The following is a 57,671-nucleotide window of genomic DNA, read 5'->3' as shown; positions in this document are numbered from 1 at the left end:
CAAATTCAACTTTTCCATTTAGTTCATATATTCTTTCGCTAATACTGTTAATTCCATTTCCTTTTTTTATATTTTCACATCCTATACCATTATCACTAATCGTAACTATAAGATTTGAAGGATTAAATGTTATAAAAATTTTGATTTTACTTGCTTTTCCATGTCTTGATGCATTGGAAAGCGATTCTTGAATAAGTCTATATAAAGCTATAGACTGAGCTCTAGATAGGTTCCAAGTGTTTTTTGATATAGTTAGTCTTACATTAATATTTGTAAGCTTAATAAAGCTTTTAATTAGTTCTTTAATTTTAAATAAATTTTGATAATTTTCATATTCAATAGGTTTTAACTCAGATATAGCCCTTCTAACATCTTGAAAACTTTCATTTACGAATTCTCTGAGTTCATGTACTAAATCAGATACTTCTGGCTTATCAGTTAAGAGCTTTTCTATAGCACTTAGCTGTATTATTGTTGTAGAAAGAGAATGTCCAACACTATCATGTATTTCTCTAGATATTCGGTTTCTCTCTTTTAAAATGGCTAGTTCTTCTATAGAACTTGCATAAATTTCTAAATCAGAATTAGATTTTTTTAATTTATCTTTAGAAATTCTAAGTTTATCATAAAGGTTTTGATTGTATAATTTAGATATATTTTCACTTTCTATATATATAGAAAGTATAGATATAATCAATAATATTGAACTTGATTCCAACGCTAGATACAAGTTTTTGTCTAAACTAATAATAAAAGAAGATACTATAATGAAAAATAATAATATGTATTTGTATTTTTCATTTATAAAAAATGATATGTCCAAAATTAAAGGAACAAAGTAAACTGAATTAAAAGTCTTTGTACAATTATATAATATGAAAATTAAAGCAAATTCTAAAAAATAAGAAATAAGTACAAGTCTACTATTATTTGATAAAGAAAAAAATCTGACTTGATTATTTATTATAATTAGAAATAATATTATTATGGTTATAACTGGATACAATATATTTTCAGTAGTGTTTAAAGAACTTACAAGTACTATAAATAGGGACAAATATCGTATAAAAGTAACTAATTTTTTTCTATTCATTAAAAGGACTCCTCCATAAAAATAAACTTTCCTTATGAAAACTAGGATAATATCATAAAAGAATAAAGTCAATAGAAGTATCTATTAATATTAATAGAAATAAAATCAATCTAAAAAATTTGAATAGTTAAATCGTATACTGACCATAATCAAAAAGTAAAAATTTAATGTATTGGAGTAAAAAATGAATAACAAAGAAAAAGGTGATTTTGGAGAAGAAGTAGCAATTAATTATTTATTGTCAAAAGGCGCAAAACTATTAGAAAAAAACTACAGATTAAAGATTGGAGAGGTCGATATAATAGTAAGGATAGATGATGAGATTGTATTTGTAGAAGTAAAATCAAGGTCTAGTTTAAGGTATGGTTATCCTTGTGAATCTGTAAATTTCAAGAAGAGAAAAAAGATAGTTGAGATTGCTAAATACTATATCACAAAAAATAATTTACATAATATTCCCATAAGATTTGATATTGTAGAAGTTTATTTATCAGAAAAAAGAGTAAATCACATAATGAATGCTTTTTAAGAAAGATAAAGGTTTGGAAAGGATTATTATATGTTAAGTATTATTAACTCAAGTAATTTAATAGGAATTGAAAGTTTTCTAGTAAAGGTTGAGGTGGATACAAGTAATGGTATACCTAGCTTTAATATTGTCGGTCTTCCAAGTAAGGAAATTAAAGAGGCGAGAGAGAGAGTTAAATCAGCTATTATAAATAGTGGATATAAATTTCCAAATACAAGAATTGTTGTAAATTTATCACCAGCAGATATAAAAAAAGAAGGTGCTTTTTTAGATTTATCAATAAGTATAGGTCTTTTAAGAGGGTTAATAGAAAAAGATGAAAATTATATAAGAGAAAGTATGTTTATAGGAGAATTATCACTAGATGGAAAAATAAGAAAAGTAAGAGGGATATTACCAATAATTATAGGTGCAAAAACCCAAAATATAAAGCGTATTTTTATACCAGTTGACAATATAAGAGAAAGTTTATTTATAGAAGAAATTGATATAATACCTATTAAAAGTTTAAAAGAATGTATAGGTTTTTTAAATGGAGAAATAAAAGTCGATAAAGAAAAAATAATGTCTTTTTTAAATGAAGAAATAGAAACAAATGGGAATTATACATATTGTAAATATCCTGAGTTTTATGATACAAAAGAAAGCAAACATGATGAAGATTTTAAGGATGTTAGAGGAAATTATTTTATAAAGAGAAGCGCAGAGATAGCCGCTGCTGGAAATCATAATATGCTTATGATTGGGCCTCCAGGTTCAGGTAAAACAATGATTGCAAAACGAGTAATAACAATTTTGCCAGATATAAGTATAGAAGAGATGGTAGAAGTAAGTAAGGTTTATAGTGTATTGGGTATGATAGATGAAAATAAAGGCATAATCGATAAGAGACCTTTTAGAGCGCCTCATCATACAACTACAAAGCAGTCTTTAATTGGTGGAGGAACAGATGCAAGACCTGGAGAAGTAGCACTAGCACATAGGGGGATTTTGTTTTTAGATGAAATCGCTGAATTTGATAGGAAAATACTTGAGACTTTGAGACAACCTATAGAAGATGGGTATGTAAATATATCTAGAGTAAAGTATAGTACAAAATATCCCTGTAGAGTATTACTAATTGCAGCTATGAATCCATGTCCATGTGGTTATTATATGTCAAATACAGAGTGTAGATGTAGGAGCAATGAAATTAATAAATACATAAATAAAATATCAGGACCATTATTAGATAGGTTTGATATTTTTGTAGAAGTAAATACTGTAAAATATGATGATTTAAATTCATCAAAACAAGAAGAAAGTTCTCAAAAAATAAAGACGAGAGTAGAAAATGCTAGAAAAATACAAATAAATAGATTTAAAGAAGATAATATAAAAAATAATAGTGAAATTAAGGCTTCTAATTTATTAAAATATTGTAAATTAGAAAAAGAAGCTTCAAAAATGGCTAAAGTAATATTTAATAAATATAATTTAAGTAGTAGAAGTTATACAAAACTTTTAAAGATGGCAAGAACAATAGCTGATTTAGAAGGAATAGAGTTGATAAATTCACAGTGTATTATAGAAGCTTTTTCATTTAGAAGAGCTTATTATAGCTATTTTAAATAAGTTTTTGAGGTGTATTTTATGGAGAAAAAAGATATCTATTTATGGTTAAAATCAATTAGTGGAATAACAACAAAAACAATTGAAATAATAGAAAATAATATAGTAAATATTGAAGATATATTTGATTTTTCTGAAAAAGAAATATATAATTTAAAAAATATAAGCTTGAATATTAGAAAAAATATAGTAAAATATAGAGGTCACGCTTATTTAGAAAATATAAAAGAACTACTTTACAAAAAAACAATTAAATATATTTGCCAATATGACGAAGAATATCCTGAAAATTTGAAGAATATATACAATGCTCCAAAGTTATTATTTTACAAAGGTGACATAAGTTTAGTTAATAATAATTTTAATATAGCTATAGTAGGTTCAAGAAAGCCTACAGCTTATGGAATTAATTGTGCAAAAACAATGAGTTGTCAATTGTCTCAATATGGAGTTAATATAGTAAGTGGATTAGCCATAGGAATAGATGCATATTCACATATAGGTTGTATGAATGGAAAATCTAAGACTATAGCGGTTCTTGGTTCAGGAGTAGACAACCCTCTTCCAAAACAAAATTTACATTTATCAAATAAAATATTAGAAAATGGGGGACTATTATTATCAGAGTATAATATTAACTCAACAGTAGCTCCATATCATTTTTCTAATAGAAATAGAATTATTAGTGGATTAAGTGATGGAGTAGTGGTTGTAGAAGCAGCAATACGAAGTGGTGCATTAATAACAGTAGAGTTTGCTCTTGAACATGGAAAAAATGTTTTTGCAGTACCTGGTAATATAAATTCTCAAATGAGTAGAGGATGTCATAAAATTATAAAAGAAGGTGCGAAATTAATTGAAAATATAGATGATATTTTGAATGAGTATAACATATTTAATATTATCAATAAAAAAATAAATCAAAAATATGATAATATAAGTTTAAATGCCAAGTCTAAGCAAATAATTGAAGCTATAAAAAGAGAAGGAAGCTTGCATATAGATAGTATTTGTGATTATACTGGTATAGAAATAAAGTATGTAAATTCAATAATCAATGAATTAGTACTAAATGAGTTAGTAATAGAGATGAATAATAAAACGTACAGTTTAAATGTATAAATTAAGATTAGGTAGTGGGGGTGTGTGGTTTTATGGCCAAAACATTAGTCATCGTAGAATCGCCTGCAAAAGCTAAGACCATAGAAAAATTTTTAGGTAAAAGTCATTATACAGTAAAAGCATCAGTTGGTCATGTTAGAGATTTACCTAAAAGTAAATTAGGTGTAGATATAGAAAACAATTTTGAACCTCAATATATAAATATACGAGGAAAAGGCGATGTAATAAAGGAATTAAAAAAAGAAGCTAAAAAATCTAAACAAGTGTATCTAGCAACTGACCCTGATAGAGAAGGTGAAGCTATATCATGGCATTTAGCTCATATACTAAATTTAGATGAATCTGATGATTGTAGAATTGAGTTTAATGAAATAACTAAAGATGCAATTAAAAAAGCAATTAAGCATCCTAGAAATATTGATATAAACTTAGTAGATGCACAACAAGCTAGAAGAGTATTGGATAGACTTTTAGGATATCAAATAAGCCCTATATTATGGCAAAAGGTTAGAAAAGGTCTTAGTGCAGGTAGAGTACAATCAGTAACAACAAAATTAATTTGTGATAGAGAAAAAGAGATAAAAGCGTTTATTCCAAAAGAATATTGGACAATAGATGTTGAAGCAAAGACAGCAAAAGATAAAGATATAACTTTAAAATTTTATGGCAAGAACGATGAAAAAATTGAATTAGAAAATGAAGATGCTGTTAATGAAATACTAAAAGAAATGGAAGGAAAGGATTTAAAAGTTGAAAAGATAGAATCTAAATCAAGACGTAAATCAGCTCCAAAACCATTTACAACAAGTATGCTTCAACAAGAAGGTGCAAATAAGTTGTTTTTTACTACTAAAAAAACAATGATGATAGCGCAAGAACTATATGAAGGTATAGATATAGAAGGTGAAGGCACTGTTGGTCTTATATCATATATAAGAACTGATTCTAAGAGAATATCTGATGAAGCAAAAGAAAAAGCTAAGAATTATATAATAAGTGACTTAGGTGAAAATTATTATAAAAACCCTGTAGAAAAAAAAGAAAAACCAGACACTAAAAAGGTTCAAGATGCACATGAGGCAATAAGACCAACTTCCGTTGATAGAACTCCTGATAGCATAAAAGCTTCATTGAGTAAAGACCAATATAAGCTGTATAATTTAATTTGGAGAAGATTTATAGCAAGTCAAATGGAGGATTCAGTATTCGATATACTAAATGTAGAATGTAAGGCTGGAGATATTGTATTTAAAGCCACTGGTTCAAAAATGAAATTTGATGGATATACTAAGGTATACAATTTTTCAGAAAGAGAAGATAAGATTCTACCAAGTATAGAAAAAGGAGATATATTAAGTATAGAAAATATATTGCCAGACCAACATTTTACACAACCACCAGCAAGATATACAGAAGCCAGTTTGGTAAAAACATTGGAAGAACTGGGAATTGGTAGACCAAGTACGTATGCTCCAACAATAGCTACTATATTAAATAGAGAATATGTTGAAAAGCAAGGCACAAGTCTATGCCCAACAGAACTTGGAATAATAGTTACTGATATTTTAGAAAATAATTTTCATAAATTTATAGATGTAGATTTTACTGCTGATATGGAAAGTAAGCTTGATGTCATAGAAGAGGGAAATACAGATTGGAAAGAAATTGTATCTGAAGCATATGCACCACTTAAAGAAGCCATTGAAGAAGCACTTGAGAATATAGAAAAAATAAATATGGATGAAGAAACTGATGAAATCTGTGAAAACTGTGGCTCTAATATGGTTATAAAATATGGTAGGTTTGGAAAGTTTATGGCTTGTAAAAACTATCCTGATTGCAAAACGACTAGACCAATTATGAATAAAATTGGTGTTAAATGTCCAAAATGTGAAGAAGGAGAAATTATCCTTAGAAAATCCAAAAGAGGGAAAGCTTTTTATGGATGTTCTAATTATCCAAACTGTGACTTTGTAGCTTGGAATAAGCCAACAGGAGAGTTTTGTGAAAAGTGTGGTTCATATATGGTTGAAAAAGTGACTAAATCTGAAACGAAAACAGTATGCTCCAATAAAGAATGTAACAAAGAGTCAAAAGAGCATAATGACGGAAAAGAGTGAAAATTGAAAAAAATCACATAATTATCTTGAAAAAGGTTCCAAACTATGATAATCTTTCAAGTGTGAACAACTAATATAAAAATAAATTTTCATTAAAAGTGAGAATAATATTAGAAAATATAAAGGTTATTAAAAGGCCTAAATTTCATGAGGAGATGATTAAATGGCAAGTGAAGTATTACAAAAAACAAGAAAAATAAATAAAACATTACAAACAAGTGGTGGAAGCAGTGTCTCTTTTGATTTACTGGCCGGAGCATTAGGAGATGTATTAAATTCTAATGTTTATGTAGTAAGTGCAAAAGGTAAAGTTCTAGGGCTTCATTTAAATGATATTGAAGATAGCTCAGTTATAGAAGACGAATATACTAAGCAAAAAAAATTCTCAGAAGAATATACTCAAAACTTATTAAAAATTGATGAGACACTAGAAAACTTAAATGGTGAGAAGATATTAGAGATTTTCCCTGAAGAACAAGGAAGATTACAAAAATATACTACTGTAGTACCAATATTAGGAAGTGGACAAAGACTTGGAACATTAGTACTTTCAAGATATTCAATGTCATTTAATGATGATGATTTAGTGATAGCTGAATACAGTGCAACTGTTGTTGGTCTTGAGATATTAAGAGCAATAGGTGAAGAATTAGAAGAAGAAATGAGAAAAAAAGCTGTAGTTCAAATGGCAATAGGCACTCTGTCCTACTCCGAGCTTGAAGCAGTTGAACATATTTTTGCTGAATTAGACGGTAAAGAAGGCTTACTTGTAGCAAGTAAAATAGCTGATAGAGTTGGTATAACTAGGTCAGTTATAGTAAATGCACTTAGAAAATTTGAAAGTGCAGGTGTGATAGAATCAAGATCATTAGGTATGAAAGGAACTCATATAAGAATACTTAATGATAAACTTACAGATGAATTAAAAAAATTAAAAAACAATCAATAATCTAAATTTTATAGATTGTGATTAGAAAAGGTATCTATTTCAAATAGATACCTTTTTTAGACGGATTATTGGGATAATAATCATGAAATATTTTTTTTGAATAGGAGTGGGAATATGCCTTTAGCAGATAAAATAAGACCAAAAACAATGAATGATGTAATAGGTCAAAGTCATATAATTGGTAATGGAAAAATATTGTCTAAGATATTACAGACTAATTTTTTGCCAAATATGATATTTTTTGGTCCACCAGGTGTTGGAAAAACTACTGTAGCAGAAATTGTCGCAGAAAAAAGCAATAAAAATTTTTATAAAATAAATGCCACTAATTCATCACTAGAAGATATAAAAAAAGTAATAGCAGAACTTGGAAGTATAAATAATATAAATGGGGTTTTACTATATATAGATGAGATACAAAGTTTTAATAAAAAACAACAGCAGTCGATATTAGAATTTATGGAAAATGGTAGTATAACTTTGATTGCTAGTACTACAGAAAATCCATATCATTATGTATATAAAGCTCTTCTAAGTAGAGCGACTATATTTGAATTTAAGCCTTTAGAAAAATTAGATATAGAAAAAGGCTTAAGAAGGGCAATTGAAGTTTTAAATGAAGATAGTTATATGGATATTGAATGTAATAATGATGCTATTGAGGATATAGCTATTATCTCTGATGGAGATATGAGAAGGGCTTTAAATGCTTTAGAATTAGTAGTTTATTCAACTAAACCAAATAAAGATAACATAATCTATATAGATTCAGATGTAGTAAAAAAATCTACATTTAATAAAATTATAAACTATGATAAAAATGGTGATAGTCATTATGATATTTTAAGTGCATTTCAAAAATCTATAAGGGGAAGTGACCCGCAGGCATCCATACACTATTTAGCAAGACTTATAAAAGGTGGAGATTTAATCAGTATCTGTAGGAGACTTTTAGTAATAGCTAGTGAAGATATAGGTTTAGCTTATCCAAATGCAGTTGTTATTGTAAAAGCCTGTGTAGATTCCGCTATGCAGCTTGGATTTCCTGAAGCAAAAATACCATTAGCAGAAGCTACTGTTCTTTTAGCTACATCACCAAAATCTAATTCTGCATGTATGGCAATAATGAAAGCATTAGATGAATTAGATAGAGAGTTTGTTAAAGACATACCAAACAGTATAAAAGATGCTCATTATTCTGGTTCTAAAGATATAGGTAGAGGATGTGGATATAAATATCCTCATAACTTTAAAAATCATTATGTAAAACAACAGTATTTACCAGATAGCATAAAAGATAGTATTTACTACATACCACAAGAAAACAAAACTGAGAAAAATATAAAGAAATATCTAGAATATTTGGATAGCGATTTTTAAGTTGAATTTTATGTATCGGGGGTAGATATTATGATTATAAAGCTTAACTCAAGTTATCATAGTAGAGTTATGAAATATTTAAAAAAAGAACCTGAGTACAATTTATTTATAATAGGGGATATTGAAAGATATGGATATGGAAATAACTTTTTAAATTTATGGGCAGATATAGGTTTAAATGGTGAAATCAGAGCAGTACTACTTAAATATTTTGAATTTATGATGTTTTATTCAGATGGAGAGTATGATGTTGAAGGCTTTTATGAATTGCTTTGTGACACTGATTACGAAGAAATTTCTGGAAAAATAAGTGCTGTAGATGCTTTAGCAAAGCGATTAGGGCTTGATAATTTAAAAATAGTTGATTTTTGTAAGCTTCGAACTAAAAAATTTTTAGTTGACAATCATTGTAATGAAAAGGTAAAGAGAATTAGACTTGGAAATCTAAAGAAAACAGTTAGGCTTTATGATTTGATAGATGAATTCCACAGTACAACTTTAGATAGTTTAAAAAATGGTTTAAGAACAGGTAGAGGATATTGTATAGAGATTAACAAAGAAGTAGTATCAATGGCAAAGAGTACATCAGAAAACAGGACTCATGCAATGATAATTGGAGTAGGTACACATCCTAAATATAGAGCTAGAGGGCTTGCTACAAAATGTTTAATTAAACTATGTTCAGAACTTTTAAGAGAGAATAAAATGCCTTGTTTGTTTTATGATAATGAAGAAGCTGGAAAGATATATAAAAAATTAGGATTTGAAAACATTGGAAAATGGGGGATTTATTCAAAATAAAAAAATTAAAATTAATCTTGACAAAATTAGTAGGGTATAATAAAATTATGTTGAAAGTAATTCCTACTAAAACAGTATGAATTAGATTTCTATATAGAGGTGATAATGTATGAAGTTGTCTACTAAAGGTAGATATGGACTAAAGGCAATGTTTGAATTAGCACTAAATCAAGATAATGGACCAGTGTCATTAAAATTTATTGCTAAAAAGCAAAAAATATCGGACCAGTACTTAGAACAAATATTTTCATCTTTAAAAAAATCGGGTCTAGTAAAAAGTGTAAGAGGTGCTCAAGGAGGATATTTGCTTTCAAAGAATGCTGAAGACATAACAGTAGGAGATATACTTGTAGTATTGGAAGGTCCAGTTGCATTATCTGACTGTGTACTAGATGAAGATGTCTGTGAAAACTCAAACATGTGTGTAACAAAAATAGTTTGGGAAAAGATGAAAAAGGGTATAGAAGATGTTATAGATTCAATTACTCTTAAAGATATGATAAATGACTATAACAAAAATAAATTAGAAAATGATATAACAAATATAACTAAAAAATAGATTTGGAGATGAATGTAATGGAAAAAAGAAGATTGTATATGGATTATTCTGCAACAACACCTGTTAAAAAAGAAGTATTAGATGCAATGATGCCATACCTAACAGATTATTTTGGCAATGCATCTAGTTTTCACACATTCGGAAGAGAAGCAAAAGATGCTTTAGATAAAGCAAGAGAACAAGTAGCAGCCCTTATAAATGCTGAACCTAGTGAAATATATTTTACAGCAGGTGGTTCAGAAAGTGATAACTGGACATTAGAGGGTGTAGCTTATGCTAATAAAAATAAAGGTAATCATATAATAACTTCAAAAATAGAACACCATGCAATACTTCATACATGTGAATACTTAGAAAAACATCATGGATTTGAAATAACTTATTTAGATGTTGATAGCGAAGGAAAAATTGATTTAAAACAATTAGAAGATTCAATAAAAGATACTACTATACTAATAAGTATAATGTTTGCAAATAATGAAATAGGAACTATACAACCTATTAAAGAAATATCTGAAATAGCTAAAAAACACAGTATATTATTCCATACTGATGCAGTACAAGCTTCAGGTAATATTCCAGTAGATGTTAAAGAATTAGGAATAGATTTAATGAGTATGTCTTCACATAAAATATATGGACCAAAAGGTGTTGGAGCTTTATACATAAGAAAAGGTGTAAGACTTCATAACTTTGTCCATGGTGGAGCACAAGAAAAAAGCAAAAGAGCAGGTACAGAAAATATACCTGCAATAGTTGGATATGGAAAAGCAGCAGAATTAGCTAAAGCAAATATGCAAAACCATGTTGAGACTTTAACTCGTCTTAGAAATAAGTTAATAGATGGTGTTTTAGAAAGAATACCTTATACAAGAATAAATGGTAGTTTAGAAAATAGATTACCAGGAAATGCAAACTTTGCATTCCAATTTATAGAAGGTGAAGGAATACTTTTACTATTAGATATGTTAGGAATTGCTGGTTCAAGTGGTTCTGCATGTACTTCTGGTTCATTAGACCCTTCACATGTATTACTTGCAATAGGTTTACCACATGAAATAGCACATGGTTCATTGAGACTTACAGTTGGAGATTTTACAACGGATGATGATATAGATTATATATTAGAAAATTTACCAAAAGTTATAGAAAGACTTAGAAGTATGTCACCACTTTACGATGATGCAAAGAAACAAGGATTAGTAAAATAGACAAAATAGATAAGACATAAAAATAGGCATAAATTAATGTAGGAGGAAAAAATAATGCAATATAGTGATAAAGTTATGGAACATTTTATGAACCCAAGAAATATGGGAGAAATTGAAGGTGCAAGTGGTGTAGGTGAAGTTGGAAATCCTACATGTGGAGATATAATGAAGATATTTTTAGACATAGAAGGAGACATAATAAAAGATGTTAAGTTTAAAACATTTGGCTGTGGTTCAGCTATAGCAAGTTCTTCTATGGCAACTGAAATGATAAAAGGAAAGACTATAAAAGATGCATTAGACCTTACAAATAAAGCTGTTGCTGAAGCTTTGGATGGTTTACCACCAGTAAAAATGCACTGTTCAGTTTTAGCAGAACAAGCTGTAAAAGCAGCACTTATAGACTATGCTAAAAAGAATAATATCCATATACCAGAATTAGATGGATATGTTATAGATGATGCTCATGACCATGATATTGAGGAAGAAGAATAAAATAAGGAATAATTTTCCAAAAAAAGTTTAAAATCATTTTAAAAAAGTGTATAATGGTATAGTAAGATGAAAAATAGCCGTTTTAAAGAAAACGGCTATTTTTTATTGTTAAAACTGCCATTCTAGCCCGTTTTGGAAATTAATCAAATAATAAAAAAATATACACATCCATAATATTTAAACATTAAAAAATATAAAAAATCTCAGCAAATCAATCGTTTACGAGGATTTCATATAAAAATATATTTTCAGAAATTTTTACTTAAAAATGCTATTTTCTTTAAAAAGGCACATTTCAACTAAATACAATATTAGGGGGAACAGTTATGAAAATACCAAAGAGGATAGCAGCAATACTTACTATATCATTAGTAGTTAGCAGTGCGACAACAGGCATATCAAGTGCTCAAACAAACAGTGATACACTTAAAGGTTCAGGTAGATGGGAAACTGCCATACAAATAAGTAAAAAAGGATGGGATACATCTAAAAATGTGATATTAGTTAATGATAATACTATAGTAGACGCATTGACTGCAACTCCTTTTGCTGGTTCTAAGAATGCACCAATTCTTTTGACACAAAACAATAAATTAGATGATAGAACTAAAGCAGAAATAATAAGGTTAAAAGCAGAAAAAGTATATTTAATAGGCGGGACAAAAACTTTAGGTTCAGAGGTAGAGACACAATTAAAATCATTAAAAATTGATACAGAAAGAATCTCAGGAAATGATAGATATCAAACTTCTTTAGAAATAGCTAAAAAATTAGATGAGTCTCTTGTAAGAAAAGCAAGTAGTAATATTTCAGAGATAGTTGTAGTTAATGGAGAAAAAGGTCTTGCTGACGCAGTAAGTGTAGGAGCTGCGGCTGCTCAAAATAAAATGCCAATAATTCTTTCTAGTCCAGAAGATGGAATAAAACAATCAAATCAATTTATAAAAGATAAAGGTATAAAAACATCTTATGTAATAGGAGGAGTGCAGTCGATTTCAGAAGCTACAAAAAGCACTTTACCTAGTCCTAAGAGATTATCAGGAAAAGATAGAAATGAAACTAATGCGGCTGTTATAAGTGGATTATATGGTTCAAAAGAGTTGAAAAATGCATATATAACAAAAGATGGTATGAATAAACAAGGAGATCTTATAGATTCATTAGCAGTAGGTTCATTGGCAGCAAAAAATAATTCACCAGTAGTTTTAGTTGGAAATAAATTAAATAAAGAACAAGAAAAAGTATTAAATACTAAAAGCTTAAAAACAGTTACACAGGTTGGTGGTTCAGGCAATGAGAATGCTTTTTTTGAGATAAAAAAATCACAATCTACAACAACATATGAAGTTAAAAATATAGAAGAGTTAAAAATAGCTTTAGATAAAGCTGATGCAAATGATGTTATAAATATTAAGCCATCAGGAACTATGTCAAATGATTTATCATTGAGTACTAATAATTCAATTTCTGTAAATTTAAATGGTACATATACAGGTACGATAGTAGTAACTGCTCCAAATGCAGATATAGTAAATAAAGGTACAATAAATAAAGTTTTGGTTAAGGATAGTAAAGGTGGAACAATAATAAATGAAAGTGGAGCAAAAATAGAAAAAGTAGAAATACAAAATAATTCTAGCAATGTTGTAGTTAAAAACAACGGAAAAATAACAAACATAAAAAATGATGCTACAGGAACAAATATAAAAAATGAAGGAACAATAACTGACAAAGTAGAAGGTTCTCAGACTCCAAGTGTAGATGGCACTAAACCAGGTGGAAGTTCATCTGGAGGCTCTTCATCAAGTGGAGGAAGTTCAAGTGGTGGTTCATCTGTAAAAGATAAATTGATAACATCAATAACAGCACTTGATAATTCAATAAAAGTACAAAATGTAGAAAATGGAACAGAATTAAGTAAGTTAAACTTACCAAAAGAGTTATCAGCAACTGTGTCTGGAGTGGCCAATACAAAAGTAGGTGTAACTTGGAAAAGTACACCAGAATATGCTAGCCAAGTAGCAGGAAAGTATATATTTAGTGCAAGTCTATCAAGTGGATATAAGCTATCAGAAGGAGTATCACTTCCAACTATTACAGTAACGGTAGCTGAACCTGTTAAAGTGGAGACAATAAAGATTACTGATACTGATACATTAGAAGAAGCACTTGCTTTACAAGAAGATGGTCAAGTGTGGGAAATAAGTGGACAAATAGATGTTAAAAAGCCAGTTGTTATAGATAAAAAAATAGTTATAAATGGTATTAATAATGCTGAATTGAAAAAAGCTGTAGAATTTACTGATACTAAACCAGGGTACGAAAATATAGTAACAATAGACAGAAAAGATGGTGTAAAAATAAACAATCTAAAAGTAACAGGTTTAGATTCAGACAAATTAAATAAATCAGGAATGCATGTTTATTTATCACGAAATGTTGAATTAAACAATGTAACTTTAAATAATAATAAGGGGGCAGGTTTAATAGTAAATGGTTCATCAGTAATAGCTTCAAATCTTGTAACAAGTGGAAACGGATGGTATGGAGTTAATGTAGAATATGTAAAAGATGATGGAATTGTAAATGAAACTAATGCAAGACTAGATTTAACAGGTGATTGCAATATAAGTGAATATACTCCAATAAAAACTGACAACTATGATAAAGATAAAGTGATTATTAATGGATATGGAGATTGTACATTATCACAAGATTCAAAAACTGCTACTTGGGGTAAAGCTTCTATAACTATAAATGAAAATAATGATATAGCTAATATAACGGAAGAAAATAAAATAGATGAGGATGAAAATGGCAGTATACCTAAGTTTGAAAGTGTAGATGGTAGAACGCCTGTAAAGATTACACTAAATAAAGGCAAAAATGATTATAATAATGTAAGAGTTCAAATAAGTCCAGAAGAAGGTTCAGCAGACTTAGATGGAATACAACTAATTGCTAAGGATAGCAATGGGAACTGGTTTAACATAGTAAACACAGGATGGGGACCAATGGAAGGTTTTCCATTGCAAGGTGCAACAACAGAAGTTTATCTAGTTGGAAATAAAGAAGGTACTTATAAGGTGAAAATAGAACTAGTTGATGTTAGTAATTCTAATAATATAATAACAGAAACAACAGCGTCAGTAGTGGTAGTTAATAAATAAAAAATTACCCTTAAATCTTTTAAAATTACCTAATAATATTATTTTTTTTAGAAAATAGAGCAAGCTATATTTTAAATAAATACAATGCTTGCTCTATATGGTATAATAATAAGTAATGCAAAAGATGAGGTGAAATTTGTTTATGAATAAAAAAGTAATGATAGGTATGAGTGGAGGAGTAGATAGTTCTGTAGCTGCATATCTTTTAAAACAGCAAGGATACGACGTCATTGGTGTTACTATGAAATTATGGCAAGACGATGACGAAGTTGAAAATGAAGGTGGTTGTTGCTCTTTATCAGCAGTTGAAGATGCTAGAAGAGTAGCAAATAAAATAGGAATACCATTTTATGTTCTGAATTTTAGAGAAGTATTTAAAGAAAAAGTAATAGATTATTTTATAGATGAATATTTAGAAGGAAAAACTCCTAATCCTTGTATAGCTTGTAATAAACATATAAAATTTGACGATTTTTATAAAAGAGCTAGACAAATAGGATGTGATTATGTGGCTACAGGTCACTATGCAAAAATAGAAAAAGATGAAGATACAGGAAGATATTTATTAAAAAAATCTGTTACAGATAAAAAAGACCAGACTTATGCACTTTATAATCTTACACAAGAACAATTAAAACATACACTACTACCAATAGGTGATTATGAAAAGGATAGAGTAAGAGAAATTGCTAAAGAAATGGGAATGGCAGTCCATAATAAACCTGATAGTCAAGAAATTTGTTTTGTTAAAGATAATGACTATGCAAATTATGTAAAAAAACATTCTGAAAAGCGTATTGAAGAAGGTTTTTTTGTAGATACTAAAGGAAATATACTTGGAAAACATAAAGGGATACTATACTATACAATAGGACAAAGAAAAGGTCTTGGAATTACTTTTGGCAAACCAATGTTTGTAGTAGATATAAATCCAATAAATAATACTATTGTCCTTGGAGACAACGAAGAATTATTTAAAAAAGAACTTATTGCAAAAGATGTTAACTTTATATCAATAGACAAACTAGAAGAGCCATTAAGAGTTCAAGCAAAAATAAGATACTCTGCAAAACCATCACCAGCTACTATTTATAATGTTGGAGAAAATACTATTAAAATAGTATTTGATGAAGCTCAAAGAGCTATTACAAAAGGTCAATCTGTTGTAATGTACGATGGAGATATTGTAGTAGGCGGAGGAATAATAGAGAAAAGTTTATAAAAATATCTAAGAAACTTATAAAATAAGTAATATAGTCTATAAATCTAAAACAAAGTTTATAAAATAAATTTATTGTATATGAAAATATAGTATTGATTAATTTTGTAAAATTTAGTAATATAATTATTATATTAATTAAAAACAAATACAGTGATAAGGAATAGTAAAGTATTTGATGTCTTACAGAGAGAGGGAACATGCTGAAAGCCCTTAGAATAAAATATTTGAAGCAGCCTTTTAGTAGCAATTTTGAACAATGTACTTTGAATTAACAAGGTAGATTTAAGTAGAGATTGACGGTAGTTACGTTATAGCTAAGGTTTTCCGAAGATATCATAATTTTTTATGATAATTAGGGTGGTACCGCGATTGTCCTCGCCCCTATAAATTTATTTATAGGGACGAGGTTTTTTATTTAAACGAAAAAATATAATTTATTAGGAGGAACATAATATGGAAAAGATGGGACTAAACGAGATAAGAAGTAAGTTTTTAGAATTTTTTGAGTCAAAAGGTCACTATGTAGCAGATAGCTATTCTTTAGTACCAAACAATGACAAGAGTTTATTGCTTATAAACTCAGGTATGGCACCTTTAAAAAATTATTTTTCAGGTGTAGAAGTACCTCCAAGTTTAAGAATGTGTACATCTCAAAAATGTATAAGAACTGGAGATATAGAAAATGTAGGTATAACTGCAAGACATGCCACTTTTTTTGAAATGATGGGTAACTTCTCATTTGGAGATTACTTTAAAAGAGAATCAATTAAATGGGGATGGGAATTTGTCACAGAATGGCTAAGTATCCCAGAAGATAAAATATGGGTAACTGTATATGAAGAAGATGACGATTCTTATGATATATGGGCAAAAGAAATGAATTTCCCAGAAGAAAGAATGGTTAGACTTGGTAAAGATGATAACTTCTGGGAGATAGGTACAGGTCCTTGTGGTCCTTGTTCAGAAATATATTTTGATAGAGGAGAAGAATATGGATGTGATAATCCAGACTGTAAACCAGGCTGTGATTGTGACAGATACCTAGAATTCTGGAACCATGTATTTACTCAGTTTGATAGAGATGAAGAAGGAAACTACAGTCTATTAGAAAGTAAAAATATAGATACAGGTATGGGCCTTGAAAGAATGGGATGTATCATGCAAGGTGTGGACACTATCTTTGAAGTAGATACTATTAAGTCTATATTGGAAGCAGTTGAAAAGTTAACAGGAGTAAAATATGGAGTAAATCCAAAAAATGATATATCAATAAGAATAATAACTGACCATATAAGAGCTGTGACATTCTTAGTTAGTGATGGAGTACTTCCATCAAATGAGGGAAGAGGCTATGTTCTTAGAAGACTTCTTAGACGTGCTGCTCGTCATGGTAAACTATTAGGTGTAAAAGAATTATTCTTACAAAAACTGATAGATGAAGTTATAAAGGTAAATGATAAAGCATATCCAGTTTTAGTTGAAAAAGAAAGTTATATTAAAAAAGTTGTTGGAATAGAAGAAGAAAAATTCAATGAAACTATAGACCAAGGAACAGAAATATTGAACTCATATATAGAAGCATTAAAGAATGAAGGAAAAACTGTTTTAAGTGGTCAAGAAGCCTTTAAACTGTATGATACTTATGGATTCCCTATAGACTTAACTAAAGAAATTTTGGAAGAAGAACATTTATCTGTAGATGAAGAGTCTTTCAATGAAGAAATGGAAAAACAAAAAGAAAGAGCTAGAAATGCTAGAGGAAATATGGATGGAGAAAGTTGGAAGGAAGACCCTCTATCAAAATTAGAGTCTACTATAGATAGTATGTTTAATGGATATAGTGAATTATATGGTGAAGGAATTATTGAAGCTATAGTTAAAGAGGATGAATTAGTTCAAAATGCAAAAGAAGGTGATAAAGTATCTATAGTACTAGACAATACTACTTTCTATCCTGAAGGTGGAGGACAAGTTGGTGATTGTGGATTAATAACCAACGAAAATTTAGTAGTGGAAGTATTAAATACTAAAAAAGGTGCTAATAATAGTATAAAACATATAGGTATAATAAAATCAGGAAAAATAAGTAATGGAGATAAAGTAAAGACATTAGTAGATAGAGATGTTAGAATGTCTGCTGCAAGAAATCATAGTGCTACACATTTACTTCATAAAGCACTAAAAGAAGTATTAGGAGAGCATGTTAATCAAGCTGGTTCTTTAGTTACTCCAGATAGATTAAGATTTGATATTACTCACTTTGAAGCTATATCAAATGAAGAATTAAAAGTTATAGAAGAAAAAGTAAATAATGTTATTTTATCATCTTTAGACATAAAATGTGATATTATGAATATAAAAGAGGCAAAAGAAAAAGGAGCTACAGCACTATTTGGTGAAAAATATGGTGATGAAGTAAGAGTAGTTTCTATGGGAGATTATTCTACAGAACTTTGTGGAGGAACTCACTTGACAAATACTTCTCAGATAGGAATGTTTAAAATATTGTCTGAAGGTGGAGTAGCAGCAGGAGTAAGAAGAATAGAAGCAATAACAGGAAAAGCTGTTTATGAATACTTAAAAGAAAAAGAAGGAATTATATCTGAAGTTTGTGTAAATTTAAAATCTAAAGAAGATAATTTAATTCAAAGAATAAGTTCTTTATTAGAAGAAAATAAAAATTTATCTAAAGAATTACATGATATAAAGACTAAAATGAGTTTACAATCAGCTGATTCTATTTTTGATTCTAAGCTTGAAGTAAATGGAGTTAACTTAATAACTAATAAATTTGAAGGTATGGATATGGATACACTAAGAGAAACAGCAGATAATTTAAGAGATAAGCTTGGCTCTGGTGTAGTAGTATTGGCAAATGTAGTAGATGATAAAGTTAACTTTGTAGTTACTGCTACTAAAGATGTGTTAGATAAAGGAATACATTCAGGGAATATAGTTAGAGAAGTTGCAAAAATAGCTGGAGGAAAAGGTGGAGGAAGACCTAATATGGCACAAGCAGGAGCTAGTGACATATCTAAGGTTGACCAAGCTCTAAGCTATGCAAGTGAGGTTATTAAGACACAAGTTAAATAACATTCACTTAAGGAGGTTTTTAGTTTGGAAAAAGATTTAGACTACACTATGAAATTTGAAGGAATACCAGAAGATAGAATGAGTGTGGGAGATACGATAGATTTTGTATATAAAGCACTAGTTGAAAAAGGATATAACCCTATAAATCAAATTATAGGGTATCTCCTTTCTGGCGATTCTAGTTATATAACTAGTCATAAAAATGCAAGAGCTATAATTAAAAAATTTGAAAGAGATGAGATACTTGAAGAAGTAATCACGCACTATCTGAATAGAAAGTAGGTCAAATAAATGAGAAAAAAGATTATGTCATTGTTGGCAGTAGTTATTATGATTTTTGTATCAACTGCTAGCTACAGTTCTGCTGAAGAAAAGGGCAAAGTCATATTTATTGATATGAATAGGACCAATCTTGGAAGTATGTTGAAGGTTCCAATCTTAAAGAGTGAGCTAGAAAAGAGAGGTCATATAGCTCTTATGAATATAAGAGGGGATCAAGGTACTGATGATAGAAGGTCTTATGCTAGTATGGGTGCAGGAGTAAGAGCTGATGTAACTACTGAAGACTATATCAATTTTCAAAAAGTAGACCAAGATACTGCTAAAACTTTTGAAGTTGCAACAGGTCAAAAAGCTAAAGAGATAAATAATTTAAGTATTAATAGGTCAATAAATGAAAATCTAGAGTATGGAGAATATGGAGCAACCTTAGGTTCATTGGGAAAAACTTTATCAGAAAATGGACTAAAAACATCCGTAATTGGAAATGCTGATATAATTGAAAATAACCAATTGGTTAAAAATAGAAATTTATGTTTAGTTGCTATGGATCAATATGGAAGAATTGATTCTGGGAATATTGATGATATTAACAAAAAAGATTCTAAGATGCCGTTTGGAATAGTTACAGACTACGATAAGTTATTAGATGAAACTAAAAAGTCTTATAAAAATAGTGATGCTATATTTGTAGAGCTTGGAGATACATATAGATTAGATATGTATAGATTGAATTTAAATGATAATACTTATGCTGCAATGAAGAAAAATATTGTAAAAAATATAGATAAATACCTTAAAGAAGTATTTTCTATGGTTGGAGAAAATGATACTGTTTATGTATCAAGTGCTTTTCCAAGTGATTTAGATTATAAAAATAAGAGAAGACTTTCTCCAATAATAAAATTTAGTGGAGAAGGAAAGGGTCTATTGGAATCTGCTACAACAAGAAAAGCTGGTATTGTTGCAAACTTAGATGTTGGAGTGGACATATTAAATGAGTTTGGTCTTAAAAATGATGAAATGGTGGGTAGAAGTTATACTTTGGTTGACAAAGAAGATAATGCTAGTTACCTAAAATCACTTTATAAAAAGATAGTATCTATATCATCTATAAGGTCAAGTATCATAAATGGATTTGTAGGTGTAATATCTGCTTCTTGGGTAATTGCAATGTTTGCAATATTCTTTAGAAATTACATGCCACATAAAGAGCGTGTATTCAAAGTACTTAAGGAGTTTATAAAATTGGGTATAATAATGCCTCTGTCATTTATGTTGGCTCCTTTGATGAATTTTAAGACCCCAATTACAATATCTTTGGGAATATTTGTAACTACACTAGTGTTATACTTATTAGGTCGAAAGTTATTTAAAGACAATGATATAAAACATATGGGATTTTTTGCAACACTGACTATTTTAATAATAGTCATAGATTCTGTATTTGGAACATACTTAATGCAAAATAATATAATGAGTTATGATGCTGTTATTGGTGCCAGATACTATGGTGTAGGAAATGAGTATGAAGGTGTAACCATAGCAAGTGCAGTATTTGGTTTAGCAGTTTTATTACATTACAAGAAGGTTTCTAAGCCACTTGTTGTAATATTTTCATTAATAATACTTATAACTAGCGCATATCCTTCTATGGGGGCAAATGTTGGTGGAGCAATATCAGAATGTGTAGCATATTTGTTGTTTATAATGCTTATATATGATGCTAAACTAGATATTAAAAAAGTTGCACTATTAGCTATTTCAGCTGTGGTTGTTGTTTGTGCATTTGCAGCTCTAGATATAATCTCAGGTAGTGAATCTCACTTAGGAATGTTTGTACAAAGAATTTTCTTAAATGGACCAGGAGAGATATTGCAGACATTTGGAAGAAAAATTCAAATGAATATGCAATTAGCACAGACAAGTGTATGGGTAAATATTTTACTTGTGGGAATTGCTGTGATTGCAGTACTTATATTTAAACCATCTAGACACTTTAGAAAGATAATGAATAATTTTCCAATTTTGTTTAAAGGATTCATTGCATCTATGGTTGGTTGTATAATTACTCTTTTAGTTAATGACTCTGGTATAGTTGCTGCATCTACAGCATCTATATATATACTTATACCACTTATAATAATAAGCATAAACATGATAATATTTGAAAAAAATAACTAAAAATTTTTTAATGTATATATGCTTTGAATAAAAAGTTGCAATATGATTATTAATGTAAACCAAACAGCTTACATCAAAAATTCATATTGCAATTTTTGTAATTAATGAAATGTATATGTTTTATAAAATAAGGTAAATAAAAGGAGAAAATATGTTAGATGGAAGAATAATGGGTCTTGATGTTGGAGATAAAACTATTGGAGTTGCTGTAAGTGATTTAATGGGATTAACTGCACAAGGGATAAAAACGGTAAGAAGAGTTGGCAAGAAGAAGGATATTGAAGAATTAAAAGCTATAATAAAAGAAAAACAAGTAAATAAAATTGTGTCAGGATTACCAAAAAATATGAATGGTACTTTAGGACCACAAGGAGAAAAGGTAATTAAGTTTTGTGAATTATTAAAAGAAGAAACAGGAATTGATGTAGAGTTTTGGGATGAGAGACTTTCTACAGTAGCAGCAGAGAGATCTTTGTTAGAAGCGGATGTTAGTAGACAAAAAAGAAAAAAGGTTATAGATATGTTGGCAGCAGTAATAATTTTACAAGGATATTTAGATTTTAAAATAAATTCATAAAAGAACTATAAAATTGAATACTTATGATATATAATATAAATAATAAAAATAAAAATAAATTTGAGGTGAATGACATTATGGAAGAAAATATAATAAATTTAATTGATGAAAATGGTGTAGAAAGCCAATTTGAAATAATATTAACATTAGAAGCAGAAGGAAAAGAATATGCAATATTAATGCCTTTAGATGATGAAGAGGCTGAAGAGGCTTTTATATTTAGAATTGAAGAGGATGAAGAAGGAGATGTATTAGTATCATTAGAAAGTGATGAAGAGTATGAAACTGTTGTAGCTGAATATACTGCTAGAATGGAAGAAGAAGGTTTAAATTACGACGAAGATGAATCAAGTGGACTTAACTAGGTAAATAATTAAGTTTGTATATAAAAAATCAGGTATTTTACTGTATTTACTTTAATTAAGAATTATTAATTGTAAAAAGTATTTATAGTATATATCTGTTTTTTTATTTTTTATTAAAAAATTTATAGATTTTGGTGAATAATATATCTTTTATGGGTATATATTTATATTATGAGAAGAAATTAAATTTTTTCAAATGTCTTGACAAAAAAAGAATTATCAATTACAATATTATTTAATAAAGATTATCAATTGAAAATAGTAAGGGTGATGTTATGGCAAACACAATGGATTTATTAAAAGACAAGTTAAAAGAAACTGGTTTTAAGATTACGCCACAAAGAAGAGCAATAGTTGAGATATTGCTTCAACATGACCATTCACATTTAAGTAGTGAAGAAATCTATGATTTAGTTAGGGTTGACTGTCCTGAAATAGGGCTAGCTACTGTATACAGAACAATGCAGTTATTAGACGAAATAGGATTAATATCAAAACTAAACTTAGATGATGGGTGTATAAGATATGAGATTAGTCTACATAAAGAAGACTGTCATAATCATCATCATCTTATTTGTAAAAATTGTGGAAAGATAATGGAAGCTAAAGAAGACCTTTTAGACAATATAGAAAAAGAAATACAATCATTGTACAAATTTAAAATACTTGATCATGATGTTAAATTTTATGGATTATGTGATGAGTGTAATAAAATAAGTGATTCAGAAGAATAATTCTTCTGTAATTTAATGTTGATGGAAGAATAGTATAGAACTTTTATATTCTATGCTATTCTTCCATTTTTTATTATAAATTTAAATATATAGTATAAATATAAATAGCTTTAAAGCTTTTTATAATTTTAATATTGAAAATATAATTAATCCTATAAGTATGAAAATAAATGATTTTTCTATAAAATTACTAAATGGCCCTCCAACTGTTAAAAATCCTAAGGAAATCTTTTTTTCACTTAGTGGATAAAAAAGTGGTATTCCTTGTTTTGTAAATAAATCCCCTAAAAACATATGGCTTGCATAGCCAAGTGTTCCATAAAAAGATAAATTATTAATACTAGTGATTAATTCTATTTGTTTTAGTAAAAAATATATTATGATGGTTGCAAATATACTATGAGAAAAGCTTCTGTGCTTTAGCCAGGGAAAAATTGACAACATTAGACAAAAAATTATAAAATATATTTCAACTTCTACGATGTATAAGCATATAGCTAATAGTATAAATATTAATGATAGAAAGATTTTTCTCAGAAATGTATGGGTTAGTTTTGCCTCAATAATTATAATTGCAACAAATGTAATTATTGCACTTAAATAAAAATTATCATTTATATTTATTGAAATAAAGAAAATAATAATATTAATAGCGTATATAAAAATTCTATATATGTATTTGGATATATTGTTTTTTAGAATGAAATTTGAGACCATAGAATTAGATTTATCCAAATCGGGCAGTACTGCAAAAGTAGCTGAAACTAAAATATCTACTAGAGATATAGGAATTGTAAAAATTAAAGATGTCTGGATAGCTGTTAAAATTCCTATTGCACAATGAGTTTTACCACGCATAAATCCTCCTAAAATATCAGATATTAAATCATATAATATTTAGAGGATATCAAAATAAAATAGGTTTGTCAAAATAATACGTTAAATGTATTTTAAATATAGCTTAAAATATGATACGAATTATGGTACAATAAGAATAACTGGTAGCGAGTGCGTGATTTGATATTATTTAAGATTGTAGAACGTGTTAAAAAATTAAATAGACAGAAGGAGATGATGCAATTGTTCAAAAAGAACACCAACAAGATAAAGGTAATGGCTTTAGGTGGACTTAACGAAGTTGGAAAAAATATGACTGTTGTTGAGTATAAAGATGAAATAATTGTTATAGATGCTGGACTTAGTTTTCCAGAAGATGAAATGTTAGGAGTAGATATAGTTATACCAGACATAACTTATTTAGTCAAAAACAGGGATAAAATAAAGGGTATATTTATTACACATGGACATGAAGACCATATAGGAGCTCTTCCATATATACTAAAAAAGATAAATGTTCCTGTATATGGAGCGAGACTTAGTATAGGTCTTATACAAGTAAAATTGAAAGAACATAAGATGAATAATGTTAAGTTAAATGTCATAACTCCAAGACAAGTTATAAAGCTTGATAATATGGAAGTAGAGTTTTTGAAAAATAACCATAGTATACCAGATGCTTACTCTATTGCAGTACACACAGACCAAGGGATAATATACCATACAGGAGACTTTAAGATTGACTTAACTCCAATTGATGGTGATGTTATGGATATGCATAGAATCTGTGAGTTGAGCAAAAAAGGAGTTCTTTTAATGTTGGCAGATAGTACTAATGCAGAAAAACCAGGATTTACTATGTCTGAAAAAACTGTTGGAGTAGGTCTTGATGAGTTATTTGCAAAGGGAAATGGTAGAAGAATTATAGTTGCTACGTTTGCATCTAACATACACAGATTACAACAAATAATAAATACAGCTGAAAAGTTTAATAGGAAGGTTGCTATATCAGGTCGTTCAATGGTAAATGTAGTTGGAGTTGCCAAGGAATTAGGATATTTAGATATTTCTGACGATATGCTAATAGATTTAAATGATATATACAAGCATGAAGATGGCGAGTTAGTGATAATAACGACTGGTTCACAAGGTGAGCCTATGTCAGCTCTTGCTAGAATGGCTTTTTCAGAACACAAAAAAGTAGAAATAAAGAGTGGCGATTTAGTTATAATATCTGCTCATCCAATACCAGGAAATGAAAAATTAATATCAAGAGTAATAAACTTCTTATTTGAAAAAGGAGCAGAAGTAGTATATAGTGATATAGCGGATATACACGTTTCTGGACATGCCTGTCAAGAAGAATTAAAGCTTATACATGCATTAGTTAGACCAAAGTTTTTTATGCCAGCTCACGGTGAATATAGAATGTTAAAAAGACATGCTGAAATAGCCGAACAACTTGGAATGGACAAGGAAAATATTTTTGTCATGCAAACAGGAGATGTTTTAGAGTTAGATAAAAACTCTGCTAAAGTAGCAAATCGTATACAAACAGGAAATATACTAGTTGATGGATTAGGTGTAGGAGATGTAGGTAATATAGTCTTAAGAGATAGAAAGCATTTATCAGAAGATGGTCTTATGATAGTTGTAGTAACTATTTCTAAAGATGAAGGCAAAGTTTTAGCAGGTCCAGATATAATATCTAGAGGCTTTGTGTATGTAAGAGAGTCTGAAGATTTAATGGATGGAGCAAAGGATATAATTAAAAACGTTCTAAACGAGTGTGAAGAGAAAAATATTAAAGAATGGGCTTATTTAAAGAATAACATTAAAGAAAACCTAAAAGAGTATTTATATCAAAAAACTAAGCGAAATCCAATGATACTTCCTATAATAATGGAAGTATAGGATATAAAGTTTATAAAATTGAAAAGTAGACCTCTTGTAATTTTTAAAATGATATCAAAAGATTAAATTGATATCATCTTAAGAATTACAAGAGGTCTTTTTAATATTGAAAAATTTAGATATTACATAAAATACCAATTATAACAATCTTTTATTAGTAAAAACTACTTATATATAAATTTTATTAATAGGAGGATATTTATGGATAATATTTCAAAACAAAATGCTAGAAACGCTTTAAAACAAACTAAGATGGAAATAGCAGGAGAATATGGAATGAATTATGAAGATGCCTTTGAAATAATAGAAAATGCATCGAATAAAGGTGTTTTAGAAGATTATTTTAAAAAACTTGAAAAGAAAAAAAATTTAGGTCAAGGTATATCTAGGCATTTAGAATAAAAAAAGTTAATTGTGAGAAAATAAGTTTAAATAAACTTTAAGAGGTGACATCTATGAAAAAATTAGCTAGTACTGCTTTGGCTATATTACTTGCATTTACTCCTTTGAGTTTTTCTTTTGCAAATAGTAAGGACAATGCTGATGCCAACCAACTAAATATATCTTCAAAATCGGCAATTTTGATGGATGTTGGTAGTGGACAAATTTTATATGAAAAGGATGCTCATAAGAAGCTTCCTCCTGCCAGTGTAACAAAGGTAATGACAATGTTACTTATTGTAGAAGCTTTGGATTCAGGTGATATTAAACTTGATGATGAAGTACAAGTGAGTGAAACTGCATCTAGTATGGGTGGTAGTCAAATATTTTTAGAACCAGGAGAAACTCAAAAGGTTGATACTTTATTAAAAGGTATAGCTGTTGCGTCTGCAAATGATGCTTGTGTAGCTATGGCTGAACACTTGGCTGGAAGTGTTGAAGGGTTTGTTGATAGGATGAATTCTAAAGCAAAGGAGCTAAATATGAATGATACTCATTTTGCAAATACAAATGGACTTCCAGTAGCAAATCACTATACATCTGCTCATGATATAGCTTTAATGTCCAGAGAATTATTAAAACATGAAATGATAAGCAAATACTTAACTACATGGATGGATAAGGTTGTAGTAGGTAAAAAACAAGTTACAGTAGGTCTTGCAAATACTAATAAGCTTATAAAGCATTATCAAGGAGCTACTGGTGTTAAAACTGGATTTACTCAAGAAGCTAAATATTGTCTATCAGCATCAGCAAAAAGAGGTAATACTCATTTAGTTGCGGCGACTTTGGGTGCAGAAACTTCTCCTGAAAGATTTAATGATGCATCTAGTCTTTTAAATTATGGATTTGCAAATTATGAAAGCGTTAAGCTGTGTAGTAAGGGAGATAATATCGCTACACTTACATTAGATAAAGCTGATGAAAATAAAGTCAAATTAGTTGCTAAAGAAGACTTAAATGCTCTTATTAAAAAAGGAAGTTCTAAAAAGTTTGAAAAGAAAATAGAAATAGTAAAAAATCCTAAAATGCCAATTAAAAAAGGTACTGTTTTAGGAAAGATAAAGATATGTAAAGATAAAAAAGTAATAGGTGAAGTAGAATTAATAAATAATAAAGATATAAATAAGGCAAGTTACCTACAAATGCTTCAAAGAATAATTGATAATATGATATAATAACTTGCGATAAGATACAGCTATAATTCACATAAAAAATGCCCGTATAGAAGTACTATATGGGTATTTTTATCTAGTATATTAAAGATTGTTATAAGCAGATGCTTACAATGATTATCTAAGTAAAGGCATACTGCCTGTAAGTTTATTTACTTGCTTTTTATTTCCATATATTCCTATACCAAAATACTGTAGTTCATCTTCTTGGACAGTGGCAATTTTTTGTGTGAATTCCTCATAAATATTACAACCTTGTGCAACATCTGAAAAATCTACAACAGTTAATCCTTCAAATTCAGGAGTGTATAATTTTTTACGTAAATTCTTTATAATTTCTTTGTTTCCTTTTAAGATAGGCACAGGTATAGCAACAATTCCTAAATGATTATTACCTGTTTTGTCAACTACATCTGGACCTACTATTTCTGGAGTATATTTACCTAGTGTAACTCCCATTACTGCTGCTGTATTTGATATAATTCCCATTGGTAAATTTTCATCTATTACCATAACACATTTTACATTTTTATTTTCCATTTTTCAATTCTCCTTTTTATCCTCTTTAAAATTATTTTTATCATTGTTTATAAATATATTTTGATACTGTTTAGGTGTAAGACCAATAAAGTTTTTAAAGAAATTTGTAAAGTGACTTTGGTCCACAAAGCCTGTTTGTATAGCAGCATCTATAGGTTCTATTCCATTTTCTAAAAGTTTCTTAGCTTTATTTACTCTTATATTTTCAAGGTATCTATAGGGTGTAATACCTTTTAATTTTGTAAAATTACGAAGTAATGAGTACTTATTCATTTTTGCTAGATAACTTAATTCATCAAGTGCTATGCGTTCAGCATAATTATTTTCTAAATAATCACAGACTATTTGAATTTCTGTATTTATTTTTTCTGAGTTAGATTGTAAAACTGGCTCTGTATATTCATTGATTATTTGTTCAATTAGGAAAAAGAATATTTCTTCTTTTTTAAAATCTAATTGTTCTTCCATAATTATATGATGTAGTTCTTGTAGCAAAGGTACTAATTCACTACGAAATATTACCTGCTGATTGAATTGAGGTAAATAATTTTTCCCTGTAATTTCTAATACAGCTTTTTGCATTATTTCTGGTTTAATATTAATACATCTATAATCAAGAACTTCATTATCTATTTGTTCACAAGTATGACTATCAAAAGGATTAAAAAGTAATAAATCTCCTGTGCTTGTGGTATACTTTTTGTTTTTGCATGATAAATATCTTTGACCTTTTTCTATAAAACCAATCACATAGTGTTCATGAAAATGGTTTGGAAAATTTTGCATAATACCTTTGAATCTATATGCTTCAATTTCTAATTCACTATCAAAACATACTGTGCGTTCTTCTTGTTTCACCTGGACAACCTCCTTTCATAATGTATAAAGTGTAACATATATTTTTTTGTAGTTCTTGTATGATATTGACTAAAAATTAAGAACAACTAAAAAAATGACAACTTAATTTTTTTAGTTGTCAAATTAAATAATATTTATATGTAATTTATTTTGCTAACCAATTAAAACTTCTGCCTTTTTCTTTACAAATAGTTAATGATTAAGTATTTTTTCAGTTACAATAACTTCGTCTAACATGTTCTCATAAGAAGCAAGTTCTTTTATAAATTTTAATAAAAGGTTTGTATCTGATTCAACTGTGTATCTAAATTTTAGTTCATTATTTTCTACAGTACTATTCATTTTGTTGTTACCTTCATTTGTAATACACCAATAAGATAACAACAATGTCAGTTTATGTCAATATAATATTGTACTACCAATAAGTGTAATTATTATATTTTTACAGCTAATATGATATAATAATAAAAGTTATAAAGTAAAAAATGAATTTTAATTTTATGCTTATACACACAATTATTATAATATAAAATAATTTTGATTATAAGTTATTTAATTGTTATAATAGTATTAAAAATTTAATTTAGGAGATGTACATTAATGTTAAGTATGAATATAGGAGAAATCGTAGCAAGTTTGGTTGGTATAGCCATGGCAATATCAATACATGAGTTTGGTCATGCATACTCGGCACATTTATTAGGTGATGATACAGCTAAGGCTTATGGAAGAATGACATTAAATCCTGTAAGACATGTCGACCCAATTGGTCTTTTGGCTATGTTTATTCTTAGAATAGGATGGGCAAAGCCAGTCCCAGTAAATCCTAATAATTTTAAAAATTACAAGATAGGCAATTTGATAGTTTCACTTGCAGGTGTTTTCTGTAATGTTCTGACCGCTATAGTCTGTGTCATTATAAATAAATATGTGCACATGTATGCGATAAATACAATAGCTGAATATGTATTCTTATATAGTATGGGATTTGCAGCTTTTAATTTACTGCCTATACCTCCACTTGATGGATGGGGAGTTATATCTACACTTGTTCCATATAAATGGAATGAATATGTATATAAATTTGAAAATATGAGTTATATAATTTTGTTGATTGCTTTATTTACAGGGATATATCAAATAATATTAACACCAATATATACAGTATTACTAAAAATAGTATATTTATTTGTTTAATAAAATAAATAACTTAAAGAGGGATTAATATGAAGTATAATATACAATTACAAGTTTATGAGGGACCATTAGATTTGCTGTATGACTTGATAACTAAACATAAGATAGATATAAAAGATATATCAATTATAGATATAACTAAGCAATATCTTAATTATCTAAAAATGTTAGACAAAATGGATTTAGAGATAACTAGCGAATTTATAACTATGGCATCTAAGCTTTTAGAGATAAAATCTAAATACTTACTTTACAAACAAAAGGATGAAGAAGAAGACCCAAGAATAGAACTTATGGAGAAATTAGAAGAATACAGAAAATTTAAAATAGCATCACAAGATATAAAGGAAAATATAACTTATATTAATGAAAGATTTTATAGAACTAAAGAAGAAATAGTTATTGATGATAATGTAGATTTAGAAGATATATCAATAGAGGCAATAAAAAATATACTTCCATATATATTTAAGGTTAAAACATCACAAATTGAAAATACTAATGATGAAAAATTGGATAAAATAGTGAGAAAAAAGATAATATCTGTGGAAGAAAAAATAGTGTATATAAGAAATGTCATAAAAGAGAAAATAGAAGTTACTTTTACAAATATCATAAAATCATATGAAAATGATGAAATAATTGCTACTTTTTTATCTATATTGGAGCTTATAAAAGAAAAAGAGATAGTAGTGGTACAAGATATATTTTTTGATGATATTTTAATTAGAAAAAGTTCGGAGTGTTAAAATGAAAAGAGAAGATATAAAGTGTATTATAGAATCTATTATGTTTGCATATGGTGACCCAATAAGTATAAAAGAATTAAATTATATAATAAATAAAGAACTTTCATCAAAAGAGATAGAGATTATGTTAAATTTACTTATTGATGAATATAGAGAAAAAAATAGAGGTATTCAAATAATCAAATTGGAAAACAAATATCAAATGTGTACAAATGAAGATTATGCAGAATATATAAAAAAAATTATTGAACCAAAGAAAAAGAAAAGTTTGAGTCAAGCTACACTAGAGACTCTTACTATAATTGCATATAAACAACCAATAACGAAGGTAGAGATAGAAGATATAAGGGGAGTAAAATGTGATAAGGTGCTACAAACTCTATTTGAAAATCAACTTATAAGAGAGGCTGGTAGACTTAATAAAATAGGAAAACCTATAATTTATAAGACAACAGATGAATTTTTAAAGTTGCTAAATATAGAAAGTCTTGAAGAGTTGCCTGCTATAGAAACTTATCAAGAAGCATTAACAAATGAATAAAATGTTATACAAAGAGAATATTAATTTTACAATAGAAATGTTAATTTTAAAATAAAAATATGGAGAACACAGTAATTTAGTTTATAGTTTTAAATTTTTTAGAAGGTTTAAAATACTCTAAGTTATTGTGTTTTTTTGTGTGAATATAAAAAAGTGCTTTTGGTAAAATAAATATGGTTAATTAAGTATAAATAGTAATTTTTTGATGATAATATAGACATGGAGATTAATGAATTACTTAATTTTAAATACTTAATAATAGCAATAATTTTTATAATAAGTATAATTGTATTGTTTTTAATGTCTCATATAAATATCTTATTAATAGCAGATATAAACAATAAAGATGTTTGCTTAAAACTTAATATAAAATACATGTTTGATTTAATAAATATAAATAGACAACTATATCCAGCTGAAAATAGTAACAATAATGATGAAAAAGAGGGGATGAAGAATAATATAGACTCTAGTATATTATTAGCTGATGACCTTTTAAGTATTTATAGACTATTAAAAAAGATAAAAATACATGAATTTTATTCAAACATTGATTTTGGAACTAAAAATGTAAGTTTGACATCTTCTGTGTATGTATTAATAAATACTCTATATGGAAATTTATTTAATATAATTGATGCAGAAAAAATATATCTAAATGTAAATCCAAATTTTACAAAAGATTACTTTTTGGGAAATGTAAGGATACATATAAGGTCAAGAATAAAAGATTTATTTCATTTTATAATAATGGTTAATAAGGTTATGAATAAAAATAAAGGAAATTATAAGGGAGGTGATAGTAATGAGAGCAACAGGTTCGATACAAAGTCTTATGGAAACAACTCTTGAAACTATTAAAGGTTCTATAGATGCAAATACTATTATAGGAGACCCTATAAAAACAGATACTACAGTAGTTGTTCCTATATCAAAAGTAACAATTGGATTTGGTATAGGTGGAGGAGAATATTCAAAAGGATATGATGAGAAAGATAAAAATATTGAAATAAAAAGTGAAAAAGCAGATACAAATTTTGCAGGAGGTAGTGCAGGAGCTATATCTGTACAACCAGTAGCATTTGTAGTAGTTGAAAGTGGAGAAACTAGAATAATGAGTTTAGATAGTAATATTAATCTAGTAGATAATATCTTGTCTATAACTCCTAGAGTATTAGAAAAAATTCAGAATATATCTCAAAATAATAAAAATACAGACAAGAATAATATGTAGTATAAGATTAGAATACTTTTGAAAATAAAATATATCCTTAAGTAAAATAGTGAGATTGATATAAGTCTCACTATTTTATAATGTAATTTAAATGTTTTTTACTTTATACCTAATAATATTTTAGTTTAAAACAATTTAAATGGATAATAAAGTTTATCTATAGTATAATTATAAAAAGAAAAGAAGTATTATATTAGAGATATATAAACATATTGGGGGGATAAGAGGGAGTCCCAATTATTAATTTTGAGGTGAATTTTATGAGTGATAAAGAGTTATCTATTTTGTTGTTGGAAAGTATGAATAACTTTCATAATTTAATAAAGATTATTAATAATGAAAGATATAAAAAAGGTAAAGTACTTACAGAAAGGCAATTTTTTGCTTTAGTAAGTATAAGAAAGCATAATAAAATGGAACTTAAAAATTTAAGTAGAGACTTACATGTATCTACTTCTAGTTTGTGTATATTGCTTAATAAGCTAGTTGAGCAAGACTATGTATATAGAGAAGAAGATAGTAGAGATAGACGAAATACTTTTTATGGAATAACTGAAAGTGGAGAAAAAATACTAGATGATGAAATATTAAAATTTATATCTATAATAAGTGATAAAATGAACTGTTTAGATGTAAAAAACAAAGATAAATTATTTGATTCTTTGGAAGACTCTAGAAATATAATTGAGCAATTATTTTAAAAAGGAGAATTTGATATGCAGATAAAATGTTCTAAAGAAATATTAAAAAGCTTGGATGATGCTATAACTGTAGTTACTGTGTTTGAAGATGAGAATGTTTCTACAATGTTTGATAAATTAAATATTGTAAGTAAAAACTTCAGTGCTAAAGAAAATAACATAGAGATTGTGACATTGCTCGAAAATGAAAATCTAATAGACATTTGTCTAGTTGGTCTTGGTAAGAAAGAATCTTTAGATAAGGAAAAACTTAGAATCATAGGGGGCAATTTATGTAAAAAAATAAAAAGTATATTGAGAAATAAAGTATGTAAAAATAATGATATTAACATAATAAATATTAATTTAGATATAGAAGAGATAGGTGCTTTTTCAGAAGGAATATTGCTTGGAAACTATAAATTTGATAAATATAAGACAAAAAGTAAAGAATTTGAAGAAAGAGAAATAGAGAATATAATTATATTCACTGAAAAAGAAGCAGATTGTCAAATAGAAAAAGCTAGAATACTATCTAATTCAACTATAATAGCTAGAAATCTAGTTAACGAACCATCAAATATAATATACCCAAAGACATTGGCAATAGAGGCAGTTAGACTTGGGGCAGAGTATGGATTTAATGTTGAGATTTATGAAGAAGAAAAAATAAAAGCATTGGGTATGGAAGCTTTTTTTGCTGTATCAAGAGGTTCAGTTAATAAACCAAGATTTATAGTAATGAGATATTTTGGAGATGAAGAGAATTCAGATATACTAGGTCTAGTGGGCAAAGGATTGACTTATGATACTGGTGGATATTCTTTAAAATCAAATGCATCTATGCTAGATATGAAAACAGACATGGCTGGAGCTGCAAGTGTAATAGGAGCTATGTGTGCCATATCTCAGAGTAAATTAAAGAAAAATGTTATAGCAGTAGTAGCTGCATGTGAAAATGCTTTATCGGGAGGTTCATATAAGCCAGGAGATATAATTAACTCTATGGCAAGAAAAACTATCGAAGTTTTAAATACAGATGCAGAAGGTAGACTTACATTAGCCGATGCAATATATTACATTATTAATAATGAAAAAGTAACAAAAGTTGTTGATGTAGCAACATTGACTGGTGCAGCTTTAACATTATTAGGTAATGTTGCAACTCCTGTAGTAACAAATAATGATGATTTTTATTGTGAATTGGAAAAAGCATCTACTTTATCTGGAGAAAGAGTTTGGAAGATGCCTCTTTATGATGAGTTTAAAAATATGGTAAAGGGAGAAGAAGCAGACCTTAAAAATACTGGAGGTAAAAATGCTGGATGCATAACAGCAGGAGCCTTTATTGGAGAATTTGTTGGCAGTACTCCATGGATACATATGGATATAGCAGGTACAAGTACATCATCAAAGTCAAAGGGATATAAATCAAAAGGAGCGACAGGAGAGCCTGTTAGGACATTGTATTATTTAGCAGAGGTATAAAATTATATATTACAAAAACTATAGTTTAATGTGTAAAGCCACTTGGATATTTTTAAAACTTAAAAAATATCTAAGTGGCTTTATTTATAAATTTAAACAAATTATTTACTCTTTTTCTTTTTTTCAAGGATAAAGGTATCTATATTGGATAAAAGAGGAAGTATGTACACAATGCTAGTAGCAAAAATAAATATGAAAATGGTAGTTGTATTGTAACTTAAAAAGCTATAGTAATATTGTGAATCAGTAAATGTATTTAGTAAAAATATAAATGAAAAATAAATAAGACAAATTCCAAAATTATCTCTAAATGCATGTCTGTTAACTTTAAATTTTCTTACATCAACCATATAAATATTTGCATATATTATCAAACATTTAGAGAAGATAAATAGAAAATATATGAAGCTAGGAAATTCGTATCCTAAGTTTTTAGAAAAAATAAGTTCTCCAACAGAACAAACTAAACTCCAAGAAAAAAATATGTTAAAAAAATGATACTGTTTAAAAACTAATATAGCTATACATATGTAGATACAAATATGGCTAATTCCAATTGGTAAGGAATTCAAGGTGCTATAATTCCCTGAAGAAATAATTAAAATTTGTTCTAAAGCAACGACTATTACCATTAAGGTACAAAGTATTTTTTCAACTGTGTAACTATAGGGTAAAATATTTTTTGTTAGCTTTGGACAATGATATAGAAATAATCCGAATATAAAAAGACTTACAAACTGTTCACTAGAAAAAAGAAAAATTTTAAACATAGAGCATTCTCTCCTATAATAAATTAATATGTACCTATATAAATATATTCATCCTCTGTCAATTTAATATATAAAAAATTTAATAAAGTTAAGATTTTATATAGAAAATTTAAAGAGATAAAAGTTTTTAAATTTCGTAGTCATAGTGGCCATATTAGAATCGTGTCAAAAAATAAAAATATTTTTATTTATTAAAGTTTTTGGGAATAATAATAACAAATATTAGAACTAATTAACAGTTTTTGTAAGTATTTGACAATAGAGAGGGTGTAACAAATGGGAATAATAGAATCAGCATCAAAGTTAGCTGAGATAGTTCATTTATTAGCAATTGAAAAAGGGATAACAGATATAGAAGCATGGGATGAAGCGATAGAAGAATATAGTAAAATTTATGAAAATAAGAGAGAACAATATAGAAGTTAAAAATAAAATTTTGCTGATAAAAAACTCATTATACTGGATAAAATTTAATTGTTTATGAAAATATCAAATAATATATACAAATAAAATAAAAAATGGTATCTCAATTACAATTTAAAAAATCATTTTGAGATACCATTTAATAGCAAATTTACATAGAAATTAAACATTTCAGACTTTAAATTTATTTTAATAAATATTTAGAGATAGAATGTTTACTTATCTATGTTTTTTATGTAGCCTCTTTTTTCTAGTTTTTTTATATGTTCTTTGCGTATTTCATCAAGATTAATACCATATTGTTCTTCTAGTTTAAACATCATAGTTACACATGTTTGAGCCACATCCATCAATTCTTTAGCAGTTTTCTTTATAATATCAACTTCATCTAAGTCATTATTTTCTCCACTTAGATTTCTGAATTTGCCTATACATTCAGCTAGTTCGCCTTGCTCTTCACCCATTTTGATAAATGTAGATTCCAGTGTTGGGTCTAAATTATTAAGTTCTGGTAAAGATATAGTTTTTAGTTTCATAAAAAGCTCCTTTCAAATTATATATTTATACTAAAATACTATAACAAAAATAATAATAAAAAGAAACTTTAAATTCAACATAAAAACTCATATATATAATAAAAATATTGAAATAAATCTATATTTGTCTTAATACAGCTTCATATAGGACTTCTCCAATAGGTCTATTAATTACAAGAGATGCAGATTTATCATAAACTGTGTTTGCCTTATTAATAAGAGCAATATATTTACCTTTGTAATAATCTATAAAACTAGCTGCTGGATATACAGCCAATGATGTACCTCCTATAATCAGTAAATCAGCATTACTTATAGCAGAAATTGTCTTAGTAATAACATCACCATCAAGAGCTTCTTCATAAAGCACTACATCAGGTTTTACTATAGAGCCACAATCATCACAATGAGGAATATTACCTCCTAGATTTAGCATAGCTTCTAAATCAAAAAATTTACCACAGTTAGTACAGTAATTTCTATGTACAGAACCATGAAGTTCTAAAACATTCTTACTTCCAGCCATTTGATGAAGTCCATCAATATTTTGAGTTATAACAGCTTTAAGTTTGCCCATTTCTTCTAGCTTTGCCAAAGCTATATGGGCATTATTAGGTCTTGCATTAGGATATATCAGTTTATCTTTGTAGAATTCAAAGAACTCTTCTGGATATTTAACAAAAAAAGTATGTGAAACTAATTGCTCAGCAGTAAATTGTTTATTGAGTTTTTGACTAAAAAGTCCAGTAGAGCTTCTGAAATCTGGTATATTAGATTCAGTTGAAACACCTGCTCCACCAAAAAATACTATATTATTATGATTAGATATTAAGTCTTTTAGGTTATTTGCATCCATAGTTTACACCTCCAAAATTATTATATATAGATTGTACTACATATTATAAAGTTTATGTTACTTTATTAGATTCTGAGTATCTTCTTAATGTTTTACAAATCAATTTAAAGAGTGGGCATAAATAAAATTATATGAGCTAGAAGAGTTTATATTTTTCAATATATAAATAGATAAATTAAAATCAGAAATGAAAATAAAGAAAGTATAAATAAAATGTATACATAATATAAATAGACAATATTTACTAAAATCATAAGTTGTCGTATAATTATATTAAAATTGTTTTAGTGTTAAAAGAAGGGCGGGGGAAGTAAGTGAAGAAAAAAGCAGCTTTAGCAACATTAGCTGTATTGCCATTAACTATGGTAAATGCACATGCTGATGGAGAAATAGGTATAGTGACTATAAATTATTTAAATGTAAGAAATGAACCAACTGCCGAAAGTAGTATATCTTTTGTTGCTAAAAAAGATGATAAAGTTTTAATAAAAGACTCTTCTAATGGATGGTATAAAATAAAAGCTGAATCTGGACAAGAAGGTTGGGCTTCATCAAAATATATAGCAAAATCTAATGGTGACTTTTTAAGAACATCTACAAATAAAGAAAAACAGGTTACCTCAAATAGTTTAAATATGAGAAATGGAGCAGGAACAAGCTATAGAGTTATAACTGTATTAAAAAAGGGACAAAAAGTAGAAGTAATATCAGAAAGCAATGGCTGGTCAAAAATCAAATATGATGGAAGACTAGGTTATGTATCGAGTTCTTATCTAGGAGATGTATCAAGTTCAACTAATAAATCAAAAACTAAGCAGGTAAATACAACTTCACTAAATGTAAGAAGTGGCCCAAATACAAGCTATGGTGTATTAGGTAAGTTACAAAAAGGAAGTAAGGTAGAAGTAATATCAGAATCTAATGGATGGTCAAAAATAAAGTATAATGGAAAAGATGGATATGTATCTAGTATGTATTTATCAGATGCAGGTCAGAGTGATACAAATAATTCTAGCCAAGATACTGATAAAAAAAATACTAATAAATTTGTAAATACAGCCTCTTTAAATGTAAGAAGTGGTCCAGGCTCTACATATAGTAAATTAGGAAAAGTCTATAAGGGAAGCAAAGTAACTGTGATGTCAGAAAGTAGTGGATGGGCTAAAATTAATTTTAACAATAAAGAAGCATTTGTTGTGGGGAATTATCTAGCTGATTCGACAGATACATCAGATGATAATACAAATAATAATAACTCAAATAACAATTCCAATAATAATGGAAATAATGATTCTACAACGTCAGGACAAGTAAATGGTATGGCAAATATAAGTGGAGCTAAGATTGATTACAAATCTTTAAACTATACACTAGCTTCTCATGTAAGTAAACAAGTTGAGAAAGCAACAGCAGGAGGGAATGTAATAGCTCCAGGTAATAGAAAAAGTACCCCAAGTCCTGAATTTAGTACATTTTCAGCACAAAGAACAAGTTCATTTGTAAATGCTAGTTCAAGTGACATAGAATATTATTTAAATCCTAAAAACTTTACAAATACTACAAAAGGTATGATGCAATTCTTAAAAATTAATAGCTATAGAAGTGGTATATCAGAGTCAAGCTTAAATTCATACCTTAATGGATTATCTTCTAGTGTATTTAAGAATCAAGGAGCCGCATTTATAAACGCTGCTAAGAAGTATAATATAGATGTAGTATATCTAGTATCTCATGCTATGTGGGAAACTGCTTATGGTAAATCTACACTTGCACAAGGTCAGACATTGACTTCTTATAAAGGCCAAGCTCTTAGCAAACCAGTTAAAGTGTATAATTTTTTTGGAATAGGAGCAATAGATAAAAGTGCCAATGTTTCAGGAGCAGAGGCAGCATATTCTAATGGATGGACTAGTATTGAAGCTACGATAGATGGTTCTGCAAAATGGATATCTCAAAACTATGTAAATAGTTCTAAGTATAATCAAAATACTATTTACAAGATGAAGTGGAATTATGATTATACATGGCACCAATATGCAACTGATGTAAATTGGGCTAATGGAATTTCTGGAATTATGGAAAATTTAATTGGCCTTTATAGTGGTGGAAGTAGTTTAGTCTTTGAGGTACCACAATATAAGTAATACATAAGTAAAAAATATAGACTATGGGTAGTTTTTCATTTTGTTTAAATTATCTGTAGTCTTTTTGTATATAATTTACAAGATATAAATCTTAATATTAGCAAAATTTTTATGCTATAATATTAATTCTAAGTAAATATAAATGAGTAATAGATAGAAATAGAGAAAAAGTGGTAATAATATATATATAATGTTAGGAAAGGAGGATATAAATGGAAAGTGTTAAGGAATATTTAGATAAATTAGAAATTAATAACAGCGGTCTTGGAAAGCAACTTAAAGAAGTTTACATAAGTAGAGTAGTTTATTTTAAAGAAAATAAAATTGTTTATTTTTACCTGACATCTAAAGATATTGTTTCACATGAACTTTTAGATAAATTTAGAGAAGAATTGATGTATAAGCTTGATTATTTTAAAGATATAAAGATGAAAATAAGATTTACTGGGTTTGAAAGAAAATCTAACAAAGATGTTATAAAAAAATATTGGAATAATATCTTGTATATATTAAAGTACCTGTGTCCATCCATTGCAGGATGGTATAAGCAAGTTGAATTTCTTTGTTTAGATGAAGAATTAAAAATAAAACTCCCAAAGGGTATATTTTATGAGAGATTAATAAAAAAAAATGTAGTTCATGTACTTAAAACTGTTCTTAGTGAAGAATTGGGATTGGATTTAGATATAACTATTGAAAAAGCTGTTGATGAAAAGGTAAATGTAGAAAGACTTATAAGAATAAATGATAGAGAAATGGAAGAAAAAATTAGAGCATTGGAAATTGGACAAATTAATAAGTGTGAAGAAAATGAAGAAGAAGGCTATGTTATTAAATCAGAAGTTGACGAAAATTTAGTCTATGGAGATAATGCAAATGCTATGATTGAAAATATATCTGGCTTAAATGCCTCTTCTGGAACAGTTGCAGTTGTTGGAGATATATTTGATGTTGAGACTAAAGAACTTAAAAATGGAAAAATACTTATGATAGCATCAATTACAGATTATACTAGTTCAATAAGTTGTAAGCTATTTTTAACAGATACCAATAAAGATGGAGTACTTGAAAATGTTAAAAAAGGAGCTTATTTAAAACTTAAAGGTGACATAGTTTATGATACATATCAAAGAGAAATTAGTATGATGATTAGTGGAATTAGACAAGAAGCTAGACCAGAGAGAAAAGATACTTCAGAAGAAAAAAGGGTGGAGCTTCATGCACATACTCAGATGTCTTCTATGGATGCTATTTGTTCTGTTAAAAAACTTGTAGAACGTGCAGCAAAATGGGGACATCCAGCGGTTGCTATAACAGACCATGGTGTTGTACAGGGATTCCCAGATGCTATGAATGCTGGTAAGGCAAACAACATAAAAATACTTTATGGAGTAGAAGGGTATTTAGTTGAAGATGATTCTCTTATTATAGAAGATGCAAATGATAAAGAACTTTCTCAGACGTTTGTTGTATTTGATATAGAGACTACTGGATTTTCTAATACAAATGATAAAATAACTGAAATTGGTGCTGTAAAAATAGAAAATTTTAAAATTGTAGATAGATTTAGTGAATTAATAAATCCTGAAAAAGATATTTCGTATAAGATACAAGAATTAACAGGAATAACTAATGAATTGATTAAAGATAAGCCAACTATTGAAGAAGTTCTTCCAAGATTTATGGAGTTTGTTGGAGATAGTGTACTAGTTGCACATAATGCGGAGTTTGATACTGGATTTATATCACAAAAGTGTAGAGAACAGGGGATAATGTATAATCACAAAAAAGTAGATACACTTATGTTAGCCAGAGTAATGCTTCCCAAGTTAAAAAGACATAGATTAAATGTTGTTGCTAAAGAGCTTGGCATACCTCTTTTAAACCACCATAGAGCAGTTGATGATGCGGAAGCAACTGCACTTATATTTAATAAATTTTTACAGATGCTTACAGAAAAAGGTGCCAAAACTTTAAGTGATGTGAATAATATTCTTGGAAAAATCGATTATACAAAGCTTAGTACAAATCATATAACTTTGATAGCAAAAAATTCTATAGGTATAAAAAACTTATATAAAATAATTTCAGATGCACATGTAAATCATTTTTTTAGAGCCCCAAGAATCCTTAGAAGTATTTTAAATGAGTATAAGGAAGGTCTCATAATTGGTTCCGCTTGTGAAGCAGGGGTTGTTTTTCAAGCTGTAAAGAAAAATGTATCTGATGAAGAAATGAAAAAAATAATAGATTTATATGATTATATAGAAGTAATGCCTATAGATAACAATAGGTTTATGATTGATAAAGGAGAAGTAAAGGATGAAGAAGAGCTGAGAGAATTAAATAGAAAATTAATTGATACAGCTAAGAGGTTTAATAAAATTCCAGTAGCTACTGGAGATGTGCATTTTTTAGATAAACATGAGGCTGTTTTAAGAAAAGTTCTAAAGTATTCTCAAGGATTTAAGGTAGATGAAGAAGAGACTTATTTACATTTTAGGACAACAGATGAAATGTTGGAGGAGTTTAGTTATCTTGGAGAAGAATTAGCATATGAAGTTGTGGTTGAAAATAGTAATTTGATTGCTGATATGGTTGAAAATATAAAACCTATACCAGATGATACATATCCACCAATTATAGAAGGTTCAGATGTAGAATTAAGGGAAATGTGCTATGAAAAAGCTAAACGGATTTATGGAGAGCCAATACCAGAAATAGTTCAAAAGAGATTGGATAGAGAATTAAATTCAATAATAAGTAATGGATATGCAGTTATGTATATTATAGCTCAAAAACTAGTTGCAAAATCTCTTTCAGATGGGTATTTGGTTGGTTCAAGAGGTTCTGTTGGTTCATCATTTGCAGCTACTATGAGTGATATAACAGAAGTTAATCCTCTACCAGCTCACTATATTTGTGAAAATGAAGATTGTAAATATTCCTTTTTTTATGAAATAGGTGAATGGGGGTCAGGTGTTGACTTGCCAGATAAGGATTGTCCAAAATGTGGAAGAAAACTTGCTAAAAATGGTCATGACATTCCGTTTGAGGTTTTCTTAGGTTTTGAAGGAGATAAAGAACCAGATATAGACCTAAATTTCTCAGGAAATTATCAGCCAACAATCCACAAATACACCGAAGAATTATTTGGAGAGGGATATGTATATAGAGCAGGAACTATAGGTACAGTAGCAGAAAAAACAGCTTTTGGATATGCAAGAAAATATGTAGAAGAAAATAATATAAGTGTACCAAATGCGGAGGTTCTTAGACTTTCAAATGGGTGTACTGGCGTAAAAAGAACCTCAGGACAGCATCCTGGTGGAGTTATGGTTATACCAGACTATAAAGATGTATATGATTTTACACCTATACAATATCCAGCAAATGATACTTCTTGTGGCGTTATAACTACTCACTTTGATTATCATTCAATAAGTGGTAGGATACTTAAACTTGATATACTTGGACACGACGGTCCTACTATCATAAGAATGCTTGAAGATATTACTGGAATAAATATAACTGAAATTCCTCTAGATGATGAAGAGACTATGTCTTTATTTACATCTACAGAAGCGTTAGGAGTTACACCAGAAGAGATAAATTGTCCTATAGGATGTCTTGCTGTACCTGAATTTGGAACTAAGTTTGTACGACAAATGCTCCTTGATACAAAACCTACTACGTTTGCAGAGCTCGTACGTATATCTGGTCTTTCTCATGGTACAGATGTTTGGGTAAATAACGCACAAGATTTAGTTAGAGAAGGTATAGTGGGATTAAAAGATGTTATATCTACACGAGATGACATAATGAACTACTTAATATTTAAAGGCTTACCTCCTAAGATGAGTTTTACAATAATGGAGAGTGTAAGAAAAGGGAAAGGTTTAAAACCAGAACATATTGAAGAAATGAAGAAAAATAATGTTCCAGAATGGTATATAGGTTCGTGTAAAAAGATTAAATATATGTTCCCTAAAGCACATGCTGTTGCTTATGTTATGACCTCATTTAGAATTGCATATTGTAAAGTACATTACCCAGAAGCCTTTTATGCAACTTACTTTACTACAAAGGTGGAAGATTTTGATGCAGATTTAATTGTTAAAGGTTTGGATACTATAAAATCAAAAATAAATGAGATTGAAGCATTGGGAAATGATGCAACTACAAAGGAAAAAGGTATGTTGACCGTATTAGAAGTTGCACTTGAAATGTATGCAAGGGGGATAAGGCTGTTACCAGTTGATATATATAAATCGGATGCAAGTGACTTTATAGTTGTTGGAGAAAAAACATTACTTCCACCAATGGCAGCAATACAAGGTCTTGGAGGAAATGCAGCTTTAAATATTCAAAATGAAAGAAAAAATGGTGAGTTTATATCAAAAGAAGATTTAAGAAAGAGAGCAAAAGTATCAAAAACAGTAATAGAAACACTTACTAATCATGGCTCACTTGAAAATATGAGTGATGAAAACCAATTGTCACTGTTTTAGGTTAGTTCAAAAAGTTGCAAATAAAAGAATTTTATGATATCATAGTATAGAAAATAGTATACTTTGCAGAAACTAAGAGTGAGACAGCTGTTCTCACTCTTTTATTTTAAATATATTATTAAGAACTAGTTTAAATTTATTAAATACATTTAATTTAAAAATTATTTAATAAATTTAAAATAGTCATTTACAATTGAATAGGAGGTAATTTAATGAAAAAAGATTTAGAAGTAGCAATTGAAGAAATTGTAACTAAAATAACGGATGAACATGGATTTGAAATGGTTGATGTTGAATATGTAAAAGAAGCGGGAGAATACTACTTAAGAGTATACATAGATAAAGAAGAAGGAATATCTTTAAACGAATGTGAATTAGTTAGTAGAGAACTAAGCCCAATATTAGACGAAAAAGACCCTATAAAAGAGAATTATTTCTTAGAAGTATCTTCTCCAGGGCTTGATAAAGCACTAAAAAAAGACAGAGATTTTGCTAGATACCAAGGTAGAGATGTAGATTTAAAATTATATAAACCATTAAATGGATGTAAACAATTTGAAGGTGAACTTGTAGGATTAACAGAAGACAATAATATAAAAATCATTATAAATGGTGAAGAAATGGAATTTAATAGAAAAGATGTTGCTATTGTTAGATTAGCAATAAAGTTTTAGTGGTATATTAAATAGGGAGGAAATAAAAAATGAATCATGAATTTATGGAAGCACTAAATGAATTAGTAGTTGATAGAGGTATAGATAAAGAAATACTTATAGATACTATAGAGCAAGCTCTTTTAACTGCATACAAAAAAAACTTTGGTTCAGCACAAAATGTTAGAGTTGAGTTTGATAGAGACAAAGGCGATATAAAGGTGTTTTCTCAAAGAGTAGTTGTCGATGAATCAGACTTGTATGATACTTTCTTAGAAATAGAGTTAGCAGATGCTAGAGAAATAAACCCTAATTATGAACTGGGTGATATTATAGAGCATGAAGTTACACCTAAAAACTTTGGGAGAATTGCAGCTCAGACAGCAAAACAAGTAGTTGTTCAAAGAATAAGAGAAGCTGAGAGAGAAATAGTGTATAATGAATTTATAGAAAAAGAAAATGAAATAGTTACAGGAGAGGTTGCTAGAGCAAATAAAAATATTGTTTATGTAAATCTTGGAAGAATAGAAGGGATAATGACTCAAAGTGAACAAATCCCATTTGAAAATTATAAAGCAGGTCAAAAAATAAAATTCTATATACTTGAAGTTAAAAAGACTAACAAAGGACCTCAAATAGTTGTATCAAGAAGTCATCCAGGTCTAGTAAAGAGATTATTTGAAGAAGAAGTTCCTGAAATATATGAGGGTATAGTTCAAATAAAATCAGTAGCAAGAGAAGCTGGGTCAAGAACTAAAATGGCAGTAAGATCTATAGATGAAAAAATAGACCCAATTGGAGCTTGTGTAGGTCCAAAAGGACTTAGAGTAAAAAATATAGTGGATGAACTTGGTGATGAAAAAATAGATATAATAAAATATAGTGAAAATCCAGCAGAGTTTATATCAGCAGCACTTAGCCCATCAAAAGTTGTTAAAGTAGATATAAATGAAGATGAAAAATCTGCCTTAGTTATTGTTCCAGATTATCAGCTATCACTTGCTATAGGTAAAGAAGGCCAAAATGCAAGACTTGCAGCAAAATTGACAAACTGGAAGATAGATATTAAGAGCGAATCTCAAGCAGAACAAGAAATGATAAATCTTGAAAATTCCAAAGAAATAGAAGATGAGGGTATTAAAGCTGAATTTATCAATCAAGATGAGTTAGATATCTCAGATGATAATTTCAAAGAAGAAGAGTAAGGAGGGATGGCTTTGAAAAAAGTAAAAAAAGTGCCTCAAAGAAAATGCATAGCGTGTCAAGATAGAGACTCTAAAAAAGAGCTTATAAGAATAGTTAAAAATAAAGAAGGAAAAATATTTTTAGACCCAACAGGAAGAGCTAATGGAAGAGGAGCATATGTGTGCAAAAGCTCTGAATGTCTAAAAAAAGCTATAAAAAGCAAAGCATTAAATAAAGCTTTTAAAATTGATGTTCCTGATGAAGTCTATGATAATCTACTTATGGAGTTAGAAGAATATGAAAAATAATAAAGAAAAGATACACTCGTTCTTAGGACTCGCAACTCGTGCAGGGAAAATAGTGTCTGGTGATGATTCAACTTTGCTTGACTTAAAAAAAGGAAAAGTAAAATTAATTTTAATTGCAGAAGATGCATCAAATAACACAAAAAAACTTTTTAAAGATAAATCAACTTTTAGAAATATTCCATATCTATTTTTTTCAACAAAAGATGAAATAGGATTTGCAATAGGAAAATCTCCAAGAGCAGTCGTAGGAATAAAAGATGAAAATTTTGCTAAAAAGATAATTGAACTAATAGAAATTTAAAATAAAATAGGGGGTGATCTTGTGTCAAAAACAAGAGTATACCAAATAGCAGAAAAATTAAATATATCAAATGAAGAGCTTATAAATAAGTTAGCTGAATTAGATATTAATGTAACTGACAAAGATTCAGTATTAGAAGGTGAAGCGTTAGAATTAGCACTTGAAGTGTTAAGTGAAGATTCATCTCAAGAAAATGGAAATATTATAGAAATAGATGGACAGTTGACAGTACAAGTATTGGCAACTAAATTAGATAAATCTCCATCAGAAATAATTATGAAGCTTATGAAAATGGGAACTATGGCAACAATAAATCAAGAGATAAATTTTGAGATTGCTGCTTTAGCTGCCAAAGACTATGGATTTGAATTAACAGTAGCAGAAAGTGATGATACAGAAGCTTTAGAAATAGAAGCTTTAATGGAAATTGAAGAAGATAATGAAGAGGATTTAAAACCTAGACCACCAGTTGTTACAGTTATGGGACATGTTGACCATGGTAAAACATCTTTACTAGATGCAATAAGAAAAACTGATGTAATTTCAGGTGAAGCTGGAGGAATAACTCAGCATATAGGTGCTTCAGAAGTTAAAATTAATGGACAAAAAATAGTCTTTTTAGATACACCAGGGCATGAGGCTTTCACATCAATGAGAGCAAGAGGAGCACAAGTTACAGATATAGCAATATTAGTTGTTGCAGCAGATGATGGTATAATGCCTCAAACAGTAGAAGCAATAAACCATGTTAAAGCAGCAGGAGTACCTTTAATAGTTGCTATAAATAAAATAGATAAACCAGGTGCAAACCCAGATAAAGTTAAACAAGAATTAGCAGACCAGGGATTATTAGTTGAAGACTGGGGTGGAGAAGTAATAGCAGTTCCAGTATCAGCTAAGAAAAAAGAAGGAATAGATACACTTTTAGAAATGGTATTGTTGGTTGCTGAAATAGAAGAATTAAGAGCCAATCCAAATAAAAGAGCAGTAGGAACTGTTATAGAAGCTGAGCTTGATAAGGGAAGAGGTCCAGTTGCAACAGTACTTGTTCAGGGTGGTACTCTAACAGTAGGTGATCCAATTGTTGCAGGTGTTGCATGTGGTAAAGTTAGAGCAATGATAAATGCAAAAGGAAAAAGAGTAAAAACAGCAGGTCCATCTACAGCAGTGGAAATATTAGGGCTATCAGAAGTTCCACAAGGTGGAGACCAATTTGTTGAGGTTCCAACAGATAAAATTGCTAGAAGTGTAGCAGCAAGAAGACAACAATTATTTAGAGATGAGATGTTAAAATCAACTCAAAGATTATCACTAGATGCTTTATTTAGTCAAATGAGTGAAGGTGCTATAAAAGACCTTAACATAGTTATAAAAGCAGATGTACAAGGTTCAGTACAAGCAGTTAAACAATCTTTAGAAAAATTATCAAATGAAGAAGTACAGGTTAAAGTAATACATGGAGGTGTTGGAGCTGTAACAGAATCAGATATATTACTTGCAGCAGCCTCTAATGCAATAATAATAGGATTCAATGTAAGACCAGTTCCAGGTGCAGAATCTCTAGGAGAGAAGGAAAATGTTGATATAAGAACATATACTATAATATACAAAGCTATAGAAGATATACAAGCTGCTATGACTGGTATGTTAGACCCTGAATATGTTGATGAAGAAACAGGAAAAGCTGAAATAAGAGAAATATATAAAATATCTGGTATTGGAACAGTAGCTGGATGTTATGTAACTAATGGTAAAATATTTAGAAACTGTAAAATAAGATTAGTTAGAGATAGTATAATAATACATGAAGGTGAACTGGCAGCACTTAAGAGATTTAAAGATGATGTAAAAGAAGTTAATTCTGGATACGAATGTGGTATGAGTTTTGTAAATTATAATGACATAAAAGAAGGCGACATAGTAGAAGCTTATATAACTAAAGAAGTAGAAAGAAAATTATAAATTCGTATCAAAGAAAATCAGTTAGTAAAGAAGGTCGATGGTATGGCATCATATAATAGAACAAGAAGAATTGCAGAAGAAATAAGAAAAGTAGTAAGCACTATGCTTATAAATGGAGTAAAAGACCCTAGAATAACATCTTTGGTAAGTGTAACTGATGTAGAAGTTACAAATGACCTAAGATATGCTTATGTATATGTAAGTATTCTAGGTGGAGATGAAGAATCCACATTAGCAGGACTTAAGAGTGCTGGAGGGTATATAAGAAGAGAAGTAGGAAAAAATATAAAGCTTAGATATATTCCTGAGATAATATTTAAACTTGATGATTCAATAGAAAAAGGAATGTATATGGATAGCCTTATAAAGAGAGTAAATGAAAAAAATACTCAAAAAAATGAGGATGAAAATTATGATGAATAATATTGATAGTATTATAAATTATATATATGAAGGTGACTATTTTATAGTTACCTCTCATATTAGTCCAGATGGAGATAATATTGGTTCCACACTTTCAATGTATTATACACTAAAAAATTTAGGGAAAAATGTATATTATGTACTTGATGATGAAGCTCCATTGAATTTAAAGTTTTTAGTTGAAGGTATAGAAATTTATAAGTCTCATGAATTTGATATAAATAAGTATTCTCTAATTGCACTTGACTGTGGAGATAAGATGAGAATATGTGTAAGTGATGAAATCAAAAATAATGCATCAAAAGTAATCTGTATTGACCATCATGCGAGTAATGATTCATATGGAGACTTAAACTATGTAGATATTGATGCATCTTCTACTTGTGAACTAGTGTATAATTTATTGGTTAGATTTCAAGAAATAAAAGACATTAAGATTATAAATAAAGACATAGCAACATGTTTATACACAGGTCTTGTAACTGATACTGGAAATTTTTCCTATTCAAATGTGCATGCAAGTAGTTTTGAAATGGCAAAGGATTTACTTATTTTGGGTGCAGAAAAAAACACTATAATACAAAATATATATCAAAGTAATTCTTCTGATTATTACAAATTATTAGGTGAAGCTTTGAAATCTTTGGAGATATTTGATTCAAAGGTATCTAGTATAATTTTAACTCAGGATATGATGAATAGGAATAACATGAGTTTCAATGATGTTGATGGTATAACAACATATACTAGAGATATAAAGGATATTGAAGTTGGAATTTTATTTAAAGAAAAAAAACAAGATGAAATTAAAGTGAGTTTTAGGTCAAAAAATTATGTTGATGTAAGTGAAATAGCTAAGGTATTTGGTGGCGGTGGTCACATAAGAGCTGCTGGATGCACTATCAAAGATAGTATTGATAATGCTAAAAAAATGGTATTAGAGGCAGTGTTAAAATCAATTTAAGGTGACAATAAAATGAATAAGATTATAAATATATTGAAGCCTACAGGTATGACGTCTCATGATGTTGTAAGTAGGGTAAGAAAGATTTTAAATATGAAAAAAGTTGGGCATACAGGTACTCTTGACCCAGATGCATCAGGTGTTTTACCAATATGTATAGGAAAAGCTACAAAAGTATGTGAACTTATTTTAAACAAAGATAAATCGTATATATGTGAACTTACTTTAGGTATAAGTACAGATACCTATGATTCATCTGGCGAAATTATAAAAAAAGTTGATGATTTTAAGTTAAGTAATGAAGATATAGAAAGAGCTTTTGATACGCAAAAAGGTGAAATAGATCAACTTCCTCCAATTTACTCAGCTTTAAAAGTAAATGGAAAGAGAATGTGTGATTTAGTAAGAAGTGGTAGAGGCTCTGAGATTACTTTAAAAACTAGAAGAATAAACATAAAAGATATAAAAATCCTTAGTATAAAAGGTAATAAAGTAATGTTTTATGTTGAATGTTCTAAAGGGACTTATGTGAGAAGCATTTGCCATGATATAGGAGAATATCTAGGGTGTGGAGGACATATGTCGTTTTTAAATAGAACATCTTCTGGAAAATTTAACTTGGAAAATTCGATAACGCTGGAAGAATTAGAATTATTTTATGCAAATGAAACTCTGGATAAACATTTATATGATATAGATTACGTATTGGATTCGTTTAATTATATTGTATTAAACCCTAATGCTATAAAATATTATAGTAATGGTGGTTCAATAGATGATAAGAGATTTTTAAAGAACAATCTCAGTAAAGATGATGAATTTGTAAGAGTATACAGTAAAGATAACTTCTTAGGATTAGGAAAATTATCAAAACATAATAATACAATAAGTGTTAAAAGTGATAAGATGTTTGTATAATCAATGTATTTGAAAAAACACCAAAAGAGATAGTACTATAATAACTTCTATAGTCTATCTCTTTTACTTATGCTATAATAGTTTGTGAATAAGTTAAGAGTAAATTATAATTTTAGCGGGGAAAATTTATTATGGTGATTATAAAATCTATAGCAGAAATAGCAAACATAAAAGAAAGTGTCATTACCATAGGGAATTTTGATGGCATACACAAAGGACATCAAGTTCTTATAAAAAAAGCAGTTGAATATGCAAAAAAAGAAAATATACAGAGTATTGTATTTACATTTGCAAATCATCCTGTAAACTACTTTAGACCAAACTCAACAAAAAATATTATAAGCAATGAGGACAAAATAAGATTATTGGAAGAATTGGGAATAGATATAGTTGTAATCATACCATTTGATGAGTATATGACCAAAATACCTGCAAAGGATTTTGTAGAGGAGATACTAGTAAAAAAATTAAAAGCTAAAAAAATAGTAATTGGACATGACTTTACGTTTGCCAGAGCGAAGGAAGGTAATGTCAATCTATTAAAAAGCTTAGAAGATGAATTTGGTTTTGAGGTGGAAGTAATAAAACCAATCAAAATAAATGATGTAAGAGTGAGTAGTACTTATATTAGAAGTTTAGTATCCCAAGGTGATATGACTAATGTCAAAGAGTATTTAGGTCGTAATTACAAGTTGGAAGGCTGTGTTATACATTCTAAACACCTTGGAAGAACTATTGGATTCCCAACAGCAAATATTGACCTTAAGAATAATATGCTCATTCCAAAGAGAGGTATCTATGCTTCTATTGTACATATTGGAGATGAGGTTTATTTTGGTGCTACAAATGTAGGTTACAACCCAACGGTTAATGGAAAATCTTTGTCTATTGAAACAAATATTTTAGAATTTGACAGAGATATTTATGGTGAAAATATAATTGTTGAATTTTTGGAAAGAATAAGGGATGAGAGAAAATTTAATTCAATAGATGACTTAAAAAATCAATTGTCTAATGACATAAACTATGTATATGAAAACTATGTTTGCAAAAACAGGTAATGTATGATAAAATGATTAAGGAAAATAACCATTACTCAGCTTTTGAATACTCCAATCAATGCTTAGTAATAGGCGTTTCTAAAAAAATACGGAGGTAATCTAAATGATAAACAAAACAGAAATAATCAAAGAATATGGAAGAGTTGAAGGAGATACTGGTTCTCCAGAAGTACAAATAGCTTTATTAACAGCTAGAATAAATGATCTAAATGGACATTTAAAAACTCATAAGAAAGACCACCATTCAAGAAGAGGACTATTAAAAATGGTTGGTAGAAGAAGAAACTTATTAGCTTACTTAAAAGAAAAAGATCTTGAAGGATATAGAGCATTAATAGCTAAATTAGGATTAAGAAAGTAATTTCATTCTTTATAAAAAAGCAGGTATAGTGTATACCTGCTTTTTTATAGTTAATTTATTATAGAGTAAAATAGTTAATAATAAAAGTAATTTATACATTATAAAAAATTATAAAATGAATAATATTGGGTAAGAATATAAGGTAATATATAAATACATAAGCAATTAAAAAGGAAAGACAAGATAAATATAGAAACTTTATACTATAATATTTAGTTAGAATAAGGAGGAAATTATTTTGAAAATAAAGTTAGTATGTGATAGTTTGTGCGATATTCCAGATGAAATATCAAAGAAAGATTATATAGAAATAGTTCCACTTACAGTTATTTTTAATGATAGAGAATACATAGAAGGAGTGGATATAGATAAAGAAGAGTTTTACAAGAAAGTAAAAGAAATAAAACAAATACCTAAGACTTCACAAGCTACATATATGGAGTTTAAAGAAGTATTTGATAAGTTTATAGAAGAGGGATATCATATAATCTGTTTAACAGGTGCATCAAATGCCTCAGGAACTTTTCAAAGTGCTGTAATAGCTAAGAATGATATGAATGAAAAAGAAAAAATACATATATTTGATACTCGAAACTTATCACTTGGTAGTGGGCAATATGTTATAAAAGCCTGTGAACTTGTTGAAGAAGGTTTGGGGTTTGAAGAAATAATAAATGAGTTAGAAAACATTCGTAGCAGTATAAGATTACTTTTTGCTCCATATACCCTTGATTTCTTAAAACAAAGTGGAAGGGTTCCAGTAGCAACTGCTTTAATAGGAAATATGTTGAATATAAAACCTATATTTTTCTTTGATAATGGGGAAGCTAAGTTGGTAAACAAGGTCAGAGGAGTAAAAAATATAGCAAGTAAACTAGTAGATATAATTTTAGAAATGAATGAAGGGTCTTTAGAAGGGAAAATAGTAACAATAGGCTGTGGAGATAATCTACATGATTGTAAAATATTAAAAGAAGAAGTAAATAAAAGAATAAAAGCAAGAAGAGTCTTGTTTACTAGAGGTGGAGTTTCTATTTGCTCTCATACAGGGCCAGATATATTAGCTATAAGTTGTTCTAATTAGCAGGAATATAAGCTTCTTGCATATATAGGCAAAGATAATTTTTATATTGTTAATTTATAGTATTTTTGATAATATAGTAAATAGAGTGATATACGTGTTTTTAATAAGAGGAGGACAAGCATTAATGTTTGAACATAAAATATTTAAAATGGATTTCGCAGGGAGAGAACTTTCTGTAGAAATAGGAAAAATTTGTGAAATGACTAACGGTAGCTGTATAGTTAGATACAGCGACAGTATGGTAATGGTAAATACAACTAAGTCAGCTAAGCCTAGAGACGGAATAGACTTTTTCCCTTTAAGTGTAGATTATGAAGAAAAATTATACTCTGTAGGTAAAATACCTGGAGGTTTTTTAAAGAGAGAAGGTAAGCCTTCAGAAAAAGCGATACTTACATCAAGATTGATAGATAGACCAATAAGACCATTATTTCCAAAAGGATTTAGAAATGATGTTCAGGTAGTTGCAACAGTTTTATCAGTAGATCAAGATTGCACACCAGATATAGTAGCAATGATAGGTTCATCTATAGCACTTTCTATATCAGATATACCATTTAATGGTCCAACAGGTTCAGTATGTGTTGGTCTTGTAGATGGTGCATTTGTTGTAAATCCAAATGCAGAGCAAAGAGAGAAAAGTTCAATGCATCTAGTTGTTTCAGGTACAAAAGAAGCAATAATGATGGTTGAAGCTGGAGCAGATGAAGTTCCAGATGATATAATGCTTGATGCTATTTTATTCGCTCATCAAGAAATAAAAAAAGTGGTTGAATTTATAGATGGTATAGTTGCAGAAGTTGGAAAAGAAAAAATTGTTGTTGAATTATACCATGCAGGAGAAGAAATAACTCAATTGGTTCGTGAATTTGCAACTGCTAAGATGAAGGACGCAGTTCAAACTTTTGAAAAACTAGAAAGAATGGAAAAGATGGATAGAGTTAAAGAAGAAACTCTAGCTCATTTTGAAGAAACTATTGAAAATTTTGAAGAACTTATTGGTGATATAGAGGAAGTATTACAAGATATAATAAAAGAAGAAGTAAGAAAACTTATAGTGCATGAAAATGTAAGACCAGATAATAGAAAATTAGAAGAAATCAGACCTATATGGTGTGAAACTGGTATGATACCTAGAGCTCATGGTTCAGCTATATTTACTAGAGGACAAACTCAAGTACTTAATGTAGCTACTTTAGGTGCTTTAGGAGATGTTCAAAAGTTAGATGGATTAGATGAAGAAGAAAACAAGAGATATATGCATCACTACAATTTCCCATCATATAGTGTTGGAGAAGCTAGACCATCAAGAGGTCCAGGTAGAAGAGAAATAGGGCATGGTGCTTTAGCTGAGAGAGCTTTACTACCAGTGATACCATCTCAAGAAGACTTCCCTTATGCTATTAGATTAGTTTCTGAAGTATTGAGTTCAAATGGTTCTACATCTCAAGCGAGTGTATGTGGCTCAACATTATCTCTGCTTGATGCAGGTGTACCTATAAGAGACATGGTTGCAGGTATAGCAATGGGACTTATAAAGCATGATGGTAAAGTAGCAGTGCTTTCAGATATACAAGGTATGGAAGACCACTTAGGAGACATGGACTTTAAAGTGGCTGGAACAGAGCATGGTATAACTGCGATACAAATGGATATAAAAATAGATGGTATAGATAAAGAAGTTCTACAACGTGCTTTAAAACAAGCTAAGGAAGGTAGAATCCATATACTAGGAGAAATGAGAAAAACTATATCTCAACCAAAACCAGAGCTTTCACCATATGCACCTAAGATTGTTAAAATGCAAATAAATCCTGACAAAATAAAAGATGTAATAGGACCTGGTGGAAAAATAATAACTAAGATAATAGATGAAACTGGAGTTAAGATAGATATTGAACAAACTGGAGAAGTATTCATATCAGGTATTGAAATTGATATGATTAATAGAGCTCAAGAACTTATAAATAATATAGTTATTGAACCAGAAGTAGGAAAAACTTATAAAGGTAAAGTAAGTAGAATAATGAATTTTGGAGCATTTATTGAAATACTTCCAGGAAAAGAAGGATTACTTCATATATCTCATATAGCTCATGAAAGAGTTGCTAAGGTTGAAGATGTATTAAATATAGGAGATGAAGTTGAAGTTAAAGTTACAGAAATAGATGAAAAAGGAAGAGTTAATTTATCCAGAAAAGTTCTTTTACCAAAACCAGAGCATAAAAATAAATAATATATTAAATAATTAAAGGCAAAATCCTAGGGTTTTGCTTTTTTTTATTGCTAATATGATAATGACTATTAAATATCGTGTTAATATTGATTTTATTTACAACATATGGTAAATTACTAATAGTATTAGCAATTAAGGAGGTGATAATGTGGACTATATGAAATTAGCACTTGAACTTGGAAAGGTTAAGACGTTGATGGTAAAAATACCGCATAAAGATAAAATTGCAGATATACAAAGTGGTGAAAAATTTGTATTGGGTTATTTATCTAAAAATAATAAAAAAGTAAATCCAAAAGAAATAAGTAGTACTATGAATGTTAGTACTGCTAGAATGTCTGCTATTCTTAATCAATTAGAATCAAAGGAAATGATTGAACGCTGTGTTGACCCACAAAATGGTAGACAGACACTAGTTCAATTAATGCCTAAGGGAATACAACAGCAGAAAATAAATGAAAAAGAATTTTTAGAGTATACAGTTGAATTTTTAAAAGCACTAGGTCCAGAAGATGCTATTGCTTACATACGTATTCAAAAAAAGATTATAAAGTTTTTTGAAGATAAAAAATAGAGATATTTCTTAAGTGTTGCTAATAAAAACAGAAAGAAGGTAAAGACATGAGTTTAAATAAGCAATCTAGAAATATGATTTTTGCTGTACTATTGATTGGTTCTATAGTTGGCTCATTACTTCAGACATCTCTTACTACTGCATTGCCAGTTATGATGGGGGATTTAAATATATCAGCCACAACAGCTCAATGGCTTACTAGTGCATATACGCTTGCTATGGGAATTATGGTTCCTGCCACTGCATTTTTGATTAGGAGATTTCCAACAAAACCACTTTTCATTAGTGCTATGAGTCTTTTTGCTGTAGGATTGTTGCTTTCTGCTAGTGCATCTTCATTTACACCCCTTTTGTTTGGGCGTATATTGCAAGCAATGGGGAATGGAGTGTTGCTATCCATGACACAAGTAATAATTTTAACAATTTATCCTGCAGAGCAAATGGGCTCTATAATGGGTATATATGGTTTGGCTGCTGGTGCTGCTCCAATATTTGCTCCAACTCTAGCAGGAATTGTCATTGATATTTTTAATTGGCAAGCTATTTTTTGGTTTTCTTTAGTTATAAGTATTATTGATATTATTATAGCATCTAGAGTGTTACAAAATGTAATAGAGACAAAAAAACAATCATTTGATACGTTTTCTATGATTTTATGTGCAGTAGGATTTAGTGGTCTTTTACTTGGGCTTGGGAATATTGGGACAACTGAGTTTTTTAGTATAAATATTGCTTTACCATTATTTGTAGGGATAGTATCAATTATAGTATTTTCTTTACGTCAGATTCACTCAAAAGAGCCATTTCTAGAACTTCGTATTCTTAAAAATAAAAGTTATAGGCTTGCTGTAATTATAAGTATGCTTTTATATGTTGTAATGATGGCAGGATCCACTTTAATTCCAATATATATCCAGACAGTAAGAGGATTTTCAGCAACTAAGTGTGGTCTCATTATGATGCCAGGTTCTCTTGTAATGGCACTTATAAGTCCTTTTGCAGGTAGATTTTATGATAGGTTTGGAATACGAAAGCTAGTTGTATGTGGAAGTATATTCTTGGCAATAAGTTGTCTTGGTGTATCTTTTGTAGGAGAAGATACTTCAGTATTGTATATCTCTGCTTTTTATATTATACGTCTGATAGCTATTGGATTAATTATGATGCCTATTGTTACCTGGGGAATGAGTGTGCTTGGTGAAAAAAATATTGCTCACGGAACAGCATTACTTACTTCATTGCGTACAATAGCT

General features: G+C 28.7%; 52 protein-coding genes and 1 other annotated feature (2 of these 53 running past the window's edge). Of the genes, 45 read left to right on the top strand and 7 right to left on the bottom strand.

Annotated features, from left to right (window positions below):
• Positions 1–1,093, bottom strand: the 5' portion of a protein-coding gene (locus tag IC214_RS14980; RefSeq protein WP_227434180.1) for a sensor histidine kinase. Its footprint begins 71 nt before the window's first position; the window shows 1,093 of its 1,164 coding nt (coding positions 1–1,093); the start codon lies at positions 1,091–1,093; its stop codon lies beyond the left edge, outside the window.
• A 184-nt stretch (positions 1,094–1,277) separates the two neighbouring features.
• Here IC214_RS14980 and IC214_RS14975 point away from each other — a divergent pair, with 184 nt between their 5' ends.
• The 18 genes from IC214_RS14975 to IC214_RS14890 all read left to right on the top strand — a co-directional run bounded on the left by IC214_RS14975 (position 1,278) and on the right by IC214_RS14890 (position 23,494).
• Positions 1,278–1,622: a YraN family protein gene (locus tag IC214_RS14975; protein WP_227434181.1), complete on the top strand. Its 345-nt coding sequence runs from the start codon at positions 1,278–1,280 to the stop codon at positions 1,620–1,622.
• A gap of 30 nt (positions 1,623–1,652) precedes the next feature.
• The gene (locus tag IC214_RS14970; protein ID WP_227434182.1) at positions 1,653–3,236 is read left to right on the top strand and encodes a YifB family Mg chelatase-like AAA ATPase; all 1,584 of its coding nucleotides are present in this window, start codon (positions 1,653–1,655) and stop codon (positions 3,234–3,236) included.
• Positions 3,237–3,254: 18 nt separating this feature from the next.
• Positions 3,255–4,355 (top strand): DNA-processing protein DprA, encoded by a 1,101-nt coding sequence (gene dprA / locus IC214_RS14965; protein WP_227434183.1) that lies wholly within the window; start codon positions 3,255–3,257, stop codon positions 4,353–4,355.
• 32 nt (positions 4,356–4,387) lie between these two features.
• Positions 4,388–6,475 (top strand): type I DNA topoisomerase, encoded by a 2,088-nt coding sequence (gene topA, locus IC214_RS14960; protein ID WP_227434184.1) that lies wholly within the window; start codon positions 4,388–4,390, stop codon positions 6,473–6,475.
• A gap of 163 nt (positions 6,476–6,638) precedes the next feature.
• Positions 6,639–7,424 carry a GTP-sensing pleiotropic transcriptional regulator CodY gene (gene codY / locus IC214_RS14955; RefSeq protein WP_227434185.1) on the top strand — a complete coding sequence of 262 codons (786 nt, stop codon included), beginning with the start codon at positions 6,639–6,641 and terminating at the stop codon, positions 7,422–7,424.
• Positions 7,425–7,538: 114 nt separating this feature from the next.
• Positions 7,539–8,804, top strand: coding sequence for a replication-associated recombination protein A (locus IC214_RS14950; protein WP_227434186.1), 1,266 nt, complete (start codon positions 7,539–7,541; stop codon positions 8,802–8,804).
• 30 nt (positions 8,805–8,834) lie between these two features.
• Complete coding sequence (locus IC214_RS14945) at positions 8,835–9,605, top strand: GNAT family N-acetyltransferase (RefSeq protein ID WP_227434187.1); 771 nt, start codon at positions 8,835–8,837, stop codon at positions 9,603–9,605.
• 109 nt (positions 9,606–9,714) lie between these two features.
• Positions 9,715–10,164, top strand: coding sequence for an RrF2 family transcriptional regulator (locus tag IC214_RS14940; RefSeq protein ID WP_227434188.1), 450 nt, complete (start codon positions 9,715–9,717; stop codon positions 10,162–10,164).
• 17 nt (positions 10,165–10,181) lie between these two features.
• Positions 10,182–11,375 (top strand): cysteine desulfurase NifS, encoded by a 1,194-nt coding sequence (gene nifS / locus IC214_RS14935; protein WP_227831218.1) that lies wholly within the window; start codon positions 10,182–10,184, stop codon positions 11,373–11,375.
• 54 nt (positions 11,376–11,429) lie between these two features.
• The gene (gene nifU / locus IC214_RS14930) at positions 11,430–11,870 is read left to right on the top strand and encodes a Fe-S cluster assembly scaffold protein NifU (protein WP_227434190.1); all 441 of its coding nucleotides are present in this window, start codon (positions 11,430–11,432) and stop codon (positions 11,868–11,870) included.
• Between the two features lie 326 nt (positions 11,871–12,196).
• Entirely contained in the window at positions 12,197–15,040 is a 2,844-nt protein-coding gene (locus tag IC214_RS14925) for a cell wall-binding repeat-containing protein (RefSeq protein ID WP_227866780.1), read from the top strand.
• Positions 15,041–15,182: 142 nt separating this feature from the next.
• Entirely contained in the window at positions 15,183–16,262 is a 1,080-nt protein-coding gene (gene mnmA / locus IC214_RS14920) for a tRNA 2-thiouridine(34) synthase MnmA (protein WP_227434192.1), read from the top strand.
• Positions 16,263–16,403: 141 nt separating this feature from the next.
• Positions 16,404–16,648, top strand: a binding site (T-box leader).
• A gap of 67 nt (positions 16,649–16,715) precedes the next feature.
• Complete coding sequence (gene alaS / locus IC214_RS14915) at positions 16,716–19,355, top strand: alanine--tRNA ligase (RefSeq protein WP_227434193.1); 2,640 nt, start codon at positions 16,716–16,718, stop codon at positions 19,353–19,355.
• A 24-nt stretch (positions 19,356–19,379) separates the two neighbouring features.
• Positions 19,380–19,637 (top strand): IreB family regulatory phosphoprotein, encoded by a 258-nt coding sequence (locus tag IC214_RS14910; protein WP_003419418.1) that lies wholly within the window; start codon positions 19,380–19,382, stop codon positions 19,635–19,637.
• A gap of 9 nt (positions 19,638–19,646) precedes the next feature.
• Positions 19,647–21,818 carry a hypothetical protein gene (locus tag IC214_RS14905; RefSeq protein ID WP_227434194.1) on the top strand — a complete coding sequence of 724 codons (2,172 nt, stop codon included), beginning with the start codon at positions 19,647–19,649 and terminating at the stop codon, positions 21,816–21,818.
• Between the two features lie 151 nt (positions 21,819–21,969).
• A complete protein-coding gene (gene ruvX, locus IC214_RS14900) occupies positions 21,970–22,395 on the top strand; it encodes a Holliday junction resolvase RuvX (protein WP_227434195.1) in 426 nt (141 codons plus the stop codon).
• 77 nt (positions 22,396–22,472) lie between these two features.
• On the top strand, positions 22,473–22,760 hold the full coding sequence (locus tag IC214_RS14895; RefSeq protein WP_227851619.1) for a DUF1292 domain-containing protein: 288 nt from the start codon (positions 22,473–22,475) through the stop codon (positions 22,758–22,760).
• Between the two features lie 275 nt (positions 22,761–23,035).
• Positions 23,036–23,494 carry a Fur family transcriptional regulator gene (locus IC214_RS14890; RefSeq protein WP_227434196.1) on the top strand — a complete coding sequence of 153 codons (459 nt, stop codon included), beginning with the start codon at positions 23,036–23,038 and terminating at the stop codon, positions 23,492–23,494.
• A 120-nt stretch (positions 23,495–23,614) separates the two neighbouring features.
• Here IC214_RS14890 and IC214_RS14885 read toward each other — a convergent pair whose 3' ends face one another.
• Positions 23,615–24,352 carry a metal-dependent hydrolase gene (locus IC214_RS14885; RefSeq protein WP_227434197.1) on the bottom strand — a complete coding sequence of 246 codons (738 nt, stop codon included), beginning with the start codon at positions 24,350–24,352 and terminating at the stop codon, positions 23,615–23,617.
• A 216-nt stretch (positions 24,353–24,568) separates the two neighbouring features.
• Here IC214_RS14885 and IC214_RS14880 point away from each other — a divergent pair, with 216 nt between their 5' ends.
• The 3 genes from IC214_RS14880 (at position 24,569) to IC214_RS14870 (ending at position 27,864) form a co-directional block, all read left to right on the top strand.
• The gene (locus IC214_RS14880; RefSeq protein WP_227434198.1) at positions 24,569–26,245 is read left to right on the top strand and encodes a ribonuclease J; all 1,677 of its coding nucleotides are present in this window, start codon (positions 24,569–24,571) and stop codon (positions 26,243–26,245) included.
• A gap of 201 nt (positions 26,246–26,446) precedes the next feature.
• Positions 26,447–26,647 (top strand): CD1290 family small acid-soluble spore protein, encoded by a 201-nt coding sequence (locus IC214_RS14875; protein WP_227831215.1) that lies wholly within the window; start codon positions 26,447–26,449, stop codon positions 26,645–26,647.
• A gap of 53 nt (positions 26,648–26,700) precedes the next feature.
• Positions 26,701–27,864, top strand: coding sequence for a D-alanyl-D-alanine carboxypeptidase family protein (locus IC214_RS14870; protein ID WP_227434200.1), 1,164 nt, complete (start codon positions 26,701–26,703; stop codon positions 27,862–27,864).
• A 114-nt stretch (positions 27,865–27,978) separates the two neighbouring features.
• Here IC214_RS14870 and IC214_RS14865 read toward each other — a convergent pair whose 3' ends face one another.
• The 3 genes from IC214_RS14865 to IC214_RS14855 form a co-directional block, all read right to left on the bottom strand.
• Complete coding sequence (locus IC214_RS14865) at positions 27,979–28,401, bottom strand: DUF2000 domain-containing protein (protein WP_227434201.1); 423 nt, start codon at positions 28,399–28,401, stop codon at positions 27,979–27,981.
• Positions 28,402–28,404: 3 nt separating this feature from the next.
• Positions 28,405–29,259 carry an AraC family transcriptional regulator gene (locus IC214_RS14860; RefSeq protein ID WP_227831214.1) on the bottom strand — a complete coding sequence of 285 codons (855 nt, stop codon included), beginning with the start codon at positions 29,257–29,259 and terminating at the stop codon, positions 28,405–28,407.
• Between the two features lie 192 nt (positions 29,260–29,451).
• Positions 29,452–29,601 (bottom strand): hypothetical protein, encoded by a 150-nt coding sequence (locus tag IC214_RS14855; RefSeq protein WP_227831213.1) that lies wholly within the window; start codon positions 29,599–29,601, stop codon positions 29,452–29,454.
• 258 nt (positions 29,602–29,859) lie between these two features.
• Here IC214_RS14855 and IC214_RS14850 point away from each other — a divergent pair, with 258 nt between their 5' ends.
• The 8 genes from IC214_RS14850 to IC214_RS14810 all read left to right on the top strand — a co-directional run bounded on the left by IC214_RS14850 (position 29,860) and on the right by IC214_RS14810 (position 36,344).
• On the top strand, positions 29,860–30,456 hold the full coding sequence (locus IC214_RS14850; RefSeq protein ID WP_227866779.1) for a site-2 protease family protein: 597 nt from the start codon (positions 29,860–29,862) through the stop codon (positions 30,454–30,456).
• A 29-nt stretch (positions 30,457–30,485) separates the two neighbouring features.
• A complete protein-coding gene (locus tag IC214_RS14845) occupies positions 30,486–31,205 on the top strand; it encodes a segregation and condensation protein A (protein WP_227434205.1) in 720 nt (239 codons plus the stop codon).
• A 1-nt stretch (position 31,206) separates the two neighbouring features.
• Positions 31,207–31,746 carry an SMC-Scp complex subunit ScpB gene (scpB, locus tag IC214_RS14840; protein ID WP_227434206.1) on the top strand — a complete coding sequence of 180 codons (540 nt, stop codon included), beginning with the start codon at positions 31,207–31,209 and terminating at the stop codon, positions 31,744–31,746.
• A 219-nt stretch (positions 31,747–31,965) separates the two neighbouring features.
• On the top strand, positions 31,966–32,598 hold the full coding sequence (locus IC214_RS14835) for a DUF2953 domain-containing protein (protein WP_227836152.1): 633 nt from the start codon (positions 31,966–31,968) through the stop codon (positions 32,596–32,598).
• Positions 32,552–32,980 carry a GerW family sporulation protein gene (gene ytfJ, locus IC214_RS14830; protein ID WP_227434208.1) on the top strand — a complete coding sequence of 143 codons (429 nt, stop codon included), beginning with the start codon at positions 32,552–32,554 and terminating at the stop codon, positions 32,978–32,980. Before IC214_RS14835 ends, ytfJ begins: the two co-directional genes overlap by 47 nt.
• Before the next feature lie 260 nt (positions 32,981–33,240).
• Positions 33,241–33,681, top strand: a complete 441-nt coding sequence (locus tag IC214_RS14825) for a MarR family winged helix-turn-helix transcriptional regulator (RefSeq protein ID WP_227434209.1) — start codon at positions 33,241–33,243, stop codon at positions 33,679–33,681.
• Positions 33,682–33,696: 15 nt separating this feature from the next.
• On the top strand, positions 33,697–35,148 hold the full coding sequence (locus IC214_RS14820; protein WP_227434210.1) for a leucyl aminopeptidase: 1,452 nt from the start codon (positions 33,697–33,699) through the stop codon (positions 35,146–35,148).
• Positions 35,149–36,194: 1,046 nt separating this feature from the next.
• Positions 36,195–36,344: a hypothetical protein gene (locus IC214_RS14810; protein WP_227434212.1), complete on the top strand. Its 150-nt coding sequence runs from the start codon at positions 36,195–36,197 to the stop codon at positions 36,342–36,344.
• 212 nt (positions 36,345–36,556) lie between these two features.
• Here IC214_RS14810 and IC214_RS14805 read toward each other — a convergent pair whose 3' ends face one another.
• Both IC214_RS14805 and IC214_RS14800 read right to left on the bottom strand, forming a co-directional pair.
• Positions 36,557–36,877 (bottom strand): MazG-like family protein, encoded by a 321-nt coding sequence (locus IC214_RS14805; RefSeq protein ID WP_009905401.1) that lies wholly within the window; start codon positions 36,875–36,877, stop codon positions 36,557–36,559.
• Positions 36,878–36,995: 118 nt separating this feature from the next.
• A complete protein-coding gene (locus IC214_RS14800) occupies positions 36,996–37,733 on the bottom strand; it encodes an NAD-dependent protein deacylase (protein ID WP_227823660.1) in 738 nt (245 codons plus the stop codon).
• A 314-nt stretch (positions 37,734–38,047) separates the two neighbouring features.
• Here IC214_RS14800 and IC214_RS14795 point away from each other — a divergent pair, with 314 nt between their 5' ends.
• From IC214_RS14795 to IC214_RS14720, 16 genes are all read left to right on the top strand, one after another.
• Complete coding sequence (locus tag IC214_RS14795) at positions 38,048–39,877, top strand: SH3 domain-containing protein (RefSeq protein WP_227831211.1); 1,830 nt, start codon at positions 38,048–38,050, stop codon at positions 39,875–39,877.
• A 212-nt stretch (positions 39,878–40,089) separates the two neighbouring features.
• Positions 40,090–44,388, top strand: a complete 4,299-nt coding sequence (locus tag IC214_RS14790) for a PolC-type DNA polymerase III (RefSeq protein WP_227434215.1) — start codon at positions 40,090–40,092, stop codon at positions 44,386–44,388.
• 212 nt (positions 44,389–44,600) lie between these two features.
• Entirely contained in the window at positions 44,601–45,062 is a 462-nt protein-coding gene (rimP, locus tag IC214_RS14785; protein WP_227434216.1) for a ribosome maturation factor RimP, read from the top strand.
• 29 nt (positions 45,063–45,091) lie between these two features.
• Positions 45,092–46,246: a transcription termination factor NusA gene (gene nusA, locus IC214_RS14780; protein WP_227434217.1), complete on the top strand. Its 1,155-nt coding sequence runs from the start codon at positions 45,092–45,094 to the stop codon at positions 46,244–46,246.
• A 6-nt stretch (positions 46,247–46,252) separates the two neighbouring features.
• Positions 46,253–46,534, top strand: coding sequence for an RNase P modulator RnpM (gene rnpM / locus IC214_RS14775; protein ID WP_227434218.1), 282 nt, complete (start codon positions 46,253–46,255; stop codon positions 46,532–46,534).
• On the top strand, positions 46,524–46,835 hold the full coding sequence (locus tag IC214_RS14770; protein WP_227434219.1) for a L7Ae/L30e/S12e/Gadd45 family ribosomal protein: 312 nt from the start codon (positions 46,524–46,526) through the stop codon (positions 46,833–46,835). The genes rnpM and IC214_RS14770 overlap by 11 nt, the downstream gene beginning before the upstream one ends.
• Positions 46,836–46,856: 21 nt before the next feature.
• The gene (gene infB, locus IC214_RS14765) at positions 46,857–48,797 is read left to right on the top strand and encodes a translation initiation factor IF-2 (RefSeq protein ID WP_227434220.1); all 1,941 of its coding nucleotides are present in this window, start codon (positions 46,857–46,859) and stop codon (positions 48,795–48,797) included.
• A 42-nt stretch (positions 48,798–48,839) separates the two neighbouring features.
• The gene (gene rbfA, locus IC214_RS14760) at positions 48,840–49,220 is read left to right on the top strand and encodes a 30S ribosome-binding factor RbfA (protein ID WP_227434221.1); all 381 of its coding nucleotides are present in this window, start codon (positions 48,840–48,842) and stop codon (positions 49,218–49,220) included.
• A complete protein-coding gene (locus tag IC214_RS14755; protein WP_227434222.1) occupies positions 49,213–50,184 on the top strand; it encodes a DHH family phosphoesterase in 972 nt (323 codons plus the stop codon). The genes rbfA and IC214_RS14755 overlap by 8 nt, the downstream gene beginning before the upstream one ends.
• 12 nt (positions 50,185–50,196) lie before the next feature.
• Positions 50,197–51,102, top strand: a complete 906-nt coding sequence (gene truB, locus IC214_RS14750) for a tRNA pseudouridine(55) synthase TruB (protein ID WP_227434223.1) — start codon at positions 50,197–50,199, stop codon at positions 51,100–51,102.
• A gap of 131 nt (positions 51,103–51,233) precedes the next feature.
• Positions 51,234–52,163, top strand: coding sequence for a bifunctional riboflavin kinase/FAD synthetase (locus IC214_RS14745; protein ID WP_227434224.1), 930 nt, complete (start codon positions 51,234–51,236; stop codon positions 52,161–52,163).
• 103 nt (positions 52,164–52,266) lie between these two features.
• Positions 52,267–52,524 carry a 30S ribosomal protein S15 gene (rpsO, locus tag IC214_RS14740; protein WP_227434225.1) on the top strand — a complete coding sequence of 86 codons (258 nt, stop codon included), beginning with the start codon at positions 52,267–52,269 and terminating at the stop codon, positions 52,522–52,524.
• Between the two features lie 238 nt (positions 52,525–52,762).
• Positions 52,763–53,608, top strand: a complete 846-nt coding sequence (locus tag IC214_RS14735; RefSeq protein ID WP_227860826.1) for a DegV family protein — start codon at positions 52,763–52,765, stop codon at positions 53,606–53,608.
• Positions 53,609–53,732: 124 nt separating this feature from the next.
• Entirely contained in the window at positions 53,733–55,844 is a 2,112-nt protein-coding gene (gene pnp, locus IC214_RS14730) for a polyribonucleotide nucleotidyltransferase (RefSeq protein ID WP_227823662.1), read from the top strand.
• A 157-nt stretch (positions 55,845–56,001) separates the two neighbouring features.
• Complete coding sequence (locus tag IC214_RS14725; protein ID WP_227434330.1) at positions 56,002–56,418, top strand: MarR family transcriptional regulator; 417 nt, start codon at positions 56,002–56,004, stop codon at positions 56,416–56,418.
• 47 nt (positions 56,419–56,465) lie between these two features.
• Positions 56,466–57,671, top strand: partial view of an MDR family MFS transporter gene (locus IC214_RS14720; protein WP_227482251.1) — the 5' portion only. 195 nt of this gene lie beyond the right edge of the window; the window shows 1,206 of its 1,401 coding nt (coding positions 1–1,206); its start codon is at positions 56,466–56,468; the stop codon falls past the right edge of the window.

Origin of the sequence: Clostridioides sp. ES-S-0190-01, assembly GCF_020658275.1 — a bacterium.
GTDB lineage: Bacteria > Bacillota > Clostridia > Peptostreptococcales > Peptostreptococcaceae > Clostridioides.
Note: the sequence above shows the minus strand (reverse complement) of the source record. Positions and strands in the feature narration are given on the sequence as shown.

Coding starts and splice junctions, on each gene's coding strand:
- IC214_RS14975 (WP_227434181.1), top strand. CDS start 1,278: ATGAATAACAAAGAAAAAGGTGATTTTGGAGAAGAAGTAGCAATTAAT.
- IC214_RS14970 (WP_227434182.1), top strand. CDS start 1,653: ATGTTAAGTATTATTAACTCAAGTAATTTAATAGGAATTGAAAGTTTT.
- dprA (WP_227434183.1), top strand. CDS start 3,255: ATGGAGAAAAAAGATATCTATTTATGGTTAAAATCAATTAGTGGAATA.
- topA (WP_227434184.1), top strand. CDS start 4,388: ATGGCCAAAACATTAGTCATCGTAGAATCGCCTGCAAAAGCTAAGACC.
- codY (WP_227434185.1), top strand. CDS start 6,639: ATGGCAAGTGAAGTATTACAAAAAACAAGAAAAATAAATAAAACATTA.
- IC214_RS14950 (WP_227434186.1), top strand. CDS start 7,539: ATGCCTTTAGCAGATAAAATAAGACCAAAAACAATGAATGATGTAATA.
- IC214_RS14945 (WP_227434187.1), top strand. CDS start 8,835: ATGATTATAAAGCTTAACTCAAGTTATCATAGTAGAGTTATGAAATAT.
- IC214_RS14940 (WP_227434188.1), top strand. CDS start 9,715: ATGAAGTTGTCTACTAAAGGTAGATATGGACTAAAGGCAATGTTTGAA.
- nifS (WP_227831218.1), top strand. CDS start 10,182: ATGGAAAAAAGAAGATTGTATATGGATTATTCTGCAACAACACCTGTT.
- nifU (WP_227434190.1), top strand. CDS start 11,430: ATGCAATATAGTGATAAAGTTATGGAACATTTTATGAACCCAAGAAAT.
- IC214_RS14925 (WP_227866780.1), top strand. CDS start 12,197: ATGAAAATACCAAAGAGGATAGCAGCAATACTTACTATATCATTAGTA.
- mnmA (WP_227434192.1), top strand. CDS start 15,183: ATGAATAAAAAAGTAATGATAGGTATGAGTGGAGGAGTAGATAGTTCT.
- alaS (WP_227434193.1), top strand. CDS start 16,716: ATGGAAAAGATGGGACTAAACGAGATAAGAAGTAAGTTTTTAGAATTT.
- IC214_RS14905 (WP_227434194.1), top strand. CDS start 19,647: ATGAGAAAAAAGATTATGTCATTGTTGGCAGTAGTTATTATGATTTTT.
- ruvX (WP_227434195.1), top strand. CDS start 21,970: ATGTTAGATGGAAGAATAATGGGTCTTGATGTTGGAGATAAAACTATT.
- IC214_RS14895 (WP_227851619.1), top strand. CDS start 22,473: ATGGAAGAAAATATAATAAATTTAATTGATGAAAATGGTGTAGAAAGC.
- IC214_RS14890 (WP_227434196.1), top strand. CDS start 23,036: ATGGCAAACACAATGGATTTATTAAAAGACAAGTTAAAAGAAACTGGT.
- IC214_RS14885 (WP_227434197.1), bottom strand. CDS start 24,352: ATGCGTGGTAAAACTCATTGTGCAATAGGAATTTTAACAGCTATCCAG.
- IC214_RS14880 (WP_227434198.1), top strand. CDS start 24,569: ATGCAATTGTTCAAAAAGAACACCAACAAGATAAAGGTAATGGCTTTA.
- IC214_RS14875 (WP_227831215.1), top strand. CDS start 26,447: ATGGATAATATTTCAAAACAAAATGCTAGAAACGCTTTAAAACAAACT.
- IC214_RS14870 (WP_227434200.1), top strand. CDS start 26,701: ATGAAAAAATTAGCTAGTACTGCTTTGGCTATATTACTTGCATTTACT.
- IC214_RS14865 (WP_227434201.1), bottom strand. CDS start 28,401: ATGGAAAATAAAAATGTAAAATGTGTTATGGTAATAGATGAAAATTTA.
- IC214_RS14855 (WP_227831213.1), bottom strand. CDS start 29,601: ATGAATAGTACTGTAGAAAATAATGAACTAAAATTTAGATACACAGTT.
- IC214_RS14850 (WP_227866779.1), top strand. CDS start 29,860: ATGTTAAGTATGAATATAGGAGAAATCGTAGCAAGTTTGGTTGGTATA.
- IC214_RS14845 (WP_227434205.1), top strand. CDS start 30,486: ATGAAGTATAATATACAATTACAAGTTTATGAGGGACCATTAGATTTG.
- scpB (WP_227434206.1), top strand. CDS start 31,207: ATGAAAAGAGAAGATATAAAGTGTATTATAGAATCTATTATGTTTGCA.
- IC214_RS14835 (WP_227836152.1), top strand. CDS start 31,966: ATGGAGATTAATGAATTACTTAATTTTAAATACTTAATAATAGCAATA.
- ytfJ (WP_227434208.1), top strand. CDS start 32,552: ATGAGAGCAACAGGTTCGATACAAAGTCTTATGGAAACAACTCTTGAA.
- IC214_RS14825 (WP_227434209.1), top strand. CDS start 33,241: ATGAGTGATAAAGAGTTATCTATTTTGTTGTTGGAAAGTATGAATAAC.
- IC214_RS14820 (WP_227434210.1), top strand. CDS start 33,697: ATGCAGATAAAATGTTCTAAAGAAATATTAAAAAGCTTGGATGATGCT.
- IC214_RS14810 (WP_227434212.1), top strand. CDS start 36,195: ATGGGAATAATAGAATCAGCATCAAAGTTAGCTGAGATAGTTCATTTA.
- IC214_RS14805 (WP_009905401.1), bottom strand. CDS start 36,877: ATGAAACTAAAAACTATATCTTTACCAGAACTTAATAATTTAGACCCA.
- IC214_RS14800 (WP_227823660.1), bottom strand. CDS start 37,733: ATGGATGCAAATAACCTAAAAGACTTAATATCTAATCATAATAATATA.
- IC214_RS14790 (WP_227434215.1), top strand. CDS start 40,090: ATGGAAAGTGTTAAGGAATATTTAGATAAATTAGAAATTAATAACAGC.
- rimP (WP_227434216.1), top strand. CDS start 44,601: ATGAAAAAAGATTTAGAAGTAGCAATTGAAGAAATTGTAACTAAAATA.
- nusA (WP_227434217.1), top strand. CDS start 45,092: ATGAATCATGAATTTATGGAAGCACTAAATGAATTAGTAGTTGATAGA.
- rnpM (WP_227434218.1), top strand. CDS start 46,253: ATGGCTTTGAAAAAAGTAAAAAAAGTGCCTCAAAGAAAATGCATAGCG.
- IC214_RS14770 (WP_227434219.1), top strand. CDS start 46,524: ATGAAAAATAATAAAGAAAAGATACACTCGTTCTTAGGACTCGCAACT.
- rbfA (WP_227434221.1), top strand. CDS start 48,840: ATGGCATCATATAATAGAACAAGAAGAATTGCAGAAGAAATAAGAAAA.
- IC214_RS14755 (WP_227434222.1), top strand. CDS start 49,213: ATGAATAATATTGATAGTATTATAAATTATATATATGAAGGTGACTAT.
- truB (WP_227434223.1), top strand. CDS start 50,197: ATGAATAAGATTATAAATATATTGAAGCCTACAGGTATGACGTCTCAT.
- IC214_RS14745 (WP_227434224.1), top strand. CDS start 51,234: ATGGTGATTATAAAATCTATAGCAGAAATAGCAAACATAAAAGAAAGT.
- rpsO (WP_227434225.1), top strand. CDS start 52,267: ATGATAAACAAAACAGAAATAATCAAAGAATATGGAAGAGTTGAAGGA.
- pnp (WP_227823662.1), top strand. CDS start 53,733: ATGTTTGAACATAAAATATTTAAAATGGATTTCGCAGGGAGAGAACTT.
- IC214_RS14725 (WP_227434330.1), top strand. CDS start 56,002: ATGAAATTAGCACTTGAACTTGGAAAGGTTAAGACGTTGATGGTAAAA.